A 55,411-nucleotide genomic window follows, 5' to 3' on the forward strand; every position below is an offset into this window, starting at 1 on the left:
CGGTCAAAAAGTGATTGTACACAAACCGGCAGCATCCGATCGTTTGGTGGATGAGCTCCGCTTGTGTTCGTGTGGGATCCAATCGAAAGCGATAGGCTTTGTGCATGGTTTTCCCTCCTATCAAAGGGAACTAACGTTCTGTTCGTGTTTATTTTACACCTTTTGTTTTTTGGATGCAAGAGGAAGATCGATGAGGAAAGACACCGATTCATCCCCACTTACGCTCACACGTGGAAAAGGAAGGCGGGGAAGTGCTGATTACGACGGTGGAGAGGGAGCACGACGCCTCTTCGGCTCGGAAGTTGTCTGCCGCGCTCTCGGAAATTCAGCGGTCAGTGGCGGATGACCGGATTATCATTACCACGGCCAACAGTACGATGGAAGTGCGCAACCAGGCTGTCAAACGGGGAATGACGACCGGAAAACTATTGCAAATCGAGAAAAAGGTGAAACCGGCTGCACCGGCATCTGTCCGTTCGGCACATGACAACGGTCGGAAAGGAGAAGATTGGAAAGATAAGGCTAAGGGCAGAAAAAAAGAAAACAAAACGTCAGCGGCCAAAGAACAAACGACACCACAGCCGCCAACGAAACAGAACGATAACGAGTCAAAACCGAAGCCATCGAAAAGCGAAAAACAGCCGACGCACAAACAGAAACATTCTGACCCGCCCCAAGGGAGCTTTTCTCCTGAAAAAGAGAGCCGTTCGAAACCGAAAAATCATGGGATTGCCCGTCCATCGCGGCCGGGCGCTCATTATGAAAAGAAAAGGGCGGATAGGGACGACAGCGGCAAGTCGAAGGGTTGCCGAACGTCTGATGTCCACCGCCATTCGAAAGCGATGGATTCCAAAACGAAAAAAGCCGAGTGATTCCGCTCGGCTTTATTCCGTTTTTCGGCCTGCCAGCTCGCTTTGCGCCTGGGCGACAAGCCGTTTCGTAATTTCTCCGCCAACCGAGCCGTTGGCCCGTGAGACGGTGTGAGCTCCCAGCTGCACGCCAAATTCCTGGGCGATTTCGTATTTGATTTGCTCCAACGCTTGTTCAATGCCTGGAACAAGCAGCTTGTTGCTTCCACGTGCCATCATTCGTTCCTCCTTTGATCATGTTTAGGTGTGGCATCATTAGTATGAGTGAACCGTTGGCGGGGTATGGATGGGAATTAAAGGGAGCGAAAGCCAACACGCGAATGGTTTTTTCAATTCTTTCATGTGCCAGAGATCAGCCAGCTAGTGAGTAAGACCGCCTGTTTATACATTCTGGCCGTTTTTATGCCGCATGCAGTGCGAAAAAATGTACATCATATAGTTGGAAATCTAGAAGGCCGGTGATTGAACAGAACATGCGGATCAACAGGGACGTTTCTCAAATTGAAAAACCTTATAACACCTGTTCCTCTCTTCACACGATAACCAAGCGATTTAGGGAAAACAGTTGTTTTTTACCGGCTTTCTAGACTTTAACAGAAAGGAGCCGAAGCGATGGAATGGACAGTGCGGCTGCCGAAACAGGCGGGTAAGCGGGTTAGGCGGGGATGGGCGGTGGCAGCGCTCGCTTCGATTCCGCTCGTTATGACGTTGGGAAATTCGATGCTCATCCCGGTGCTGCCGGTGATGGAAAGAGAGCTCGGCATTACGCCGCTGCAATCTAGCTTGTTGATCACGATGTATTCCATTGTGGCGATTTTGTTCGTTCCGTTGGCTGGATATATAAGCGATCGAATCGGAAGGAAAAACGTCATCATTCCGAGCCTCTTGTTGGCAGCCGCTGGCGGGGGGCTGGCCGGGTGGGCCGCTTGGCGAATGAATGATCCATACGGATGGATGATTGCCGGGCGCATGCTGCAAGGGCTCGGGGCAGCTGGAGCGTTTCCGATTGTTTTGCCGCTTGTTGGCGATTTGTTTCCGGATGATGAGGCGGCAAGCAGCTGTTTAGGGACGATTGAAACGGCGAACACGTTTGGCAAAGTGCTCAGTCCGATTCTTGGAGCGATGCTGGCCGGCATCGTTTGGTTTTTGCCGTTTTTTTCGTTTCCGTTTTTTTGTGTTGTGTCGGCGGCGATGATGGTTTGGTCCGTCCAAGCGCCGGCGCGGCGGGAGCAGCCGGAGCCGCTTCCGGTCTTTATAGCGGCGGTGAAGGCGATTTTCCGCCGCGAGGGGCGCTGGCTTGTCGGGGTTTTTGCCATCGGCGGCTTGTTAATGCTTGTGCTGTTTGCCTTCTTATTTTTTCTCTCGAGCCGCCTTGAAGATGTTTATCGCATCGATGGGATGGGGAAAGGATGGATGCTCGCCATCCCGCTTGGGGCGCTTTGCCTCGCTTCATTTGCTGCGGGGAAGGCGATCGGCGACAGGAAAAGGCGAATGAAATGGGGAACGATCGCCGGTTGCGCTTTAGCGGCCGCCGCGTTGGTTGCCATTCCGTTTTATCCGTCCCTCTTCCTTTGGATGGTGCTGTTTTCCGCCGCCGGCATCGGCGTCGGCGCCGCACTTCCGTGTTTGGATGCCTTGATTACGGAAGGGATTGAGAAAAACGAACGCGGGACGGTGACGTCGTTTTACAGCTCGCTTCGCTTTATCGGAGTGGCCGCCGGCCCGCCGTTGGCGGCATGGCTGATGAAAAACGGTTCTGGCCCGCTCCTGTTCTTGCTCGCGGGGCTCGCCCTGCTTGGCGGCATTCTCGCTTTTGTGCTCATTCACCCAGAAACGGACGAAGGAGGAAGGAAATGAAAGCGGTAACGTACCAAGGCATTAAAGACATAGCTGTCAAACAAATGCCCGACCCAAAAATTTTAAAGAAAGACGGCTGCATTGAGGTAGTGTTGAAGCCATAGCGATGCATAAAGCCCTCCTCGGGGAGACACGATATGAAAAAATGCGGAAGGAGGGGGAAGGTGGCTAACGTTGCATTTCCAGTCGCCCGCCTTCAGGACGGGACGCTTCGCCAGCTCCAGCAGCTTGAACAGCAACTGCGCGAAGAAACGGGGGAAGAAATTGTGCTTGTCGCTTATGAGCGAAAAACGGTTGATGAGGAGGAGGCGAAACGATGATGAAGCGGAAAGTAAAATTTGATGCAGCGAAAAATAACAACAAAACGCCGACGGAAAGCTTGCCGGACACCGAATTTGCGGCTCAGTACGCCGGTGAGGAAGATATGATCCGCGGCGCAAACCGCAATTCGAAAAAAGGGCGCCAAGGAGGCGGCGATGGGTAAAAAAGGGAAAGAGCGATCCGTGCCCGTAAATGAGGAAATGGCGTTTGAATGGGGCGATTTTGCCGCTCACGAGCCGCTTTGGCTGAGCGAGGAACAAAAGCGGGTGAAGGAAAATGAAAAGGAACGAAACAAGCAGGGATAACGCTCCCTGCTTTTTTAGCGTTAGGTGAAGGATCGGATATTTACAATAAATGCTCCCTGCTTTTGAACGTCAGGCAGATGCCGAGGCGGACAGGGTGGACAGCGGTGCAGAAAACAACGTGGCGCCGGCGCCAGACGGATCGAAATAGGCGACGATGGCTGTCGGCGCAAATGAAAGTTGCTTTTTCGCGGCGTAGCGCCCGACATCGACCGGCACGATTTCAACGACCGTATGTTTAAACAATTCCTTTTCCCCGAGCCCGAGGGCGGCAAAGTCCTCCCCAAGCGCCTCGGGGCGCTCAAGCAGCGCGCGGTAGACGGACGTGCGCGTTGATTTGTCCGTTTTTTCCTCCCACCACGGCTTGCGCGGCTTATACTTCTGTCCACGCAAGTAGTCGTATTTCATGAGCGATTCGGCGACAGGCAAGGCATCCGGCGCGTACGTACGCAAAAACTCATGCAGGCGGCGGAATAAATCCTCAAGCTGATGGCCGATGCGCGCCCAGCCGCGCTCATCCCAATACGCGCCAAACTGCTGGAAAAAGTCAAACGGCGATGGGAAGACGTCTGTCACCAAGTACTCGATCGTTTCGTCCATTCGATGGGCGTTCCAATACTTTTCGAGCACGTCTTCCACTTGCTTGATGCGGATGACGTCATCAAACGACAAGACGTTGTTGGCGAGCACTTCGTATGGCGCATGGTCCATATACACATAGCCGTACTCTTCGGCGCGCAGGCGCAGCCCGGTGCCGCGCAGCAGTTTCAAAAAGCCAAGCTGCAGTTCCTCCGGACGAAGGGCGAACACGTCGTTAAACGTTTTTCGAAACGAGTTGTAGTCTTCTTCAGGCAGGCCGGCGATCAAATCCAAATGCTGGGCGATTTTTCCGCCTTCTTTGATCATTGTCACCGTCCGCGCCAACTTGGTGAAGTTTTGCTTGCGCATAATGAGACGGTTCACTTCGTCATTCGTCGACTGGACGCCGATTTCAAAGCGGAACAGCCCGGGCGGCGCCTCCTTGTTTAAAAACTCGATGACCTCCGGGCGCATAATGTCGGCGGTAATTTCAAACTGGAACACGGTTCCCGGCACATGCTCGTCAATTAAAAAGCGGAACATGTCCATCGCATAGCTGCGGCTGATGTTGAACGTTCGGTCGACGAATTTGATCGTCCGCGCCCCGTGCTTCATTAAATAGCGTAAATCGTCCTTGATTTTTTCACGGTCAAAATAGCGGACGCCGACTTCGATCGAGGAGAGGCAAAACTGGCAGCTGAACGGGCAGCCGCGGCTCGTTTCGACATAGACGATCCGGTTCGGAAGTTGCGGAACATCTTCTGGAAAGCGAAACGGCGACGGCATGTCAGCGAGACGCAGTTTGTTTCGCTGCGGATTGACGACGATGCGCTCTCCGTCGCGAAATGCCAGTCCGGCGACCTGTGCCAGTTCTCCGCGGCCTTCTAAGGCAAAAAGCAGCTGTTTAAACGTTTCTTCCCCTTCCCCGATGACGATAAAATCAAACTCCGGCACCCGCTCCATCCATTCACGCACATCGTACGACACTTCCGGGCCGCCGGCGACGATGATGACGCTCGGCGCTGCTTTTTTCAACAACTTGACGACTTTAATCGTTTCTTCAATATTCCAAATGTAGCAGCTGAAACCGACGACATCCGGACGGCGTTGGTACAAATCGGTCACAATGTTCAGCACTGGGTCTTTGATCGTATACTCAACAAGCTTGACGTCAAACTCTGGCTGCGCGTATGCTTTTAAATAGCGAATGGCCAAATTCATATGAATGTATTTGGCATTTAATGTTGTACAGACGATGTTCATCGCAGCAAAACCCCTTTGATCAGCGTAACTAATCTATCATTATAATGCAGTTTCGCCAAACGAAAAAGATAAAAAACTTGTCGAACATTGCGGAAAAGAATTTTAAAAAATCTTCGTAAATTAAGGGAGGAGTAAATTTTTCCACAGCGAATATATATTTTCGGAATGGTTTGAATAGACAAGGAGAGATGGATATGGCCCAAAGCCTTTCTCCTAGGGAAGAACAAAATGCGTCGCCGGATGTGCGGCTGCTTGAAGAGGAAAATCGCCGGCTAAAAGAGCGATTGAACAGCTACTCGATCATTTTCGAGCGGTCGCTCGATGCGATCGTCATTTTAAATAAAAACGGCGAATTTGTCGATGCGAACGAAGCGGCGTGCAAGTTGTTTGAGATGGATAAGTTTTCGTTGATCGGCCGTTCGTTTTCTTCGTTCCTTGAGCTCGTACCGCCCGATATTTTATTGTTTCAGCGCTCGATGCTGCAAAAGTTCGGTTCGTTCAGCGACGAACTGCTCATCAAGCTGCCGGACGGCAAAGTGAAGCATGTGGAATTTTCGATGAAAAAGGATGTGTTCGATGAATTTGACCTTGTCATGATGCGCGACATCTCAGCCCATAAGGCGCTTGAGCGCGAACGCATCATCCATGAGTTTTTGTTTCGCGACGTATTTAACCGCGCCGTTGATGGCATCGTCATTTTCGATGAATTCGGGCGGTTTATCGATGTCAATCCGGCGTTTTCGATGAGCTTGAACTTGGAAAAAGGAAAGCTGCTCAACTTGTCGTTTCAGCAGTTCGTCGCCCGCGAATGCGCCAACGAGTTCGCCCGGCTGCTCGCGGAAGTGAAAGAAAAGGGAACGGCCAAGGGCGAGCTGTCGCTTGTCCGCCCGGACGGAACGGTGAAAATGTTTGAGCTGACGGCGACTTCGAACGTCTACAGCGGTTTTTACATGGCCATCATGCGCGATGTGACTGAACGGAAAAACATGGAGATCAAACTGCAAAAAAGCGAAGAACGGTTCCGGGCCATTTTCGAACAAGCGCATGAGGCGATTCTCATTTGGGATGATTTCGGCTACATATTGAACGCCAATCCGGCGGCGAGCCGGACGTTTGAACTGCCGCTGAACTTGCTTGTGCGCCGCAATTTGCTTGACTTTGTCGACTATGGGGACGAAAAGGTGAAACGCATTTTCACCGAGTTCCGCCGCAAAGGGGAAATTCGCGATGAGCTGACGTTCCATATGCCCAACGGCGAAGATAAGCAGCTTGAGTTTACAATGAAAAAAGGGGCAATCGACGGATACCACTTGACGATTTTCCGGAATGTGAGCGAGCGGCGGAAAATTGAGAGCGAGCTGCGCGAAAGCGAGCAAAAATTTCGCAGTATTTTCGACCATGCGATGGACGGCATTTTGCTTTGGGATGCACAGCATCGCATCATCGACGCCAATCCGGTTGTCTGCGGCATCTTTTCCGTCGAAAAGGAGGAGCTGATTGGCCGGACGGTGGCCGAGCTCGTTCCGGAGCAGGCGCGCCGCCAGCTCAATAAGCTGCTTCAACAATGCCAGCGCACCGGAGAGGCGAGCGGCGAGGTTGAATTTTTCGATAAGGAGAAAGGGAAAATCATTGAGTTTTCGCTGAAAAAGGAAGTGATCCCTGGCGTCGGGATGATGATGCTTCGCGATGTGACCGAGCGCAGAGAGATGGAGCTGCAGCTGCGCAAGTCGGATACGCTCAACGTCGTCGGCGAACTGGCCGCCGGCATCGCCCACGAAATCCGCAACCCGATGACGGCGCTCAAAGGCTTCATCCAGCTGTTGCAAGGAAGCATTGACGGCGACTATTCGATGTATTTTAATGTCATTATGTCGGAATTGAAGCGGATTGAGTCGATCATCACCGAGTTTCTCGTCTTGGCCAAGCCCCAGGCAGTGCAATATAGGCAAAACGACATCTGCAAAATTATGCAAGATACGATCGATTTGATCAGCGCCCAAGCAATGATGCACAACGTGCAAATCATCGCCGATTTCGAGCGCGGGCTGCCGCCGGTGTATTGCGAGTCGAACCAGCTGAAGCAAGTGTTCATCAATATTTTGAAAAACGCCATCGAAGTGATGCCGAAAGGCGGCGATATTACGGTGCGCATCGTCCGCGCTGACTGCTATGTGCGCATCTCGATCACCGACCAAGGATGCGGAATTCCGAAAGATAAAATCAAAAAGCTCGGCGAGCCGTTTTATACGACGAAAGAGCGCGGCACCGGCCTCGGCTTGATGGTCAGCTATAAAATCATTGAAGAGCATCAAGGGAAAATTGAAGTGGAAAGCGAAGTCGGCGTCGGCACGACGTTCCATATCACGCTGCCGATCGAACGAATGGAAAGAGAGGACGACGATGACGATTGAATATGCAGTATACCGCTCAGAGCTGTTCGGCGACATTTACATCGCCTCCGACGGCGAAGCGATTGTGAAAGTCGAGCTGTTTCCAGAAGAATGGCGCGCGTTCGCCGGCGAACATCCGGCTGTCAAAAGCCGGTCGCCGCTTCTTGAACGTGCGCTTGAGCAGCTGGATGAGTATTTCCACGGACGACGCCAGGCATTTGATTTGCCGCTGAAGTGGAAGGGAACAGCCTTCCAAGAAGAGGTGTGGGGGGCGCTTTGCCGCATCCCGTACGGCGAGACGGCGACATACGCCGACATCGCCGCGCAAATCGGCCGCCCGAAAGCGGTGCGCGCCGTCGGGCAGGCAAACCGGGCGAATGAACTGTCGATTCTCGTTCCGTGCCATCGCGTGATTGGCAAAAACGGCGCTCTAGTCGGTTATGCTGGAAGCCGCACCGATGTAAAGGAGAAGCTGCTCGAGCTTGAGTGGCGCTATAAGTAGATGACGCTCTTGCGTTCGCGGAACAGGCAAAGGTTTGGAAGGCGTTGTATGCGGACGCTGCATGGAGCAGGCGAGCGAGAAGGAAGGAACTGACCGCTTCCTTGGAAAAACGCTTCTGCCCCCGAGGATGTCATCCACGAGGGCAGAGATCGGGCGTTATTTTTTTTGCCAATGCGACAAGGCGAGGGCGCCGACTAAAATGACGCCTTTAATGATGTCTTGGGCGTAATACGGAACGTTCATCATCGTCAAACCGTTCAACAACACGCCCATTAAAATCGAGCCGAACAATGTGCCGATGACGTTCGGCTTGCCGGCGCCAAAAACGGAAAAGCCGATGTAGGCGGCGGCGACGCTGTCCATTAAAAGCGAGGCGCCGGCCGACACTTGCCCAGTGCCGATGCGCGAGGCAAGGACGATGCCGCCTAAGGCCGCGAAAAAGCCGCTGACGACATACGCGTACGTCCGGTAGCGGTTGACCGGAATGCCGGAGAGCCTTGCCGCCTCGCGGTTTTCCCCGGTCAAGTAAAAGAGGCGGCCGGGTTTCGTGTACGTTAAAAACAAATGAGCAGCGATGACGACAAACAGCATAAGCAAGACAGAAAACGGCACGCCGAACAGCTCTCCCTGGCCGATAAATAAAAAAGAAGGAATAAACTTGCCCGGCGCAGTGCCGCCGTCGGGCAACGGCATGTCGTTGTAAATCGAAAATCCTTTCGTATAGGTAAGCTGCACGCCGTTGATGGCGTACATCGTCGCTAAAGTAGCGAGCAAATCCGGCAGCTTGAATTTGACGATCAACAAGGAGTTCAAGAGCCCGACGGCAATGCCGAGCAACAGCGGCACGAGCAAAGTGACGAAAATTTCTTGGCGATATAAAACGAGCGCCGCCGCGCTGGCGATCGTCGCGAGGCTGACCGTCGAGCCGACGGACAAGTCGAAGCCGTCGACGATGAGCGAGAACGTAATGCCGATCGCTACCAACGTCACGATCGAAATCGAACGCAAAATGTCGCTGAAGTTTTCATAGGTGAAAAACCGGTCTTGCGTGATGCCGAAGTAGGCGATCACCGCGAGAATGGCCAACAAGGTGCCGTGTTTATACAAAAAGTCAAGAAGGGACGGCGCCGTTTTTTTCGACGGCGTTGCGGAAACGGCTGGCTGGCTCATTGATCTCACCTCCGCTGCAATAGTAGACAAGCTGTTCATACGTCAGTTCAGCGGCCGGCAGGCGGGCAAGCAGCCGGCCGTCCGCCATAATGTAGATCGTGTCACAGATTTCGAGCAGCTCATGAAATTCGCTCGAGAAATACAGCACCGTTTTCCCTTGATCGGCAAGGGAGCGGATAATGGCAAACACGTCTTGTTTCGCGTGAACATCGATTCCTTTCGTCGGCTCGTCGAACAAAAAGACACGTGCGTTCGTGTTCAGCCATTTGCCGATAACGACTTTTTGCTGGTTGCCGCCGCTCAAGTGGCGGACGGCAGTGGCGATCGACGGCGGATGAATGCCGAGCGAGCGGACGAGCCCATTTGCCTCCCCCGTTTCTTTTGCCCGGCTGATCCATTGCCAGCGCGACAGACGGGAAAGGAGGCGGACGGTCAAGTTCGTTTTCACCGTTTCCGGCAGAAACAGCCCTTGCTTGCGTCGTTCCTCCGGAATGAGGCAAAGGCCAGCGTCGATGGCTTCATAGGGCGATGAGAACGAATAGCGTCTGCCATCGATCTCCCACTCGCCGGACGTTTTCCGGTGGGCGATGAGGCTTTCTGCCAGCTCCGTCTTGCCGGCGCCGACGAGGCCAGCGATGCCGACAATTTCGCCGCGGTGGGCGTATAGGTCGACCGTTGTCCCGGTTTTGTCGATCGCGATCCTGCGAGCGGCGAAGGCGATGTCGCTTCCGTACGTGCGCGCTTGTTTCACTGCCATGGCCCGCTTTGTTCCGGTCATATGAAGAACGATGTCTTCAAGCGGCAGGCTGTCGGCGGCGCCATGGTAGACGACGCGGCCGTCGCGCAAAATCGTCAGCCGGTCGGCGATCTCCTGCACTTCTTTCAGCTTATGAGAGATATAAGTAAAGCCGACGCCTTGCTTCTTTAGTTCTTTGATGATGGCAAACAGCCGCTTCGTTTCCGCCTCGCTCAAGGCGGCGGTCGGTTCGTCCAAAATGATGTAGCGCGCGTCAGATGACAATACTTTCGCCAGCACGATCAACTGCTTTTCATGGAGTGAGCAGTCGCGCACAAGGCGAGTCGGCGGGATCGAGAGGCCGACGCGGCGGAGGAGGGCCGCGGCCCGCTCTTTTTCTTGACGCAACGAGCGGATCGGTCGTTGCTTCACATCAGCAAGTTCGTCGACTGCTAAGTTTTCGTACACCGGCAAGCCGGGAAACAGCGCCGTGTCGACTTCTTGAACGACGAGGCCGATGCCGGCTTGTTTTGCTTCGCGCGGCGATGAAAACGTGCGCGGGGCGCCGTCGATCATGATGGTACCAGCGTCAGGCGGAATGGCGCCGGCTAAAATGTTCATGAGCGTGCTTTTGCCCGCGCCGTTCATGCCTAAAAGGGCGTGGACCTCGCCCGGACGGACGTCGAAGTCCACGCCGTCAAGCACGCGCACGGCGCCAAACGACTTTTCAATGGCCCGCATCGACAAGCCGTTCATTTTTGGCTCACCTGGGCTTCCAACGTTTTCATCCACGGCGAGATGGCCACATTCGATTGCCCCCAACCCGGGATGTATTGCGAAAGCTCATTCATCGACACTTGTTTGTCCGGAAGGTCGGACCGTTTTACTAAGTGCGGTTCGAGCGAGTAAATGTTCGGTGTTTTTTCGCCAGCGATTTTTTGGTAGGCAAAGCGCACTTGGACGCGGCCGACTTCTGCCGGGTCCGTCGCCGTTGTCGCGACCCACGGGCTGTTTGGTTTTTGGATCATTTGCAAGTCTTCATCGCTTAAATCAATGCCGTACACTTTAATTTCCGTGCGCCCGGCTTGCTCGATGGCGCGCGTCGCTCCTTTGGCGAATTCGTCCCATGTCGCGAAGACAGCGTCGATATCGCCTTTATTCGGATATTTTTTCAAAATCGCTTCCATTTGCGTTTGCGTGTCCAAAGCCGTATTGGCGCTCGCCGTGCCGAATTTGGCGATTTCTTTAATGTTCGGGTAACGTTTTTTGAACGCCTCGTAAATGACATGGCGCCGCTCCATCGGCGTAAAGCCGCCGACCCAAATCGTCACGATGTTGCCTTCCCCGTTTAAATCTTCGGCGAGCGTTTTTAGCGTTTTCCAGGCAAGGCTGTAGTCGTCTTGGTCAATGACGGTAACGCCTGGAATGTTCAAGTCGTTGTCAAACGCCACGACCGGAATGCCTTTAGCAACGGCTTTTTTCACCGGGCCTTCGAGCGCGTCGGCGCGGCCGTGGTCAAGCAAAATGGCGTCGACGTTTTGGGTAATGGCCGTCTCAACGTATGAAGCCATTTTGGTTAAATCGTTGTCGGCGTTGTAAATTTGCACTTCGCCGCCGAACTTTTGCACTTGTTCCTTCACCCCGGCGATGTATTGCGAGGAGAACGTGCCGATGGACAGTTGCATAATGGCGGCGATTTTCACTGGCTTTTTCAGTTTTTCCGGAACGGCCGTCTGCTCCCCGCTCGTTGCTGTCGAGTGGCTGGATGTCGTTTCTGCTTTGTCGTTTGTTGTTTTCGTTGCGTTGGCTGGCTTGGAGCTCATAGCATCTTGCTCGTTTGTGCAGCCGGCTAAGATCGAGAAAACAGCAAAGATAAGCAGGATAAGAAAAGATGAGACCTTAAACCGTTTCATGGTGCTCCTCCTTTGCGAATAACGATGGCAGCGCCGTTTCATAGTTGCTGCGGACGATGCCTTTTTCGGTAATGATGGCGGTGATCAGTTCATTTGGTGTGACATCAAACGCTGGGTTGTAGACATGAACGCCTTCCGGAGCGATGCGCACGCCGGCGAGATGGGTCACTTCGTCCGGATGGCGCTCTTCAATCGGAATGTCTTCCCCTGTTTTCGTCGCCAGATCGATTGTGGACAGCGGCGCGGCGACGTAAAACGGAATGCCGAACGATTTCGCGAGCAAGGCGAGGCCGAACGTGCCGATTTTGTTCGCCGTATCGCCGTTTCGCGCAATTCGGTCGGCGCCGACGATGATGGCGTTGATCTGTTTCGCTTTGATCGTTTGCGCCGCCATGTTGTCGGTAATGAGCGTTACATCGACCCCGGCTTGCATCAGCTCCCACGCAGTCAGGCGCGCCCCTTGCAGCACCGGCCGCGTCTCAAGGGCGTAGACGGACAGCTCGATCCCTTTTTCTTTCGCCAAATAAAACGGAGCGAGCGCCGTTCCGTAGCGGGCGGTGGCGATTGAGCCAGCGTTGCAAATCGTCATCACCCGGTCGCCTGGTTGAAAGAGCGACAAGGCGTGTTCACCGATGCGGCGGCACACATCCTCATCTTCGACTTGAATGTGGATCGCTTCATGGATGAGCGTCGTTTTCGCCTCGTTGATGGAGACGGCGTTTTCGACAGCGGCGACGAGCCGGTCAAGCGCCCAAAACAAATTGACGGCGGTCGGGCGGGCGCCGGCCAGGTAGTCGCGATCCTGTTTTAAGCGGCGACGGAATTCATCGACCGACTCGGTGTCATAGCTCGAAGCGGCGAGCGCCAAGCCATAGGCGGCAGTGATGCCGATCGCTGGAGCCCCGCGCACTTTCAGCGTGGCGATCGCGTCATATACGTCTTCAATGGTGTGCAAGTCGATATATTCCGTGACCGTTGGAAGTTTTTGTTGGTTTAAAATCGTCACATGCGTCTCGCGCCATTCGACTGAGCGCGGGATGGCAAATGTGCTCATTGCTGTCTTCCTTTCTTTTGGCGTTGTTCGTTTGTCCGGCCCGTCGCCGGCGGGCCGGATCGAATGGCATTACTGCTTGGTTTCGGCGAACAGCCGGCGGAAGCCATCCGTTCCTGTCAGCTCAGCCCGCTCAATGATCAAGCGGCGGCCGAGGCGGAGCGCATGCCGTTTGGCCGCAAGGCGCGCCTCTTTTTGCTCAATGCCGTCAAGGTCCGCCACATGGGCAAGGCCGATCGTCCGGCGGATCACTTCGCAGCCGGCGAAGCCGACAGCATCGACAAACGTTTGCCGCAGCACATCTTCAAGCAAGCCGGGCGTATGGGCGTATGTCTCAACGCTTTCGGTGCGCCAAAGCTCCGAGAACACGGACGCAAAGACGTTCCACGTCCGGTCGACGTGCTCAAAGAGCGGCTGGCGCTCTAATTCAGGGCGGGACAACGCATTTAACAGCAAATTGGCAAAAAATTGGCCGAGGTCAAACCCGATCGGGCCGTAAAAGGCGAATTCCGGGTCAATCACTTTCGTTTCGTCATCGCTGGCGAAAATGCTGCCGGTATGCAAATCGCCATGCAAAAGCACATCGGCTTCGGTTAAAAACTTGCGCTTCAGCTTTGCCGTTTCGAGATGGAGGCGGTCGTCGCCCCAAAGCGTTTCGACGTCCGGGCGCAATTCGTCTTCAAAGTTGTTCGTGTCGCGGTCAAAAAACGGGTCGGTGAAGACGAGGTCTTCCGTGATTTTGCACAGTTCCGGATTGACGAAGCTTTGCGCCAATTTCTTTTTCTCTTGCTGGTTCATGCCGAAATCAGACGTATAAAACGCCATCTTGGCGACAAACTCGCCGATATGCTGGGACAAAAGCGGATACGTTTTTCCTTCGATCAACCCTTTGCGGGCGATTTGCAGGCGGGACAAATCTTCCATCACCGTAATGGCGAGCGATTCGTCAGAATAGTAGACTTTCGGCACGTATTGCGGCACATAGCTGGCGAATGTGCGCAGCGCGTTGCTTTCGATGACGGCGCGCTTTAACGTAAGCGGCCAGCTTTCGCCGACGACTTTCGCGTACGGCAGCGCTTGCTTAATGATTACGCCTTGCTTTGTTTCTTGGTCGACGATATGAAACACTAAGTTCAAGTTGCCGTCGCCGATCTCGCGGCATGCAAGCGGCGCCCCGTCGCGGAATAAGCCGAGTCGGACGGCGAGGGCGGTTGCCTTTTGCTCGGTAAGCGGTTCATACACAGATGATTGGACGATCGTCATTTTCATATTCCCCCTTTAGTGTGCGAAAAATGAAAAAGCCTCTTTCGCATACGGAAAGAGGCTTGAAGATTCATTACGTTCTTCGCGCCTCTTATCTTTCAGAAAGACCGATGTCTTTCTGTTGGACTTAGCACCGTGCCCTGCGGAAGCATGACGCTTCCGGCGCCGCTCTGCGGCGTGCGCCCTATCTCACGATAGCATTACGGTCGGTTGCTGGGCTTCATTGGGCCAATTCCCTCAGCCAACTCTTGATAAGAGTACCGATTCGCATATTCAGTTTTGGCAATTTTCACGATGTTGACAATCATTTGGCTGCTTGATTCGAATGATACATGGTCGATCAATCGATTGTCAATACGTTTTGAAAAATTTTTTTGCCGCTTCATAGTCATGCGGCCGGCGGTCGGCAAACACCGGGATGCGCGCACGGACGTCCGCAACGAGCGCGGGATCAATATCGGCCGCGAGAATGCCGGGCTCTTCACTCGCCTCAGCGATCACTTCGCCCCATGGGTCGATGACGAGCGAATGGCCGGCAAAGACGTTGTTTGGGTCGCGGCCCGCTCGGTTGCAGGCGACGACGTAGCATTGGTTTTCGATCGCCCGCGCCATCAGGAGCGTTCGCCAATGATGGAGGCGGGGAAGCGGCCATTCGGCGACGACAAACAGCACTTCCGCCCCAGCCAGCGCATGGGCGCGAATCCACTCCGGAAAGCGGATGTCATAGCAAATGACCCCGGCGCATGAAAGCCCGTCGAGCGAAAACAAGCCTAAGCCGCTTCCCGGCTGCAAATACAAATGTTCATCCATCAGCCGGAACAGATGGAGCTTGCTGTATTCATTGACGATTTGACCGCTCCGGTCTGCAACGATCATCGTGTTCGTCACGCCGGTTGCAGTTTTTTTGGCGACCGAGCCGGCGACGAAATGGATGCCGTACGTTTGCGCCAAGCGGGAGGCGAACGCTTTCGTCCGTTCGGCGTTGTCATCGGCAATCTCACCTAAGCGCTTCAAATCGTAGCCGGTCGTCCATAATTCTGGAAGCACGATGATGTCGGCACCGTCCTTCGCGGCGGATTCCACGGCGCGTTCGGCCCGCCGTTCGTTTTCGTGCGGGTCGCCAAATGCGATGTCAAGCTGGAGGCAAGCGATGCGGATCGTCATTGTGTTTTCACCTCAACGAAAAAATTTTGCTTTACATTTTGCTTTTTACGATATATGATGTTGCACTAGAATTTCAAGAATTTTTAAGAAGGTGTGGGCCATGACGATCGAAATTCCTTTTTCTGCACTGCTTGAGCAGCTGCCGAAACAATTTTTCGCCTCGCTTGTCGCGAAAGTCGGGGCGAAAATAAAGGCTGGATGCGACGTGATTAATTTGGGGCAAGGCAATCCGGACCAACCGACGCCCAAACATATTGTCGAAGCGGTGCAGCGGGCGGCGGCCAATCCGAAATATCATAGATATTCGCCGTTTCAAGGCTATTCGTTTTTGAAAGAAGCCATCGCCGCGTTTTATGCGCGTGAATACGGGGTGAAGATCGACCCGGCCCGCGAAGTGGCCATTTTGTTCGGCGGCAAGGCCGGGCTTGTGGAGCTGCCGCTTTGCCTCGTCAATCCGGGTGATGTGGTGCTTGTCCCGGATCCGGGCTATCCGGACTATTGGTCGGGGATCGCGCTCGCCCGCGCGCGGATGGAAATGATGCCGCTTTTGGCGGAAAACGGCTTTTTGCCGGACTACGAAGCCATTCCGGCGTCGGTCGCCGACCAGGCGAAGCTGATGTTTTTAAACTATCCGAACAATCCGACCGGCGCAACGGCGACAAAAGAATTTTTCGCTGAAACGGTGGCGTTTGCTGGGAAATACGGCGTTGCCGTCGTGCACGATTTCGCTTATGGGGCGATCGGCTTTGACGGCCGAAAACCGGTCAGCTTCTTGGAAGCCGATGGGGCGAAAGACGTCGGCGTCGAAATTTATACGTTTTCGAAAACATACAATATGGCCGGCTGGCGCGTCGCGTTTGCCGTCGGCAACGAGCGGATCATTCAGGCGCTTGAGCTCTTGCAGGACCATTTGTACGTCAGCTTGTTCGGAGCTGTTCAGGAAGCGGCTGCTGCCGCGCTCCTCGGTCCGCAAGATTGCGTAACGGAGCTTGTCGCGTTGTATGAAGCGCGCCGCAACGCGTTCATCGCTGCGCTCTGCGAGATCGGCTGGGAAGCGCCGGCGCCGTCCGGGTCGTTTTTCGCCTGGCTTCCGGTGCCAAAAGGCTTATCATCCGCCGAGTTTGCTGACGTGCTGCTTGAGCGGGCGCACGTCGCCGTCGCCCCAGGCATCGGTTTTGGCGCTCACGGTGAAGGATATGTGCGCGTCGGCCTCTTGACTGATGAAGCGCGGCTTCGCGAAGCGGTGGAGCGGATCGGCCGCCTCGGATTGTTTGAAAAAATTTTTGAAAAATGATTGACAATGCCAATCGGTGATGTCATAATTCAAAGTAAATTTGCCAATCGTTTGACAAGTGCATAAACGAGCAGGCTTTCTTATCAAGAGCAGGCGGAGGGACGAGCCCAATGAAGCCCGGCAACCGGCTTGGCGCGCGCCAAGCACGGTGCTAATTCTTGCAGCGGAAACGCTGGGAGATAAGAAGAGCGCCATGGATGAGTGACGCCTCTTCTTAATGAAGAGGCTTTTTCATTTCGTTGCATTGAAAGAGGGATGGACGATGAGTGCAGTGATTGCAACGTATTTGATTCATGATGAAAAAGACATTCGGAAAAAGGCGGAAGGGATCGCGCTCGGCTTGACGGTCGGCACGTGGACCGACTTGCCGGCATTAGAGCAAGAGCAGCTCCGCAAACATAAAGGGGAAGTCGTTGCGGTCGAAGAACTGGGAGAAAGCGAGCGGGTGAACGTCTATTTCGGCAAGCGGCTGAAGCGGGCGATCGTGAAAATCGCCTACCCGACGGTCAACTTCAGCGCCGATTTGTCGGCTCTGTTGGTGACGACGTTCGGAAAATTGTCGCTTGATGGGGAAGTGCGGCTGCTTGATTTAGAGTTTCCGGATGAATGGAAGCAACAGTTTCCCGGGCCGCGCTTTGGCATCGACGGCATTCGGGACAAAGTCGGGGTGCATAACCGCCCGCTGTTGATGAGCATTTTTAAAGGCATCATCGGCCGTGATTTGGCGTACTTGACGTCGGAATTGAAAAAACAGGCGCTCGGCGGCGTTGACCTAGTCAAAGACGATGAAATTTTGTTTGACAGCGAGCTTCTTCCGTTTGAAAAGCGGATCACCGAGGGCAAGGCGGCGCTTCAAGAAGTGTATGAACAAACGGGCAAGCGGACGCTCTATGCCGTCAACTTGACCGGCAAAACGTTTGCGTTAAAGGACAAAGCGAAACGAGCCGCTGAGCTTGGCGCTGATGTGCTGTTGTTTAACGTCTTCGCTTACGGGCTTGACGTGCTGCAAGCGTTGCGCGAGGATGAAGAGATTGCGTTGCCGATTATGGCTCACCCGGCGTTTAGCGGCGCTGTTACGCCGTCCGAATTTTATGGGGTGGCGCCTTCGCTTTGGCTTGGAAAGCTTTTGCGGCTCGCCGGCGCCGATTTCGTCCTGTTCCCGTCGCCGTACGGCAGCGTCGCCTTGGAGCGCGAGCAGGCGCTCGGCATCGCCAAGGCGTTGACGGATGAACAAGAACCGTTTGCCCGGGCGTTTCCGGTGCCGTCGGCTGGCATTCATCCCGGATTGGTGCCGCTCCTTGTCCGCGATTTCGGCCTTGACAGCATCGTCAATGCCGGCGGCGGCATCCACGGCCATCCGGACGGGGCGATCGGGGGCGGCCGGGCGTTTCGCGCGGCGATCGACGCAGTGCTGGCCGGCCGTCCGCTCCGCGCGGCGGCAGCAGAAAACGAAGCGCTGCAAAAAGCGATTGACCGCTGGGGCGTCGTTGAGGTGGAAGCATGACGAAACAGCTCGTTCTCTTTTGCGATTTTGACGGCACAATTACGGAAAACGACAACATCATCGCCATTATGAAACAGTTCGCCCCGCCGGAGTGGGAGGCGTTAAAAGACGACATTCTCGCTGAGCGCATTTCCGTTCAGGAAGGAGTCGGGAAGATGTTTTCCCTCCTTCCGTCCACGTTGAAGGATGAAATTGTGGATTTCCTGCGGCGCACCGCCCGGTTGCGCGCGGGATTCCGAGAGTTTGTCGCGTTTACGAAAGAGCGGGGAATCCCTCTTTATATCGTCAGCGGCGGCATCGATTTTTTCGTCTATCCGCTCCTTGAAGGGCTCATTGAACCGGAGCGCATTTTTTGCAACGGCTCCGATTTCAGCGGCGAGACGATTCGCATTACATGGCCGCATGCATGCGACGGTGAGTGCCAAAACGGCTGTGGCTGCTGCAAGCCATCGCTCCTTCGCAAGCTTGCCCGCCCGGACGGGTACCATGTCGTCATCGGCGATTCGATCACGGATTTAGCGGTGGCGAAGCAAGCGGATTACGTGCTGGCGCGCGACTTTTTGCTCGAAAAATGCCGAGCGCTCGGCTTGCCGCATGCGCCGTTTGCGACGTTTTTTGACGTGATTGATGCGTTGCAGCGGATGGAGGCGTTTAACTGTTCGTGATAAATCTATAAATATGTATAAAAATCTGATGATGGTTTTATAGCGGAAGCAAAGTAAAGAAGGGGCGAAAAAGGGGCTGGGAGAAGATGATTCGCACTTACAAAGTTATGCTTCTGCCTAACAATAAGCAAAAGACGAAGCTATTTCAATGCGCAGGTGTTGCCAGATGGGCGTATAACTTTGCATTAGCGCAACAACAAGAAAATGATAAACAAGGTGGTCAATTTTTAAGTGATGGCGAACTAAGAAAAAGGTTAACGCAGCTCAAACAAACGAAAGAGTACAGTTGGCTCAATCAATTCTCAAACAACATCACAAAACAAGCAATTAAAGATGCGTGTCAAGCCTACAAAAACTTTTTTGAAGGACGGGCGAAGTTTCCGAAGTTTAAAACAAAAAAGCGAACACGCCCAAGTTTTTATCAAGACACCGCCAAAATCAAAGTGACCGACACGCACGTGAAACTAGAAAAACTCACTCCATCTAAGAAAAAAAACAAGCAAACATTGAATTGGATTCGTTTGGCGGAACGAGGACGTATTCCGTACGGAAAACATGTAACATACGTCAATCCGCGCATCGTGTTTGACGGGATGAACTGGTTTTTAACGGTCGGTGTAGAGGAAGCGGGAGTGAAACATGAAACGTACAGCGAAGGCATCGGCATTGATTTGGGAGTAAAATCGTTCGTTACCGTCAGCAATGGGATGACGTTTCCAAACATCCATCACATGCCTCAAGTGAAAATGCTCGAAAAACAAATCAAACGAATGCAAAGAAAAATATCGAGAAAATATGAAATGAACAAAATCCAAACAGAAGGAGGTGAATTCCGTTACAGAAAAACGGAAAACATCAAGAAACTAGAATTCCTTGTTTTGAAAAAACGCCGAAGGCTAAAAAATACCCAGCTAAACTATACCCACCACATCACAACGACGTTGGTGAAAACCAAGCCAGCGTATGTCGTGATGGAAGACTTGAACACAAACGGCATGTTAAAAAATCGGAAGCTATCGAAAGCGATTCAACAACAAACATTCCACGAGTTCAAGCGGCAAATGACGTACAAATGTGCATGGCATAGTATCGAGTTGATCGTGGCGGATCGTTTTTATCCGTCAAGCAAAATGTGCAGCCGTTGCGGTCATGTAAAAGAGAAGTTTTCTCTATCCGAACGAACGTACCGCTGTGAAGCTTGCGGGATAGAAATGGATCGCGACCTCAACGCGAGCATCAACTTGAAAAACTATGCCAAGTAAAGCACAACATGTACCCATACGTTAGTGGGGAAGTGAAGCCTTCGGAGCGCCAAGCAAACGAGAGTAGCTTTTCGCGAAATCGGGCGCGATGAACAAGGAAGGAAACATAGACTTTTATAAGTTTCTTATAAAGTCTTGTAAGTTTTCTGTAACGGTGATCGTATGAGCATCGTCGTGAAAAAGTGGAACGAGCTTGCGGAAGTGAAAGCCGAACTCGCCGCCCGCGACTGGTTTTTCGCGACAAGCGGCAATCTGTCGATTAAAGTGACGGACGATCCGCTGACGTTTTTGGTGACGGCAAGCGGCAAGGATAAGCGGAAGCAAACGGATGAGGACTTCTTGCTCGTTGACGCCGCCGGCCGACCAGCGGAGAAAACACATTTAAAGCCATCAGCGGAGACGCTGCTGCATGTGGAAATTTACAATCGCACAAACGCTGGTTGCGTCTTGCATGTTCACACGGTCGACAACAACATCATTTCCGATGTGTACGCAGCCAACGGAGAGGCGGTCTTTTCCGGACAAGAAATCATTAAGGCGTTCGGCATTTGGGAGGAAAATGCCGAAGTGCGCATTCCGATCATTTACAATTACGCCGACATCCCGACGTTGGCTCAACAGTTTTCGACATATATTCATGGCGATGCGGGCGCCGTGTTGATCCACAACCACGGTATTACCGTCTGGGGACGAACGGCGTTTGAAGCGAAAAAACATTTGGAAGCGTGGGAGTTTTTGTTCCGCTGGCAGGTGAAGCGGCTGCTGCTGCAACGGGCCGGCCTGCCGGTTGGCTAATATACATCTTTTAGAAGGGGGATTTTGACATGGCCGTCATCAAAGTGAGAAAAACAGGTGAAGTGATTACAGGAGAGGAGAATGTGCGCGCCTTTTTAAACAGCCAAGGCGTCTTGTACGAGCATTGGGACATTGCCAAACTGCCGGAGCATTTGCGTGACAAATACGTACTCACGGATGAAGAAAAAAATGAAATTTTAGCGGCGTTCAAAGATGAAATTGAAGATTTGGCGGCGCGCCGCGGCTACAAAACGTGGGATATCGTCGCTCTGTCCGACGCGACGCCGAACTTGGATGAACTGCTGAAAAAATTTGAACAAGTGCACATCCATACGGAAGACGAAGTGCGCGCCATTACGGCCGGCCATGGCATTTTCATCATCAAAGGCGACAAAGAGACCGGCTATTTTGACGTCGAGCTGGAAGCCGGCGATGTCATTTCCGTGCCGGAAGGGAATCCGCACTATTTTACGCTCATGGACGACCGCCAAGTCGTAGCCGTCCGCCTGTTCATCGACCCGTCCGGCTGGGTCGCCCATCCGTATGAAGAAAAAGAGGAAGCCGTCCAATAACAAGAACGCCCCGCTGCCATATACAGGCGGCGGGGTGTTTCCATTAAAACGATTGTGTTAAAAAAATCATAAACAAAATCCCAACGATGAATGCATATGTCGATGTCCGTTCATTTCCGTCGCCGTGGCTTTCCGGAATGAGCTCTTTGTAAATGATAAACAGCATCGCCCCGGCGGCGAATGCTAATCCGTATGGAACTAAACCGCGAAAGAGGGAGGTTAAATAAAAACCGAGAAGGGATGTGACGATTTCCACCGCTCCAGTCAAGGTGGCGATGAAAAACGCTTGGAAGCGGCCAATTTGTTGATTGACTAAAAACAAGGCGACTAAAAATCCTTCCGGCGCATTTTGCAAACCGATGGCCAAGGCGATCAAATTGCCGATTTGCGAAGCGCTGTCCGAGGCGTAGCTTACCCCGACCGACAGCCCTTCAGGCAAATTGTGCAAGGCGATGGCGGCAATGATGAGCATCGCTTTTTCATCAAATTGCAAGCCGCTTTTCGTATGCTCCAAGTCGATATGGGGAACGGTCATCTCAAGCAGCGTTAACACGAGCACCCCCGCCGCCAGCCCGATTACAAGCGCCCAAAAGCCACCGGACCGCAGCGCTTCGGGGATGAGGCTTTCCATCGAGGCGGCCATCATAATGCCGGCGGAAAATGCCAGCAGCACGTCCCGCCATTGGTGGGTGAGCGATTTAGCCATAAACAAAATCGGCACGGCGCCAAGCCCGGTTGATAGTGCAGACAACACGCTGCCGATCAACACCTCACTCATCGAATTCCCCCCTTACGATCTTTTATTTTTTCATATGATTGTTTTGGGCAAATGTGACAATCGCCCAAGCGCCAGCTGTATAATAAATTATGATAGCGAAACAGAAAGACATTGGCGAGAAAAATAAGCAGCGGCCAACTAAAACGGTTGCCTGTCCGTTCCCCGCTCAAGTATAATGCAAGTAAGAAACGGTCAAAAATGGAAAAGGGTTGGATGTCATGGAACAAAAAAAGCAGGAACTCGCCCAATCGTTGAAATTATTTATTGTCTTGTCGCGGGCGTATCGCGCCGTCAGCGATCAAGTGAACAAATCGATTCACTCGTTCGGAGTCAACCCGACCGAATTTGCGGTGTTAGAATTGTTATACCATAAAGGTGATCAGCCGCTCCAGCAAATCGGGGAAAAAATTTTGCTCGCCAGCGGAAGCATCACCTATGTCATCGACAAGCTTGAAAGCAAGGGGCTGATCATCCGCCGCGCCTGTGAAAAAGACCGGCGCGTCACGTACGCCTCAATCACCGATGAAGGGCGGCAATTTATTGAACGCGTCTTCCCTGAACACGCAGAAAAAATTCACGAAACGGTTTCGGCGCTGACGGTGGAAGAAAAAGAACAGGCGATCGCCTTGCTGAAAAAATTGGGGTATGGAGCGAAACATGCCTGTAACAACGGAGACTGACGATTAGTCAGTCTCTTAATTTTGGCCGCATTTGGATACGTTATAAAAGAACACAATACCGTAAAGAAGGAGAGATCGCTATGATGATCCCTGTCGGGGTGTCCAACCGCCACATTCATTTATCGAAAGAACATATGGCCGTGCTGTTCGGCGAAGGTGCCGAGCTGGCGGTGCTCAAGCCGCTGTCACAGCCCGGGCAGTTTGCCGCCAAGGAAACGGTGACGGTCGAAGGACCGAAAGGGAAAATTGAAAACGTCCGCGTCCTCGGCCCGGTCCGTTCGCTTACTCAGCTTGAGATTTCGAAAACCGACAGCTTCAAGCTCGGCGTCGCGCCGCCTGTCCGCTTATCCGGCGACATTGACGGGACGCCGGGCATCACCATCCATGGGCCGAAGGGGACGGTGACCGTGGACAAAGGGGTGATCATTGCCAAGCGGCACATTCATATGACGCCAAAAGATGCCGAGACGTTCGGCGTCCGCGATAAACAGGTGGTGAAAGTGAAAACGAAAGGGGAACGGGCGCTCATTTTCGATGAAGTCATTGTCCGCGTCAGCGAAGATTTTGCGTTAGATATGCACATTGACACGGATGAAGCGAACGCGGCTGGCTTGAAAACCGGCGATTATGTCGAACTGCTTCCGTCGTGAAGTCATCCGCAGCAATGGGAGACAATGCGCCCTCTCGTTCGTCCCGAGAGGGCGCTTCCCGTTAACGCGGTCGTTTCTTGGATGGCTCTAGTGTGCCGACAAGATGAAACGGTGCATCGCGCCGAATGGCGTCCATGACGCCGCCGCTGATTTCTTGATGGGTGAGCCAGCGCGAACTACGTTCTTCCACAACAAAGCCGAGCTGAACTTGCCGGTACAGGCAAGCGGCAGGCAAACAGAGTTTCTGTTTCATCTCGGTTGGATCGGCGCGGCTGCCAAGCACGTGAAACAGCCGCCAAGGGCCGGGATGTCCGCTATTTTTTTCGATGACAGTGGGCAACGCCTGCTTTCCATCCGTATGCACCCACGCGATGATCAGATCAAATGTTCCATTTTTTCTGATCGTTTGGCAAATCAAAGAACATAGCGTTTTTTGATCGCGATAATCGACAAGAAGCGGGGTGATGGATGCCATCTGTCCAGTGCGGTCGATGAGCTGCTTCATCCGTGCGCGGCGGCGGGCGATGACGGACACATGATATCCTTCCCGCACAAGCCAAAGCGACACATCAGCCAACATGCCTGTCCCACCGATGACGAGTGCGTGCATGGTGTTTCTCCTTTCGGATTAATGCGATGCTCCTTTCAAATAGCGGTCAAACCAGTCGACGATATGGCGAAGACGCTCAAGCCGAAGAGCAGGGTTGCCGGTGCGCGACAAGTCGTGGTTGGCGTCCGGAAAGCGGACGAGTTTCGTGTTCCGTCCGAGCCGCTTTAAAGCGACAAACAGCTGTTCCGCCTGCTCAATCGGGCAGCGGTAATCGTGCTCGCTGTGCAAGATTAAGAGCGGTGTGCGCATGTTTTGGACGTATTTGAGCGGCGAATGATGCCAAAGCCGTTCAGCGTCTTCCCAGACGTCGCAGCCGATTTCCCATTTCGTGAAAAAGTAGCCGATGTCACTCACTCCGGCGAAGCTGAGCCAGTTGGAAATGGAGCGTTGGGTGACAGCCGCCTTGAAGCGGTCCGTATGCCCGACGATCCAGTTCGTCATAAATCCGCCGTAGCTGCCGCCAGTGACGCCAAGCCGCTCTTTGTCAATAAAATCGAACCGGTTGAGCGCGGCATTGACGCCAGCCATAATGTCTTCATAATCCATCCCGCCGTAATCGCCGCGCACGGCATTGACGAACCGCTGGCCATATCCATGGCTGCCGCGCGGATTCGTAAACAGCACGGCATAGCCGCGCGAGGCAAGCAGCTGCAATTCATGGAAAAATGTAAACCCGTACATCGCATGCGGACCGCCGTGAATTTCGACGACAAGCGGCGCCTTTTCCCCTTCGCCAAGCTCGGGCGGTTTCATGATCCAACCTTGAATCTCCCAACCATCCGTTGATTGATACGTAAACGGTTTGGCGTCAGCGAACACAGCTTCGTTTTCGAGCGCTTCATTGGCACGCGTAAGCCGTGTTTTCGTTCCATCTGCAAGCGAGACCGCATATAAATCGCCAACGGACGTAGGCGAGCTGATGGCGGCGACAGCTTGTCGTCCATTCGGATGGACGGTGAATCCGTATAGATGGAAATCACCTTCGACCACTGGGACGGCTGGGCCGTCAAGTGGGACGAAATACACGTTGACGCGTCCACGCTCCGAGGCGGTGACATACAAGCCGCTCCCGTCGCCCGCCCAAATCAGGCCCGGGCCTTTCGCATCAGCATGCATGTCGCCGACCATGGCATCGCCAAGATGGACGTCCCAATCGGCGGTCAGCACCCGCTTCGTTCCGCGCTCCGGCTCAAAAACGTACAGACGGTGAAGGGTTGCACCAAGATAGGCGAAGTCATGGCCGACGGCGGCAAGCTTCGTTCCGTCCGGCGACCAGGCGAGCGAGGCGAAGGTGCCGCATCCGTCCGTCAAATTCGTTTCCGCCTTCGACTCGAGATCAAGCAACACAATGTCGCGGGTAAAGGTTGTGTCCGGATCCTCGTTTCGGTTGGCGACAAAGGCAAGCGTCCGTCCATCGAGCGACATCGCAAACGAACCGATTTCCTCCTCGCGGCCCGTCAACGCTTCGATTTTTCCCGACAGCGCATCGATGCGCGCGAGCACCGCCCGTTTGCCGTCCAGAAAGCCGGAGGCGTCCGACTTGTAATACAGCCGCTCCACAACGCGCGGTTTCAGGTCGGCTCGCTTCACTTCTGCTTTTTCCGGCTCTTCGCGGTCTTCAATCGTTTCATCATCGCCAAGCGTCGTTAGGGCGACGAGAAACGATCCGTCCGGCGACCAAACGTAATCGCGCACGCCGTTTTTGAAAAACGTCAGCTGGCGCGCTTCGCCCCCATTGGCAGGCAACAGCCAAAGCTGCGTGCGCCCAGAGCGGTCGGACAAAAAGGCGATCGTTTCGCCGTTCGGGGAAAAGCGCGGCTTCGTGTCGCGCCAGCGCCCGAACGTCCATGGACGGATGGCGCCGTCTTCCGTCCACATATATAGATGGGAACGGTATTGTTTTTCCTCGTCGATCGATTTTTCCACAAACACGACGCGTGTTCCGTCCGGGGCGTAGTGCGGGTCGCGCACCGAGCGGAGGCGAAGCAAATCTTCCGCCGTCATGCCGCGGCGTTTCGTCGGGTGTTCGTTGTTGTTCATCAGTGGGCCCCCTCTTTCTTTTAAGTAAAATGGAACTACATTGTATATTTCGTCTTACGAAAGAAAAGATCCTGCCCCAAAACAGAAAAAAACGAACGCCCAAACGATAGGCGTCCGTTTTTTAGCTATGCCGACAGTTTTTGTTTTTCATTTGCCTGCTGCGCCGCTTTTTTCACCTGCGGGTAGAAGATCACGCCGCTTGCCAGCAAGGCAACGCCGAGCAGGAACGTTTTCATATCCGCCGTCCCGGCAATGACGACCCAGACGGAATAGATGGTCGCCAGCGCGGCGATGATGCCGTCCGCGAGCCGCCCGCGCCCTGCCGCATACGTCTCTCCCGTCAGCGCCAGCTTCAGCTGAAAGACGGAAGCGATCAAATACGGGACAAGGTAGGCGAGCGTGGCAATGTAAATGACGAAGTCAAACGCCGCGGCCATGGAGTTGGAAATGGTCGAGAAAATGAACAATTGCGCCAAGGCGTTCGACAACGTGAGCGAGAAGCTCGGCACGCGTTTTTTGTTTTCCTTCAAAAAGGCCGGCAGAAACAGCCCTTGTTTGGCTGCCTGGTACGGCACTTCCGCGCTCAACAAAATCCAGCCGAGCGTTGAGCCGAGCAGGCTGATGAGTCCGAGAGCAGCGAGCACATAGCCGCCCGCCGGGCCGACGATAGCGACAATCGCGTCCACAAGCGGTTTTTCCGATTGAATCAGTTCGCGTTGCGGCAAGACGCCCATGACTAAAAAGCTGATGCCGATGTAAATGGCTAAGGCGATGAGCAGGCCGGCGATCGTCGCCCGTTTTACGTCCGCTTGTTTGCGCGCGCGGGAAGCGAACACCATCGCCGATTCGACTCCGACAAACGCCCATAGCGTTGACAAGGCGGCGTTGTTGAGTTGCCCAAGCAAACCGATCGGCTGCCCGTCCCCATCATAGCGTGGGGCATCGAGCGGGCCGATGACGGCTTTGTCAAACGCAAACAGTGCGATGACGATAAACAAGAAAAAGCCAAGCACTTTGGCTGCAGTAGCAACAAAATTCAGCTTTCCTGCGTCTTCCACACCGCGCAAAATGATGATATGCATCCCCCACAGGAGTGCCGTGCAGACGAGAAACGTAAGCAAATTCCCGAGTTTCAAGGCGAACGAGTCGATCTCAAGCACTGTTTTCTCGCTTGTCAACACCGGGAAAAATGTCGACAAATAGCTGGCAAATGTTGTGATAATGGCGACGTTGCCGGCGAAGTTGCCGACCCAATAGCCCCATGACGACATAAAGCCAGATAAAATAGATAAGTTGGAGCCTTTCGGGAACAGCTCTTTCGCATAAATTTGCGGCCCGCCGCTTAAGTTTGGCTTGCGGATCGCTAGGTTGCCGAACACAAGCGCCGTCATCAAGACGCCAGCCCCGGTCAACAGCCAGGCGAGCATGACGCCGAGCGGGCTTGCTGCCTCCACCAACGAGCGCGGCAGCATAAAGATGCCGGATCCAACCATATTCCCAACGACGAGCGCCGTTAATACCCAAATTCCAAGTTTCCGGTGATTCTCCAAGATGAAAACGCTCCTTCCTTGAATGTAAGAAAAAATAAAGAAGCACCCATGCCTCTTCAGCGGGTGCATCACACATTCGCATCCAACTGAATGGCGATAGCGCTCCATCGCCTCAGCGATGGCAGTCCTGCGCCTATTCGACCGCAGGCCCAGCTTGCGCCGCCGGAGCGCGCCGCAAACTTCGGCGGTGAACCCTTTCACGCTGCGTCACGGGCTGCTCCGAGCCTCGGCAGCGCTACTCTTCTTCACCGCAACCTCTATCCCATTGAAGTGGAGAGGGGATATGTTGTTGCCGACAATATCTTACTCGATTCGACAAAAAGCGTCAATATCTTTTTGTTGGAAGGAATTTGACCAGTTCAAATTAATTGGGATTTTTAATGGATTTGATCTGAGACAATACGTGCAGTTTGGCAAAAATGTGCGATAAATGCCTCTCCTGCGTTTCACTGACTAACATATACGATCGTTGCTTCGTATTGATTTCATGAAATAAAATGGAAATATATTTTGGAAGTTGGATAAAGAAGGATATTTTTTTATTATGACGAATATACAATTGGCAGGTCAAAGAAAGGAAAGGACTTCCGTCATCCATGAAAACATCATATAGGAAAGAAGGGGAGGAACATGAAATTTTCCGAGTTTCGTTACGAGCGGCCGGACATCAATCAATTGCAGGCATCGTTTCAAGAAGCGCTCGATGCGTTCCGCCGCGCGGGAAACGCCGCCGGGCAGCACGAGGCGATGAAACAAATTAATGAGCTGCGCCGCCGCTACAGCACGATGGCGAACCTTTGCCATATCCGCCATACGATCGATACGAACGATGAATTTTATAAAAAAGAGCAAGACTTTTTTGATGAAACTGAACCGGTCGTAAAAGGACTGGTCAACGATTATTACCGCGCGCTCGTCGCTTCGCCGTTTCGCAGTGAGCTTGAGCAAGCGTGGGGAAAACAGTTGTTTGCCTTGGCGGAAACGCAATTGAAAACGTACGCGCCGGCGATTGTCAAGGACTTGCAACAAGAAAACAAACTCTCAAGCGAATACACGAAGCTCATTGCGTCGGCAAAAATCATGTTTGAAGGCGAAGAGCGGACGCTCGCCCAGTTGCAGCCGTTTGTCGAGTCGCCAGATCGCGCGATGCGCCAACGGGCGAACGAAGCGCGGTTTTCATTTTTCACCGATCATGAAAAAGAACTCGATGAATTGTATGACGAGCTTGTCCGCGTCCGCACGGCGATCGCCCGGAAGCTTGGGTTCAAAAACTTTGTTGAGCTCGGCTATGCCCGTTTAGGACGGACCGATTACAATGCCGACATGGTTGCAGGCTATCGCCAGCAGGTAAAAACGCACATCGTCCCGCTCGCGTCAAAGCTGCGCGAACGCCAGCGGCAGCGCATCAAGGTCGAGAAGCTCTACTATTACGACGAACCGTTTATGTTTCCAACCGGCAACCCGGCACCAAAGGGAGACGCTGATTGGATCGTTGAAAACGGCCGACGCATGTATGAAGAGCTGTCGCCGGAAACAGGCGAGTTTTTCCGCTATATGGTCGAACATGAACTGATGGATCTCGTCGCGAAAAAAGGAAAGGCGGGCGGCGGCTACTGTACATATATCGATGATTACAAGGCGCCGTTTATTTTCTCGAACTTCACCGGGACGTCGGGCGATATTGACGTGCTTACTCACGAAGCCGGGCATGCGTTCCAAGTGTATGAAAGCCGTCATTACGACATTCCGGAATACAACTGGCCGACGCTTGAGGCGTGTGAAATCCATTCAATGAGCATGGAGTTTTTCACATGGCCGTGGATGGATCTCTTTTTCGCCGAAGACGCCGACAAATACCGGTTCGCCCATTTGAGCGACGCGCTTTTGTTTTTGCCGTACGGCGTTGCGGTCGATGAATTTCAGCACGCTGTCTACGAGAACCCGGATATGACGCCAGCGGAGCGGAAGAGTGTCTGGCGCAGCATCGAAAAAGCGTATTTGCCGACAAGAGACTACGCCGGCCATGACTACCTTGAGCGCGGCGGGTTTTGGCAGCGGCAAGGACACATTTACACCGACCCGTTTTATTACATCGACTACACCCTTGCGCAAGTGTGCGCGTTCCAGTTTTGGAAGCGGGCGCAAGACGACCGGGCTGCGGCGTGGCGTGACTATGTGGCGCTTTGCCGATTGGGCGGCAGCCGGCCGTTCACCGAGCTTGTCAAAAGCGCCAACCTTCTGTCGCCGTTTGCCGATGGGGCGGTCGCTTCGGTCGTCGGCCATATCGAACGATGGCTGGATAGCGTCGATGACGAAGCTTTGTAAAAAGAAGCAAAAAAGGCGGGCGGGAACGGCACCGCCTTGCCTTTCTTTATTTTGGAAACTTCTGCTGAACTAGGGCAAAGGGGGAAAACGATGATCCGTAAAGCCACATGGGCCGATGCACCGGCCATCGCCTCGGTCCACGTCGAAAGTTGGAAGACGACATACAGCGGCATCGTGCCGGACGCGTACTTGGAGACGTTGACAGTGGAAGAAAAACAAACGTTATGGGAGAAGGTGCTCCGCCAATCGGATCATTCCGTGTTTGTCGCCGAGGAAAACGGGCGTGTTGTTGGATTTGCCTCCGGTGGACGAAATCGGGCAGCCGACGGTCCAGCGGCACAATATGCCGGAGAGCTGTATGCGATTTATGTGCGTAAGGAGGCGCAAGGAAAAGGGCTCGGCCGGCAACTCGTTCAAGCGTTGACCCGCGATTTGGTGCAAAAAGGCATTCATTCGCTGGCCGTCTGGGTGCTTGCCGACAACCCGTCACGTGGTTTTTATGAACGGCTTGGCGGTGAAAAAGTGGCCGAGGAAAGGGTGGAAATCGGCGGAAAAGCGTTGTGGGAGTGTTGCTACGGCTGGCAAGACATGCAAACGATGAACAAGTAGAGGGCTGCCGACAGTTCGGCAGCCTCCAACATTCATTTTGCGAGTGATTACTCACTTTACAAACACATTTGTCCTGTTTTATACTTTTTGTGAGTGATTACTCACTATTTTGTTTCGAAAAGGAGGAGAGGTGTATGAGCGTTCATCCACCTATTCAAGTCGAGCGTGTTTCCAAGCGGTTTGGAAAAAAAGTGGTCATCGACGATGTGTCGTTGGATGTCCGCGCGGGAGAAATTTTCGGCCTGCTCGGCCCGTCGGGGGCGGGCAAGACGACGTTGGTGCGCATGATCGCCGGCATTGATCAAGCGAGTGAAGGAACGATTCGCGTGCTGGGCGCAAACATGCCCAATCTTGGCGCCATGAAGCGGATCGGCTTTATGGCCCAGTCGGATGCCCTGTACGGAGAATTGACCGCGCTGGAGAACATGCAATTTTTTGCTTCCATCTACGGATTGCGAGGGAAAAAACAAAAAGAGCGGATCGATGACATGCTGGCGCTTGTCAACTTGACAGACGACCGGAAAAAGCCGGTGCACCAATATTCAGGCGGGATGAAACGGCGGCTGTCGCTGGCGATCGCCTTGCTTCATGAACCGGACGTGCTCATTTTGGATGAGCCGACGGTCGGCATCGATCCGGTGCTGCGCCAATCGATTTGGGCGGAGCTTGAGCGGATTCGCCAGCGCGGCACAACCATTGTCGTCACGACTCACGTGATGGATGAAGCGGAAAAGTGCGGACGGCTCGGCATGATCCGCGAAGGCCGTTTGATCGCCGTCGGCCGTCCGGATGAACTGAAACAAAAAGCAGGCGCGGAAACGATTGAGCAAGCGTTTTTGACGTTTGGAGGTGCTCGCCGATGAGAGTGATGGCGATTGTCGTCCGCATCATCCGCCAGTTTTTCCGCGACAAACGCACGCTGGCGCTTATGATTGTCGCGCCGATGTTCATCTTGTTGTTAATGGATTTGGTGTTTAATGGAGAACAATACAAACCGGCCATTGCCGTCAGCGAACACGTGCCTGATATGGTTGTCGACAAGTTGAAAGAAGCGGGAGCGAAGGTGAAAGAGCTGTCGGAACAACAGGCGCGGGAGCAGTTGGACGATCAGGACATTGACGCGTGGCTCGAAATGAACGGAAGCGCTCCGCACGTCACGCTCGAAGGAAGCGATCCGACCGCCAATCAGGCGGTGATGGCCGCGGTGCAACAGGCGTTTCAGTCTATGGCGCCAAAACCTCCGTTTCAGCTGAAAACCACGTATTGGCACGGGTCAAGCGACATGGCGTCATTCGATTATTTCGGCCCCGTGTTGATCGGCTTTTTCGTCTTCTTTTTCGTCTTTCTGATCGCCGGAGTGTCCTTTTTGCGCGAGCGGACGAACGGGACGCTTGAGCGGCTGATGGCGACGCCGCTGCGGCGCTGGGAAATGGTCGCTGGCTATATGATCGGGTTCGGATTGTTTACCACGATTCAAGCGAGCTTAATTTCGTGGTTTGCTATTGATGGGCTGGATATGATGATGGAAGGGTCGTTCGGGTATGTGCTGCTCATTACGTTTTTGCTGGCGATGACGGCGCTGGCGCTTGGGATGCTGCTGTCGGCGTTCGCCAACAACGAGCTGCAAATGATGCAGTTTATCCCGCTTGTCGTCGTGCCGCAAGTGTTTTTCTCCGGCTTGTTCAATCTCGATACGATGGAAGAATGGCTTCGCTCGCTGAGCGTCATCATGCCGCTCACCTACGGGGCGGACGCGCTGCGGGATATTATGGTGCGCGGAAAAGGTTTTAGCGCCATTGCTGTTGATGTGTACGTACTGCTTGGCTTTACGTTGCTGTTTATGGTACTAAATGTAGTAGCGCTGAAAAAATACCGCAAGCTGTAAGGAGTAGAGCGATGAGCGAATATCCGTGGATTCAAGAATTGCTGCAAATGGGCGGCAAGGAAGAGCAGTTCAGCGAAAAACAGCTGAAAATTTTGGAAGCGGCAGTGGAAATGTTTGCCGAGAAAGGCTATGCGGCGACCTCGACGAGCGAAATCGCCAAAAAAGCTGGGGTGGCGGAAGGCACAATCTTCCGCCATTACAAGACAAAAAAGGACTTGTTGTTGGCCATCGTCACGCCGACATTGTTTAAGTCCGTCGCTCCGTTTTTGGCGAAAGAATTTGTCCGCGAAGTGTTTGACAACGAATATGAGACGTATGAACAGTTTTTACGCGCGGTGCTCGCCAACCGCTATGCGTTTGTGAAAAAGTATTTGCCGGCGATTCGCGTGCTTTGGCAGGAAGTGGCGTTTCATTCTGAGATTAAGCAATGTTTGCAAGGCGTGTTTACAGAGCACGTGTATCCAAAATTTGCCCGCATTGTCCGCCATTTTCAAGAAAAAGGGGAGTTGGCCGAGCTGCCGGTCGATTCCGTCATCCGCTTGACGATCACGTCGCTCGCCGGCTTTTTGGCCGCTCGTTTTCTCCTCTTGCTTGACCACAATTGGGACGATGAGGCGGAAATGGAACGGACGATCCGCGTGCTGATGAACGGTTTGCGGCGCTAACCGGCCGGCTTCCGCGCGGGAGCCGGCCTAGCTGTTTTCCTCCGCATAACGGAGGATGGCTTCTGCAAACTGTTTGAAATCATCAAGATGTTGTTCGACGATGGCTTGCAAGATGCCAAGGTTCAGTTGTTGGTAGCCGTGAACGGCGATGTTGCGGAATCCGACCATCGCCTTCATCTTTTTGCTTACGGAAGGGGAGATGACCCCATGTTCTTCGAGGAAAGCGAACGCATCGCGGCTATGCTGCGGCAGTCCGAATTTTTGCTCGGCAACGATATGCATGGCCAAATCGATGCAGGCCTCGCACGCCCGCTGCAAATTAAGAACGATCGAATCTTGTTTTGTGTAATTTTGTAAATTTTTTGGATCGCCGTTATATTCTTCACGAATTCGTTTCAAGCAGCGTTCGATCACGCTTATCTTGTTTAAAATGACATCACTTTTCATATATGGTCCCGCTTTCAGCAATTTGTTTTAACACCGGCGCTCTCTCTTCGTTTAGCTTCACATACATTTTCAATGTTTTCATTTCGAACTCAGCCCGTTTCCGCTCGTCGCGGCAATCAATCACTTTTCCGCTCGAGACGACTTGCGCTTGAAACACCGTGCTTGCCTGGCGCAAATCGACAAGATCAACGTCGCGCCCCAGCTTGTCAGCCAACTGCCCTGCGAGCAGAAACAACTCATACGGATCACACGGTTCGCTGTCGCTCATAAAGGCGATATCGACATCACTGTCTGGGCGCAGCGCCCCGCGGGCGGCTGAACCGAATAGATAAATGACGAACGGGTCAAGAACCGGGCGGAGGGTCTGAATGATGACCGTCTCCATTTGGTTTGGCAATCGCGGTACCCCCTTGTGTTTTTCTCCATTATAGCAAAATCTTCTTGTTCTTGGCGAAAAGCGGGAAAAAGAAAAGGGAAGGCGATGACACGCCCCCCTTGAATGATAGAAGTACCGCATCTGATTGACTAATTTCCCCTCAAACGCTATTTGGCAAGAAACGGTGTTTGGCGGATGAATATTTTCGTTTGTCCAATCGATATGAATGGTTTCGATGGATCATCATCTTTTTGCATTGCCATCTTCGGAAGTGATATTCGATCCCTGATTCGGATCAAACGATTGATACCATTGAACATCGTTGAAAATATGCACAGGGAATCGTTCTTTGTCCAGAATTAGGAGATTGTATCGCAATGTTCCTTGATTGATTTGATCGATCAAATTCTTTGGTACATCGTTTTTCCATGTGGAAGAAATCGTGATGACATACGACAGCCGTCCGTTTGCCGGCAAAGGGCCTTTGACCGCATTGGAGTGGTCAACGTGAGTCAAACGAGAGAGTTCCTCTGGATATTGAATGACGAAATAGTAATCTCGATACTGTTCAAGCAAACGGTACAGCTGTTCTGAGATGGTGTAATGAATCGTCAGCTGGATCGATCGGCTTGTCGCCTTCGCAACAAATTGATTGACTAGAAAATGCGGAGGGAGAAATTTCTGTTCCAACGATAACGGCTTGTGTTCCTTCTCCGCTTTTTCATGTTCCTGCTTCGCTTTCTCCACCGGGCGCGGCGCAACAGGGGCGGGGTCGTGTCCGCGTTCGCACGCCGCCAGCAAGAGGAAGCAGATGAAAAGGGGATAGAAAAATTTTTTGCTCATACAATCACCATTCACGAACGTTTAGTTTTGTTTAATGCTGTCGGAATATCCCTCATATGTCCATTGTCCGCTGACGGTTTTCGAGCTGATGAGAGTTCCTCTGCTGTAGTAATTTTCTTTACCGGTCGCTTTCACCCAACGGCTTCCATATCGAAGGGTATAGGTGGAATAAGGAGGGATCGTCCAAGTAACAGTTGTTGTTTTTTCCACCCGTGCTCCTAAACTTACTTCCGTACTAATTCCTACTGCTAGGATCATCTCATTAAATGTAGACGACGAAGAAACCGTGGCGGTTGCATATGCTTCTCTCTTGACTGTGTGGGAAACGGTGTCAGTAGTCGATTTGTTGTTGACATGAGTATGAGTCCAATAAATGGTCAGCCCTTTTGTATCTGTGCTGTGAACGTATTCATATCCATCATAAGGAATATAGGTCGGATTGATCTCGGCTTCTGTCTTATTAAATGGAGTAAAAGAAAGCAATCCGGTCAAAAGAATCGGACTAATGGTTTGAATCATCTTTCTTTTCAACATCGCAACCCCTCCTAAAATTTAGAATTTATAACTTATTTTTAGCAAAAAAAAAGGGTGTCAATAATATTTCAAAAAAAAATATTTTACAAAATATTCAACTCCCCACTAAAAGTGTGCTTGACGGAATCGAGATGAAAAATCGGTTTGATACACCGTCTGTAAAGAAAGATCCGCCGAAAGCAAGATGGATGTTCGGCGGATCCTCTGTTGTAAGTTATGATTCGATTTTCGCCACAATGGCGTCTTCTTCGATATCGATGCGGATCGCGCGCACGGGACTGCTTGCGTCAAGCAGGCAGTCGGCGATGTTGTCTTCGACATGCTCTTGGATGACGCGGCGGAGCGGGCGGGCGCCAAAGGCCGGATGGTAGCCGAGTTCGGCCAGCTTTTCTTTCGCCGCTTCCGTCACTTCGAGTTCAATGCCTTGTTCGCGCATCGCCGCTTTGACGTCGGCGAGCATCAAGTCGACAATTTCGAGCAAGTGCTCTTTTTCGAGCGGCTTGAACTCAATGATGGCATCGAAGCGGTTCAAGAACTCCGGCTTGAAGTAGGCGCCGAGCGAGTCAAGGACGCTCGTTTGCCCACTTGCTTCTTTTTCAAAGCCGACGGTGATTTTTTTGTCGGTCACGCCGGCGTTGCTTGTCGCGATGATGACGGTGTCTTTGAAGCTGACGGTGCGGCCTTGGCTGTCGGTCAAGCGGCCGTCTTCCAAAATTTGCAGGAAGATGTGCTGCACATCCGGGTGCGCTTTTTCAATCTCGTCAAGCAAGATGATGCTGTACGGATTGCGGCGCACTTTTTCGGTGAGTTGGCCGGCTTCTTCAAAGCCGACATAGCCCGGCGGTGAACCGATCAGCTTCGAGACCGAATGTTTCTCCATGTATTCGCTCATATCGAGGCGAATCATGGCGTCTTTTGTGCCAAACAGCTCCTCAGCGAGCGTTTTGGCGAGCTCCGTTTTCCCGACGCCGGTCGGACCGACGAACAGAAACGAACCGATCGGGCGATGTTTCGCTTTCAAGCCGGCGCGGCTGCGGCGGATCGCCTTGGCGACTTTTTTCACCGCTTCCGCTTGGCCGATCACTTTTTTCGCCAAGTTTTCTTCGAGATGTTTCATTTTTTCTTTTTCATCCGCTTGCAGTTTGCCGACCGGGATGCCGGTTTTTTCAGCAATGATTTGCTCGATGTCGGCGACGTCAATCGTCGGGCGTTCTTCGTTCACGCCTTGTTCAAGTTGTTTTTCGAGCTTCAGCTCTTCATCGCGCAGTTTCGCCGCCAGCTCGTAGTTTTCCTCTTTCGCCGCTTGTTCTTTTTCTTTCGCGATTTGCATCAGCCGCTCTTGCAATTGTTTTTCGTCAGTCGGGCCGAGGCGCAAGTTCGCTTTCGAGCCGGCTTCATCAAGCAAGTCGATCGCCTTGTCCGGGAGGAAGCGGTCTTGGATGTAGCGGTGCGCGAGTTTTACGCACGCTTCGATCGCTTCATCCGTGTAGCGGACATGATGGAATTGCTCGTATTTCGGCTGGATGCCTTTCAAGATGGCGATCGCTTCTTCCACGGTCGGCTCGTGGACGATGACCGGTTGGAAGCGGCGCTCAAGAGCCGCGTCTTTTTCAATTTGCCGGTATTCTTTCAGCGTCGTCGCCCCGACGACTTGCAGCTCCCCGCGGGCAAGCGCCGGTTTCAAAATGTTCCCGGCGTCCATCGACCCTTCGGCAGCGCCAGCGCCGACGAGCAGATGGATTTCGTCAATGAACAAGATGACGTTTTTCCGCTCTTGCAGTTCCGCGATGAGCCGTTTCATCCGCTCTTCAAATTGGCCGCGGATGCCGGTGTTGGCGACAAGCGAAGCGACATCAAGCAAGTACACTTCTTTGTTTAACAGTTTTTCCGGCACGTTCCCTTCGGCGATTTTCAGCGCGAGCCCTTCGACGATCGCCGTTTTCCCGACGCCCGGTTCCCCGATTAAGACCGGGTTGTTTTTGTTGCGGCGGTTTAAAATTTCAATGACGCGCGCGATTTCTTTGTCACGGCCGATGACTGGGTCGATCAAGCCAGCTTTGGCCATTTGCGTCAAGTTGCGGCCGAATTGATCCAAAAATCCGCCATTGCGGCTTTGCGGGCGTTTCGCCATCGTTTCTGGCGAACTCATCTCCGCGTTGGCCGCTGCGAAGTGGCTAGTAAAGAAGTCATCAAACGAAAACGGCGAAAAGCCAAAGTTCATCATCGGAATCGACAATTGTTGTTTTTGTTTTTCATAGCATTCATGGCAAAGATGAAGCTGTTGTTTTTCACCGTTCCATTGCAAGTTGACAAACACCGTTGCTTCACGTTGTTGGCATGCTTGGCAGCGCATGAGGAATACCCCCTTTTCCATACTCAGAATTTGACTTTGACTTTCTTTGACTTTCTGACTTTATTATACTTTGACCTTTTTTGACTTTCAAGTGTTTTGTACAAAAAAATTGTGATAACGATGAAATGTTTTTGAAAAAATGGTGAATACTAATGTAGGTGCGGCAAAGCTATGATAAAGTGAAAAAAAGAAAAAGAGGCGGAAAAGACTCCGTCTTTGGTGCTGACGATGATCATGAATTTGAAGGAAAAAGGAGAAAGGTGAAGATGAGAAGACAGGTTGGTTTCGCGTTTTCTGTTGTGTTTTTGGGGATGATGATCATGGCAGCTTGTACAAATCACAACAAGCAAGCCGAGACGCCGGCCGTGCTTGACGTGAAAATGGACGTTCCGGACCATGTCGATTTGAACAAACCGACGAAGCTCGCCTGCGTCGTGACGTATGGCGGTGAAAAAGTGGACGATGCAAGCGAAGTCAAGTTTGAAGTATGGAAACATGGAGATGGCGAGCGGGAAATGCTTGAAGCGAAGCATGACGGCGATGGCCGCTATTCGGTGGAAAAAACGTTTACGGAAGCGGGAACATATTCGGTCGTCGCCCATGTAACGGCGCGCGACATGCATAACATGCCGAAAAAAGATATTGTCGCCGGCAATCCGGAACAGGCGGCGACGGCTGACGGTGCGCGCGAAACCTCCCAAGGCAGTGCTGAAGAACACCATCATGGCGCTGTTGCCATTTCGCTGTCGTCCCGTTCGTTCGAAGCTGGAAAACCGGCGGCATTGACCGTCCACCTCACCAAAGATGGGAAGCCGTTTACGAACGCCACGGTTCGTTTTGAGATTTGGCAGGCCGGCAACAAGCATGAATTTATCGATGCGAATGAAAAAGGAAACGGCGAATATGAGGCCGTTGCGACGTTTGCCAACGAAGGAACGTATTCGGTGAAAGTGCATGTGGAAACAGATCAATTGCACGAACATCAAGTTGAACAAGTGACTGCTCAGTAATGAAGGATGCCGAGGGAGGCATCCTTTTTTTGCCTATTCGTCTTTCTTGTCCGCTGCGGACATATATATGGAAGTAAAGCAGCGGACAAGAAGAAGGAGAGGGCAGGCAGTGAAGAAGAAAACGGAATGGTCGGAGGCTTGGCAAATCGCCGCTGTTTACGTTGGCACGGTGATTGGGGCGGGATTTGCGACCGGCAGGGAAATTATTGAATTTTTTACCCGCTACGGAATGGCTGGGACGATCGGGGTGGCGGTCAGCGGCGTTTTGTTCACATGGGGCGGCGCGCGCCTGATGGTGATGGCGCGCCGTATTGGAGCCGCATCATATGATGAATTGAATCGTTATTTGTTCGGAAGAATGTTGAGCCCGTTTGTGACGCTCGTGATGACAGCGATGATCGCCGGGGTGACGGCGGTGATGATCGCCGGGGCGGGTGCGGTGTTTGAAGAGCAGATCGGCTGGCCGCGGCAAGTGGGCGTTGCGTTGACGCTTGGGCTGGCGTTGGTCATCATGCTGTTTGACCGCAAAGGGCTGTTTGGCGTCAACGTGTTTGTCGCGCCGATGATGATGCTGTTTAGTTGCCTTGCGTTTATGAAAACGATGATGGCTGGCGACTTGTGCCGCCCAGACATGGCTGCGGCGGACTATTCCCTAAAGGCGATGTTGTCGCCGTTTTCCTATGCGGCGTTTAACTTAGCGATGGCCCAAGCGGTGCTTGTCCCCATCGCCCGCGAAGCGACCGATGAGCGAGCGGTGAGACGCGGGGCGATGTTAGGTGGAATGGTGCTGACGTTTTTGCTGCTGTTGAACCATATGGTGCTGCTATCGTTTCCACACAAGGATGATTATGATATTCCGATGGCGGAAGTGGTTCGTACGTTTTTTGCTATATTGTATTGGTTTTATGTTGTCGTCATTTACGGAGAAATTTTTACATCGGTCATCGGCGGCATGTTTGGGCTTGTACGTCAAGTGCGCGTTTGGGTGCCGATCAGCGGGAAATGGCTGGGCGTGCTGCTCGTTTTGCTGTTTGCGGCGGTCAGTCCGTTTCATTACGGGGAGCTGCTGTCGTTCATCTATCCGCTGTTCGGTTATATGAGCCTTGTGCTGTTGTGGCTTCTTTGGCGCCGGCAGTTGCCGCGCCGGTAAACGAGCCCTTTCGTTCCCCGATGTTTCTTTGGTGAAGGGGGACGAAAGGGCTTTATTTCTTTATGAATGAAAGCGGGTGATCATTTTTTCTAAATCGCGCGCTGCCGCAGCCAGCGTGTCTGCTTCTCGCGCTAGTTGGTGAAGGGCGAGCGTTTGTTGCTCAAGCCCAGCCGCCGTTTCTTGCACCATGTTCGAAAAATCGGCCGCGACGGTGCGCACATCTTCCATCAGTCCGCCGAGCTGCTCGCCGTCGGCGGTGATGGCGTTGACGTACGTTTCGTTTTGCTGAAGCAAATCGTTCAGCTGGGCGAACATGCTTTGAAACGATGTGAACGTCTCTCCTGTTTTCCAAAGCGAGTCTTTTGTTTTTTCGACGTGGCGGCCGTTTCCTTGTATGGCCTGCACGGCTTCTTTGAGCGCGTTCGTCATGGCGTCGAGCGAAGCGAAAATTTCAGCGGCGAATGTGTTTGTATCTTCAGCGAGTTTTCGCACTTCTTGGGCGACGATGGAAAAGCCGCGGCCCGCTTCACCCGCCCGCGCCGCTTCGATCGAAGCGTTTAGGGCGAGCAAGTTCGTTTGTTTGGCGATCGTGCGAATGGCGGCGATCATGTCATGAGCGCGCGCCGCTTCATTGGCTGCTTTGTCGATGAGGGCGGTCGTTTCGCTGATGCCGCGTTGCATGGCGTCCATGTTTGTTTTCGTTTCATCAATGAGACGGATGCCTTCCACCGCCGACGACCAAGCGTCGCTTGCTTGCCTTACGACGCGTTCAACGGCGGCTCGCATGATCTGCACGCGTTCCACCATCTGCCGGATGACGTCATCGGCTTGCTCGACGGCGGCCGTTTGTTGTTTCGCTCCTTCGCGGAACGTTTCGACGGCGGCGGCGATTTCGTCAAATGATTCAGAGAGGCGGCGCATTTCCATCTGTTGCTCATGGCTGACATCATGCACCGTTTTGGCCGCTTTGCCGAGCTCGGCGATGATCGTGCGGATGCCGAGAATCATTTTGTTGATTTCGTAGGCGATTTGATGAAATTCATCCCGTTTTCCCGTCGTTTTCACTTCTGTCTGCAATTGACCCGAGGAGACAGTGCGGGCGACGCCGTACCAATGGCGAAGCTGGGCGGCAATGGCCCGATGCCAGGCGGCGCCGATCCCAAGTCCGGCAGCTGCGGCGAACAGCGCGGCGAAAACGGGCGGCGCCCCGGCAGCGGAGGCGGCCAGCCCGACCAATGCAGGTGCGATGGCGACGCTGGCGACCATCCATTGCAAATACGGGCGGTGCATGAGCCGCCCCATCCGCAAGTTGATGCGCCTTCCGCTCGGTTCGGTCCAAAGCGGGCAGCTGGCGTCAATCAACACTTCGCCTGTATCGCGCTCGTACACTTGCAAGAGCGGCTCGTTCGTGCGGGCGGCGGCAAGCCCAACGGGGTCGGCAAACACCCGCCCCTCGCGGAGGCGGTTCGTATGGACGAGTCCGTATCCGCTTTCATCGACAACAACAAAATATTCATCATGGCCAAGCCGCTCGTCTAAAAAGGCGCGGATGCGGTCGAGCTGCTCTTCAAGCGGACGCGTTCGGTCGATCGACCGCCGCAACGCTTCAGCCGTTGCCGTCACTTTTTTCAACGCCCGTTTCGCCCGGCGCCGTTTCGTCAGTTCGCTCATAGACGATTCTCCTTTTTTCATTTTCGTCTATTCTCAATAATATATAGAATATTTTGTCGAATCAATAGGATGAAAGGGGGATGCATAAAAATATCTATCGATTGGAAGACTATGCCGTAAACGGAAGAGCGAGGGGATGTCCGTGGGTTTGTTCATGTTTTGGAAAAAAAAGAAAAAACGCCCCCCGCAGCGGCCCATTTCGCAGCTTTGGGAAAAACTGCGGCAATCAAGCGACTTCGTTGAATTGTCGTTCATCGTTGGGGGCAAGGAGCTGTCGATTTACTATTTTGATTCGCTCGTCGATCCGCAAGTATTGCAAGAGCAGATTCTTTGCCATTTGCAAAACGACATTCCCAAGCATCCGACCGTCCGACTGGAAGATTTGCAACAAATCGTGCCGATTCAGCGCATTGAAGTGAGCGAAGACACAGCGCTGATTGAAGAAAAGGTATTGAAAGGGTTTGTCGCCGTCAGTTTCCGCGAACAGCCGGGCAAGGCGGCGCTCATGAGCGCCGCCGCCGAAAATTTAGGGTTGCGGGAAAACAACGATTCCGAAAATGAGTTCAGTGTCGTCGGACCGAAAGTCGGGTTTGTCGAAAACGTTGGCGTCAATTTGCATCTCATCCGCCGGCAAGTGGTGACGCCGAACCTTGTTTTTCGAGAAATGTCGGTCGGCTCAGTGTCGAAAACAAAAGTCGTCATTGCCTACATCGACGGCGTGGCCAATCCAGAAGTGGTCCAAACGGTGACGCAGCGGCTTGAGGCAATTCATTTTGACGTCGTGTTTGACAACGCCATTTTGGATCAGCTGCTCGCTGACAATTCGCGGACGCCGTTTCCGCTCTTTATCTCGACTGAGCGGATCGATCGGGCCGTTTATGCGATCGTCTCGGGGCAAGTCGCGATTTTTTGCGACGGCTCCCCGTATGCCGTGATCGGTCCCGCCGCTCTTTTCGATTTTTTTACGTCGCCGGAAGACTATTATCTGCCGTGGGTGCTCGGTACGTTTTTCCGCCTCATTCGGTTTTTCGGCGTCGCGTTTTCCGTGTTGGCGTCTCCGATTTATGTGGCGGTGCTGACGTACCATTACGAGATGATCCCGGAAGATTTGCTCGGACCGATCATTTATTCGCGCTCGAACGTGCCGTTTCCGCCGGTGCTCGAGGTGCTGTTTTTGGAGATTACGATCGAGCTGTTGCGCGAAGCCGGAGCGCGGCTGCCGACGAAAGTGGCGCAAACGCTCGGGATTGTCGGCGGGATTGTCATCGGGCAGGCGACTGTTGATGCTGGGCTGACGAGTACGATTTTGTTGATTGTCGTTGCCCTGGCGGCGCTCGCTTCGTTTACAACGCCGATTTTCAAAATGTCGAACACGATTCGGTTCATCCGGTTCCCATTCATTTTGTTCGCCGCTGGCTGGGGCGGGATCGGCATCATCTTTGCTGTCTGCGGATTGCTCATTCATTTAGGGCGGCTGCAGTCGTTTGGCTATCCGTATTTGCTGCCGTTTTATCCGCTTCGCGTGCGCAACTTCCGCGACACCTTCATCCGTTCGCCATACAGTGAAACAGCGGAACGGCCGATGTTTCTTCGTCCGCGGTCGCGGTTTCGCTATGATCCGAATGAGGCGAAGCAAAAACGCGATATTGATGAGTAAGGGTGATCATGATGAGGCGTGGGCTCGCATGGATCGGTGCGTTGCTGTTGCTTAGCGGCTGCGCCAGTTCGCGGCCGATTGACGAAATTCAAATTATCCAGCAGATGGGCTATGATTTCGAGAACGGCCGCTACACCGGCACGGCGGTGTACCCGACGTTCAAGCAAGGGCCGATGACAAAGCCGAATATGCTGACGACGACGTCGCCAACGATCTACGACCTCATCCCGCGCCTGTCATCGAAATCGGCGCTGCCGATTGAGGAAGGACAGCTGCGGCTCATTTTGTTTGGCCAAGAGTTCGCTAGGCGCGGGGTGACGCAAATTACGCATAGCCTCGCGCGCAACAACAAAGTCGGCAGCCATTTGTTGCTTGGCGTGGCGGAAGAAAGTGCCAGGGAGTTGCTGAAAATCACTGCGAAAACGACGCTGAGCGACACGTTGTATTTGCCGAATGTTGTGGAACAAAACGAGCAGTCGATGAACTTGCCGAAGACGAATTTGCACTTGTTTTTGTATCGCTATTTTTCCCCGGGGAGCGACCCATTTTTGCCGTACTTTGAGAAAAAAGGAGATTTCGTCAAGCTCGAAGGGGTCGCTTTGTTTCGCGATGACAAATATGTCGGGCATGTGAGTTTGCGCGATTCGTTTTTGATGAAAATTTTGCTCGGGGAAACGAAAAACGGCGTCTACCAGCTGAAAGTTGGGAATCGCGGAAAACAGGGCGAGGATCGGGTGATGCTGCAAAACTTATGGGCAAAGCCGAAATATGAATGGAAGCGTGACGGCAGCCGCCATGCGCTTGACGTGTTCGTCCATATCCATGCGTCGGTGAGGGATTACCCGTCATGGCTCGATCATCCAGGAGATGATTTGTTTGATGATGTGAAGAAAAAAATGGAAAATGAATTAGAGCATAATATGCGCCGGCTATTCCGTTATTTTCAGAAAAAACGGATTGATCCGCTCGGCATCGGCGATTTTGTCCGCAGCGTGACAAGACATTGGGATCCCGATGCGTTTTACCGCGAATACCCGGATATCGACATCCGTCCGCATGTAACGGTGGACATCGTCCATACAGGCATTGGCGAATAAGACGGGGATCATGAGGAGGGATAACGATGAAGCAGGCCATTCCGGAACGGTTTCTCATTTCCCCGTTTCTTGCTTTTTTTGTCATTCATGCGGCACAAATTGGGGTCGGGGCGCTCAGTTTTCAGCGTCCGCTCATGAAAGAGGCGGGGCAGGACGCCTGGATCGTTGTGTTGCTGGCTGGACTGGCGGCGCACGGGCTCGTTTGGCTCATGTATCGTCTGTTTTCCTACTCGCCGTCCGGAGGAGACATCGTGTCGCTTCATGAACAGTACTTCGGGCGGTGGATCGGTGGAGTGCTGAGCCTTGGGCTGCTTTTTTACTATGCGCTCGTGGCGCTGACGGTGCTTCAGTCGTACATTGAAATCATTAAAGTATGGGTGTTCCCGTTGATGGGAGCGTGGCAGTTCAGCCTCGTTTTTTTGCTGCTGACGTATTACGCCGTCCTCGGCGGGTTTCGCGTCGTCGCCGGCTTATGCGTTTGGGGAGTCGTGATTCCGCTGTTGACGATTTTTCCGATGGTTTTCTTTCCGCTTGAATATGCTCAATACCGGAATTTATTTCCAGTGTTTGACCATTCGTTTGGACAATTGGTGAAAGCATCGAAAGAGATGACGCTTCAATATTTAGGGTTTGAAATGCTGCTCATGTATTACCCGTTTTTAAAAAATGCTCCGTCCTCGCAAAAGTGGGCGCACGCTGCCAATGCCTTCACAACGTTCATTTACCTTGTTGTGATGTTGATTTCGATTGTGTTTTATAACAAAGAACAAATTCAGCATATTACATGGCCGACGCTGACGCTCGCCAAAATTCCGGAAGTGCCGTTTATCGAGCGGATGGAGTATATCGTCATCTCGATTTACGTGCTCGTTGTGTTTCCGATCATTACCATTTCCGTTTGGGCGGCGATGCGCGTGGTCAAACAGCTGTTTGCCGTTCAGCAGCGCCGTTCGCTGCCTGTGCTGCTTGCCGTCTTGTTTGTCGGAACGCTGTTTGTTCAAGAGAAAACCGATATCGATCGGTTGATGAAATGGACAGCTGAGGCCGGGTTTTATCTTGCCGCCGTCTACATTCCTCTTTTGTACGTGTACGTATGGGCGGCGGAAAAAGTGAAAAAGGCGCTACAACAAAAACCGTGAATATGGTATAGTAAAAAAGAAAACAGAAGAATACAATTCCGTACATTTGTACGGGAGAGGTTTCTAGCAAAACCCTCTATAAAAAACTAGGGACGGCTGTATCCTAGGGGTATGGCCTTTTTTGTTTTGGAAACCTCTTCTTCTGCCGATTCAGGAGGAGGTTGATCAGCATGAAGAGGAAGGAAGAAAAAGCGGTTGTCGTCTTCAGCGGCGGCCAAGACAGCACGACATGTTTGTTTTGGGCGAAAAAGCGGTTTGTGGAAGTCGAAGCGGTGACGTTTGACTACGGACAGCGCCATCGCCGCGAAATTGACGTCGCGGCATCGATCGCCAACGAGCTTGGCGTCCGCCATACGGTGCTTGATCTGTCGCTTCTCGGGCAGTTGGCGCCAAACGCCCTGACGCGGCGCGACATCGCCATCGAACAAAAGGAAGGTGAGCTGCCGACGACGTTTGTGGACGGGCGCAATTTATTGTTTTTGTCATTTGCCGCCGTGCTCGCCAAACAGCGGGGCGCGCGCCATATCGTGACTGGGGTGTGCGAAACGGATTTCAGCGGCTATCCGGACTGCCGAGATGTGTTTATCAAATCATTGAACGTCACGTTGAATTTAGCGATGGATTACGAATTTGTCATTCATACGCCGCTCATGTGGCTGACGAAAGCTGAGACGTGGAAGCTCGCCGATGAGCTCGGTGCGCTCGAGTTCGTCCGCACGAAGACGCTGACGTGCTATAACGGCATCATCGCCGACGGCTGCGGCGAATGCCCGGCGTGCGTGCTGCGCCAACGCGGGCTTGACGAATACTTGCGGGAAAAAGCGGAGGTGGAGGCGCGATGATGCACCAGCTGTATCCACAAGTCATGCATAATTACCGCTATGAGTTGAACAAAGATATGCACATCGCCGCCGCCCATTTCATCCCGCATGAAGCAGCGGGAAGCTGCGCAAACGTGCATGGCCATACGTACATCGTCAATGTGACGGTCGCCGGCGATGAGCTCGATGAGAGCGGCTTTTTAGTCAATTTCCAAACGTTAAAACAGCTCGTTCATCGAAAACTGGACCATACGCTGCTTAACGACCACGCCGATTGGTTTGACAGCCGGGACCCGAACCGGTTTCCGACGTCGGAGGTGGTGGCGCGCACGATTTATGAAACGATTCAACGCTATTTGGATACGCTGCCGCACAAGCCGAAATGTTTGCAAGTGTTCGTCCGCGAAACGCCCACCAGTTATGTTGTCTACCGGCCGAAAGCGGGGGAACGGTGATGGGGCGCACGATTCCGGTGTTGGAGATTTTTGGGCCGACCATTCAAGGCGAAGGAATGGTGATCGGCCAAAAGACGATGTTCGTCCGCACGGCTGGCTGCGACTACCGCTGCCGCTGGTGCGATTCGGCGTTTACGTGGGACGGGTCGGCGAAAGACGAGATCGAGCAGCTGACCGCGGAAGACATTTGGCGGCGGCTTAAGGCCATCGGCGGCCGCCGCTTCCGCCATGTGACGATTTCGGGCGGCAACCCGCTTTTGATCTCCGCTCTCGGTGAGCTTGTTGCGCTTCTTCATGAAAAAGGGATGCGGGTGGCGGTTGAAACGCAAGGGAGCCGATGGCAAGACTGGCTGCTTCATGTGGACGACGTCACCCTCTCCCCGAAGCCGCCAAGTTCGGGGATGGACACCGACTGGGCGGTGCTCGATCGGATCATCGAGCGGCTGCAGGCTGACCGAAGCCGGGCGCGGCGCATCAGTTTGAAAGTGGTTGTCTTTGATGACGCCGATTTGGCGTATGCCAAAGAGGTGCACCGCCGCTACCCGGGCGTTCCGTTTTATTTGCAGACGGGCAACGACGATGTGGCGGATTCGGATGTGGCTGCGCTCCGCGCGAAACTCTTCGGCCGGTTGGAATGGCTGGTGGAACAAATCGCTCAGTCGGAGGAGCTCGCAGACGTCCGCATCCTGCCGCAGCTGCACACGCTCCTTTGGGGGAACAAGCGCGGCGTTTAAGGAGCTCTTCCGGCAGACGGACGAACCATCACAAACAAGGAGGAACAGACATGGCAGGAAGAAGTGAAAAAGAGTTAAAGGAATTGACGCTGCTTGGCAATCAAGGAACAACGTATTCGTTTACGTACAATCCGAATCTTCTTGAAGTGTTTGACAACAAACATCCTGACCGGGATTATTTCGTGAAGTTCAATTGTCCGGAGTTTACAACGTTGTGTCCAAAAACCGGACAACCGGACTTCGCGACGATTTACATCAGCTACATCCCGGACAAAAAATGCGTCGAAAGCAAGTCGCTGAAGCTGTATTTGTTCAGCTTCCGCAACCATGGCGATTTTCATGAAGACTGCGTCAACATCATTATGAACGATTTGATCAAAGTGATGGAACCGCGCTATATCGAAGTATGGGGGAAATTCACGCCGCGCGGGGGCATTTCGATTGACCCGTACTGCAACTGGGGGCGCCCGGGGACGAAATACGAAAAAATGGCCGAATACCGGCTGCTCAATCACGATTTGTACCCGGAAAAAGTCGACAACCGCTAGAGCCAGCAAAAAAAGAGGTAGTTTTTTCGCCCAAACTCCTATATAATGGACAATGAATGTTTGCCTTGGAGGTTTTGGCGTTGGAGCGAAGAACAGCTCTTTTGCTTGGAGCAAGCGGTTTGGTCGGCGGAGAGCTACTGAAGCTGCTGTTGCAGTCGGATTTATACTGCCGCGTGACAATTTTCGTCCGCACTCCGCTGCCGGTGGAACACGAAAAGCTGCAGCAAGTCGTCGTCGATTTTGCACGCCTGGAATCGTACGAACGGCATTTTTATGTGGACGATGTGTTTTGCTGCCTCGGGACGACGCGCAAGAAGGCGAAAACAAAGCAGCAGTTCATTCAAGTCGACTATGAATACACGCTGCGGGCGGCGGTGCTGGCGGAAAAGTGCCGCGCGAAAAGCTTTTTGACCGTCTCTTCGATCGGCGCCAACCCGTGTTCGCCGTTTTTCTACCAGCGCGTCAAAGGGGAGACGGAAGAGGCGTTGCAGCGGCTTTCCATCCCATCGCTCCATATTTTCCGCCCGTCGCTGCTCGTCGGCAAGCGCCGGGAGTTCCGCCTCGCCGAGGCGCTCGCCGGGTGGCTGTTATGCCGGCTGTCGTTTTTGTTCGTCGGCAAATGGAAAAAGTATAAGCCGGTCGACGCCCGTCAGCTTGCTTTGGCTATGTTTTACCGGGCGGCGTCAGCAACGAGCGGCGTCCATATATATGAATGCGACGAACTCGCCCGCATTTCGTAAACAAAAAAGAGGCTCTTGGCAGCCTCTTTTTCTATTCAATGATCTTATAGTTTTTATGATTGACGACCGTCCGTTCTTGCAAATCGAGTTCACGGTAGTTTTCCATATACGTCAAATCAACGATGACTGAGTTTTCATTCACCTTCTCGACAATGCCGCGCAGTCCATTTTTAAACTCGATAATATCTCCGACTTTCGCTTTTTTATTAGTCATCATCATTCCCCTTTTTCATCGTCTTTTGTTCTAGTTTGCCTTATTTTCCACTGCAAGTAAAGGGGTTTCTTTCCTAAAAGGCTGGTGAAAAACAACTTTTTTCACCAAATCGGTGGTCTCCAACTGGAAAAGAGAGCTGATCTTACATGGTTTATCAAATTGAGAAACAACGTGATGGAGCCGCTTTTTCATTAAAAATCACCGGTGGCCTAAAACTATAAAGAAAAAGCAGGGGGCAGTCTTCCCCCCTTGCTCCCGCTTTACTTAGCAAAGACGTGGTTGCCGATGACGACGGTCACTGGACGCGAGCGCAGCCATTTGCTTTTCGCCGTTTTCGGATTATAGAAATAGAGCGAGCCGTTTCCTAAACCGCGAAAAGCAAGTGCTTCTTCAACGGCGCGGTATGATTCACGGTCAGCCGGTTCGTTGATCGATCCGTTTGCGACCGGTGTGAATGCATAATGGCCGCCAGAGCGCTCATAAATGACGGCGCGGATCGTATCCGGAAAATCCGGATGGTCGACGCGGTTCAGAACAACCGTCGCTACGGCTACCTTTCCAGCGTACGGCTCCCCTTTCGCCTCGGCGTGGACAAGGCGGGCGAGCAAATCTTTCTCCGCCTCCGTGATGCCCGCGTCAGGGATGACGAGTTTTTCGCCAGGATACAATAAATCGCCTTTGTGATTTTTTTGTTTCAGTTGTTTGAGCGGCACACTGTATTGTTTCGCGATGTTCCAAAGCGTGTCGCCGCGCTTGACCGTATAGATCGTGGCAGCATTAGCATGGCCGGCGAAGAAAAACATCCCGCACAGCATCGCCATCCCCCATGCTTTTGCCTGTTTCATCCACATCCCTCCTCTTGTCTTGAAAACTCGCTACTAGAGTAACAAGGATGAAAGGATGATTCATTATCTAAATGATGGAAAAATGCTTGATGCGTTGAAATCACTAGCTTCGTAGAGGAGTTGGAAATTTCTCCGCACACAAAAATTCCCGGCTTTCCGTCGCGAAAGCCGAGGAAATGGAAGGAAAAGCAGGAAAATCAACTGCGAGGGGTTTCCATATAATGATAAACGACGTGGCCGCCGCGCTGGGCGATGCCGCGAAACCGTTTGAAGTCAGGCTGCTTAACGAGCACAGCTCGGAAAATCGGAAAGTCCTCTTTTTTGACCAACAATTCAGAAATGGTTCCACTTCGCAATTCTTCGATTTGCTTCGCTGCCAATGCTTCATCCATCGCGTTTCCCCCCAAGCGTTGATCCAGCATCGTCGCCGTTATTTATCGTAGCACAGCCGCCCGTTGGGTTAAATACCTATATTTTGGCCGGGCAAACACCCTTTGCTTGTTCCGACATACAATATGGGTGGGTACGCGCCCCGAGAACATAAGCGAGAAAGGGAGAGGACAATGAATCATTGGGATCCGTATATGAATGATCCGTTTCTAAACAACTCCAGCCATGGCCATGAGGCCGGGCGGGTGGACAATAACGCGCCGCCGATGGCGCCGCTGCCGACCGAAGCAATGCCGACAGGGGGGATGCCGGCTGGAGCCATGCCGATGGCGTATTATCCGTCAACAGCGCCTTATGGCTACTGGTGTCCGTCGGTGGCGCCGCCAGCGCCGCTTGTTAGTCCGGCCCATCTTGACAGTCCGGACAGCCCGAACGGGTTTGATAGCCCGGACAGCTCAGACATGATGCCGCCAGCGCCGCCGCTCGGCTTGGAAGCCATGCCGAATATGACTCATGCTTCCGTTTGGCCGATGGGTGGGGAAAAAAACATACCGCCAATGACGCCTGATGGCGCCGTCGCTTCGTATGGCATGACGGCCCCGTATGCAGAAAACGTTCCCCCGGCTGTCGGCACGGCTCCCCTTGCCGTTCCTGGCACGCTGCCTGGGATGGTCGTTGGCGCAACACCTGGTTTCATTCCTGGTGCGGTTCCGTATGTGCCGCTGTACCATCCGCCGATGATGCCGATGCCATATGCCCCGATGGCGCCGTGCGGCTATCCTGCTGCCAAGATGCAACCGTATTATGGTTATGGCGGAGCGACCCCCTATGCGCCAGGGATGCCAAACCCGTACGTTCCTTGATTATGAAGGCGCCAAAAAAGACCGCCTAATCGCGGTCTTTTTTATCGTAATAAGCCGATTTATCCTCACACTTCAACGCGATCATCGTAAGTGGGGACAGCGGAACCATGGAGCGTACGAGGATGGCTTGGTCAACAGCCCGCCGTTGGGTAGGTGTTCCAAAGAATCTCCCACCTCTAAGCATTTGCGTAGGTGGGAGAGCGTTCAAGCGAAAAGCGACGTTATCTATGTGTCCAAGACCCTGTCCGTAGACGTCCACGTTCCGGCTCTATGGAAGGAAGGCACGCTCTGTTCAACTGCGGTCTTTTCTTATTTGGAACGGTTTCAAACCCATTGCGGGTCAGTCGGATGAGACATTGGCGTTTGCGGCCGCCTCTTTTTTGCCGCGGACATGTTTTTTTCCATGATGCTGATGGTATAATAAGGCACAGAGTTTCCCTTGGGAACGAAAGTCTAAAAAAACAAATCCATCAGGTTGAATGGGCAAAGGAAGGGAGAAGAGATTGCACATGAGCATGGAACAGAAAACAGCCATTGTCACCGGTGGGGCGAACGGGATCGGCATGGCGATTGCTAGAGCATTTGCAAAACAGGGAGCAAACGTCGTGATCATCGACCGCGATGTCCAAAACGGTGAAGCGTTCGCCGCGCAATTGCAATCGGACGGGTTCAAGGCAATCTTTGTGGCGGCCGATGTGCGGAAGGTGGACGATATTGAGCGGTTTGTACAAGAAGCTGCCGGCCGCTTCGGCCGCATTGACTATTTGATCAACAATGCCGGCGTCTCACGCTGGAAGTCGCCGTATGAGCTGACGGTTGAGGAGTGGGAGGACGTGCTGTCAACGAATTTGCGCAGCGCTTTTTTTGCTTCCCGTGAAGCGGCTAAATATATGCGCCGCAATGCAAAAGGCGGAGCCATCGTCAACATCGCCTCGACAAGGGCGCTCATGTCTGAACCGAATTCCGAGGCGTACGCTGCATCGAAAGGCGGCCTTGTCGCTTTGACCCATGCGCTGGCGGTGTCGTTTGCGGATGATCGCATTCGCGTCAATTGCATCAGCCCCGGCTGGATTGAAACGGGCGATTATGGGCAATTGCGAGACATTGATCACCGGCAGCACCCGGCCGGCCGCGTCGGCAAACCGGACGATATCGCCCGCGCTTGTCTGTATTTATGCGATGAGGAAAACGATTTTATTACCGGAGTGAATTTGGTCATCGACGGGGGAATGACAAGGAAAATGATTTATATTGAGTAGGGAGTGGGCGTTTGTTAAAATAAACAAAATGGAGACGGTTTCAACGAAAAAGGTGGGACGGAAAAATGAAAATCCGCAAAACGCCGGTGATGGACGGACAAGCTCCGGCTAACGTCTACATTTACGAAAATCGAAAAGAAGAATATATCGTGATCGCCATTCCGGCGCTTGAGTGGTCATTTTCGTTCGCCTATGAGGAAGAGGCGGTGGCGGTGGCCGAGCGGCTTGAGGCGTCGCTTGGAAAGCGGCTTGACCATGAGCGAGCCGCCCTCTTGGCCGAGCGGCTGCTCGGCTGGGCGCGGGAAATGTAGCCTGGCGGATGGCCGTGGCCGCCAGCGACTTTGCATGTTAGGGGTTCGATGACGACGTGGTCAACAAAGCAAAAGTAATCGCAGTATATATCATAGGCAGCATTTTATGGATTGCCGCCACCGACACCCTGCTCAATATGCTGTCGATCAGCCGCAATGTATATATGGCGCTTGGCGCCGCCAAAGGGGCCGTGTTTATTTTGCTCTCGGCCATTTTTTTGTACCAGCTGTTAAAAAAGCGCGAGCAGCTGGAAAAGATCGAGGAAAATGAACAGCAGCTGCTTACGCTCATCAACTCGATGCCGGATTTCGTCTGCTTTAAAGACAGCGAGGGGCGATGGCTGCGCGTCAACGATTTCGGCCGGCGTTTGTACCGTCTCGAACATATCGATTATATCGGGAAGATGGATCGCGAGCTCGGCGAGCTTGTACCGTTTTTTAAAGAAGCGTTTGCGCAGTGCATCGAATCGGACCGCGAAGCGTGGAAAAGCGGAAAGGTGACGCGCCGCGAGGAGTCGTTTGCGACGCCGGATGGGGAAGTGAAGACGTTTGACGTCATTAAAGTGCCGCTCTTTGACGAAAACGGAGCGCGCAAAGGGCTGTTGACGATCGGCCGCGACATTACCCAGCAAAAGCTGGCCGAGGAGCTGCTCTTGAAAAAAGAAAAGCTCTCCGTCCTTGGCGAGCTGGCTGCCGGCATCGCCCATGAAATCCGCAATCCGCTCACCTCCATGAAAGGATTTATTCAGATGATGCAAGAAACGCGCGAAGTCAATGATCATTATATGCGCATCATGTTGAGCGAACTCGGCCGCATCAATCAAATCGTCAGTGAATTGCTTGTGCTCGCCAAGCCGCAAAGCCACGATTATCGGCCGTTTTTGTTGAGCGAGGCCGTTTCGTATGTCATTAGCTTGATCGGCCATGAGGCGACGTTGAACAACGTTTCCATTTCCGTCCATAACAACGCTCCGAAAGCTTGTGTGTACGGCGATCAAAACCAAATTGTTCAAGTGTTGTTGAACATTATGAAAAATGCCATCGAAGCGATGCCTGAAGGCGGAAATTTATACGTCCGCGTTGCTGAAGCGGACGGGAAAATCTACGTCGATGTTGCCGACACCGGCGTCGGCATTTCGAAAGAGCGGCTGCAGAAAATCGGCGAACCGTTTTTCACCTTGAAAGAAAAAGGAATGGGGCTCGGGCTGACGACAAGCATGAAAATCGTTCAAGAACATAAAGGAACGATGCGGATCGAAAGCGAGGTTGGGAAGGGAACGACTGTTCATTTGACGTTTCCGTCCAGCGCGGCAAACGTGTGAGAAAAGGCGTTTCAATAAAAATGAAACCTTTCGTGCATGATAAACGTAGTTTGAAAAAGGATGAGAACATGAAAGGTGGGTGACGGGATGTTCATTGCTCAGCTGGCTGTTATTTTGTTTGCCGCCAAGCTTGCCGGCGATGCGGCCGTACGCCTTGGCCAGCCTGCCGTGCTCGGCAAGCTGCTCATCGGCATTGTGCTTGGGCCGAGCATGCTTGGTGTGATCGAGGATACCGATCTTTTGCAGGAGTTAAGTCAAATTGGCGTTATTTTGCTCATGTTTATCGCCGGCCTTGAGACGGATATGGACCAGTTTCGGCGCACTGGAAAAGCTGCTGTGGCGGTCGGAGTGCTCGGCATTCTCGTTCCGCTGCTCGCTGGGTATGCGGCCGGCGCAGCGTTAGGCATGGAAACCGGCACGGCTCTTTTCCTCGGCCTTTTGCTGTCCGCAACGAGCGTCAGCATTTCCGTGCAGGCGCTCAAGGAGATGGGGCGCCTGCAGTCGAAGGAAGGGTCGGCCATTCTTGGCGCGGCGGTCATCGACGACGTGTTGGTCGTCATTGCTTTGGCATTTTTATTAAGCCTAACTGGCGGCGACGTCGAGCTTGGTGCGGTCGTGCTGAAAAAAGTCGTCTTTTTTGCCGTCGCCATTTTGCTCGCTTGGAAAGCCATCCCGCTCGTATTAAAGTGGTTTGCCCCGTTGCGTGTGACGGAGGCGGTCATTTCAGCCGGGTTGATTATCTGTTTCTCTTTTGCCTACTTTGCTGAGACGATGGGGGTGGCGGCGATCATCGGCGCCTATATTGCCGGGCTTGGCGCGAGTTTTACGGGCTATCGGGAAGAAGTATTTGAGAAAGTGGAAACGATCGCCTATTCTTTGTTTGTCCCTGTCTTTTTTACCTCCATCGGGGTTGCGGCCGACTTTTCCGGCATCGTCGAGCATTGGCCGCTGATTGTCGGCTGGAGTGCGCTCGCGATTTTGACGAAGCTCGTCGGCGCCGCGCTGGGGGCAAAATGGGCCGGATTTTCGTGGGGAAGCTCGCTGGCGGTCGGCGCTGGCATGGTGTCGCGCGGCGAGGTGGCGCTCATCATCGCCGGCATCGGCTTGGAAGCCGGCCTGCTTGATGGGAACATGTTTGCGGTCATGATCATCGTCGTATTGGCAACGACTGTTGTGACGCCGCCGCTATTGAAGATGATTTTCAGTCGTCTTCATCCGGTGCGCCGGACGGCCTAGTCGCCGTCGAAATGGGTGGCCGGGCCGATGGACGGTTCATAGCGGCAAAACAGAGGGTGTCCCAAAAGGATCGGGACACCCTTTCCTATCACCATATATTCGTCACGAAACAATGAATCATGCGCAATATGT

General features: G+C 53.1%; 57 protein-coding genes, 1 pseudogene and 3 riboswitches. Of the genes and pseudogenes, 36 read left to right on the top strand and 22 right to left on the bottom strand.

Annotated features, from left to right (window positions below; all coding sequences use genetic code 11):
* Positions 1-106: helix-turn-helix domain-containing protein (locus GJ1_RS02770; RefSeq protein ID WP_157068350.1), on the bottom strand; the 106-nt coding region annotated here is incomplete at its 3' end.
* 145 nt (positions 107-251) lie between these two features.
* On the opposite strand from GJ1_RS02770, the gene GJ1_RS02775 reads away from it, so the two are divergent.
* Positions 252-872 carry a hypothetical protein gene (locus tag GJ1_RS02775; RefSeq protein ID WP_245629328.1) on the top strand — a complete coding sequence of 207 codons (621 nt, stop codon included), beginning with the start codon at positions 252-254 and terminating at the stop codon, positions 870-872.
* Positions 873-884: 12 nt separating this feature from the next.
* Here the strand turns inward: GJ1_RS02775 and GJ1_RS02780 are convergent, their stop codons facing one another.
* A complete protein-coding gene (locus GJ1_RS02780; RefSeq protein ID WP_066228155.1) occupies positions 885-1,085 on the bottom strand; it encodes an alpha/beta-type small acid-soluble spore protein in 201 nt (66 codons plus the stop codon).
* 396 nt (positions 1,086-1,481) lie between these two features.
* On the opposite strand from GJ1_RS02780, the gene GJ1_RS02785 reads away from it, so the two are divergent.
* From GJ1_RS02785 to GJ1_RS18540, 5 genes and pseudogenes are all read left to right on the top strand, one after another.
* A complete protein-coding gene (locus tag GJ1_RS02785) occupies positions 1,482-2,726 on the top strand; it encodes an MFS transporter (RefSeq protein ID WP_066228159.1) in 1,245 nt (414 codons plus the stop codon).
* Positions 2,723-2,809, top strand: a pseudogene (locus tag GJ1_RS17540) (hypothetical protein); the annotation flags it as partial. The gene GJ1_RS02785 and the pseudogene GJ1_RS17540, both read left to right, overlap by 4 nt.
* An 81-nt stretch (positions 2,810-2,890) precedes the next feature.
* Positions 2,891-3,046, top strand: a complete 156-nt coding sequence (locus GJ1_RS18535; protein WP_167346078.1) for a hypothetical protein — start codon at positions 2,891-2,893, stop codon at positions 3,044-3,046.
* Complete coding sequence (ykzP, locus tag GJ1_RS18250; protein WP_014195259.1) at positions 3,046-3,210, top strand: protein YkzP; 165 nt, start codon at positions 3,046-3,048, stop codon at positions 3,208-3,210. The genes GJ1_RS18535 and ykzP overlap by 1 nt, the downstream gene beginning before the upstream one ends.
* Entirely contained in the window at positions 3,203-3,352 is a 150-nt protein-coding gene (locus GJ1_RS18540) for a hypothetical protein (protein ID WP_167346079.1), read from the top strand. The genes ykzP and GJ1_RS18540 overlap by 8 nt, the downstream gene beginning before the upstream one ends.
* Before the next feature lie 69 nt (positions 3,353-3,421).
* On the opposite strand, the gene GJ1_RS02790 is transcribed toward GJ1_RS18540, so the two are convergent.
* Complete coding sequence (locus GJ1_RS02790) at positions 3,422-5,191, bottom strand: B12-binding domain-containing radical SAM protein (protein ID WP_066228162.1); 1,770 nt, start codon at positions 5,189-5,191, stop codon at positions 3,422-3,424.
* Between the two features lie 194 nt (positions 5,192-5,385).
* Here GJ1_RS02790 and GJ1_RS02795 point away from each other — a divergent pair, with 194 nt between their 5' ends.
* Together GJ1_RS02795 and GJ1_RS02800 are read left to right on the top strand one after the other, a co-directional pair.
* Positions 5,386-7,602 carry a PAS domain-containing sensor histidine kinase gene (locus GJ1_RS02795; protein ID WP_066228165.1) on the top strand — a complete coding sequence of 739 codons (2,217 nt, stop codon included), beginning with the start codon at positions 5,386-5,388 and terminating at the stop codon, positions 7,600-7,602.
* Positions 7,592-8,083, top strand: coding sequence for a methylated-DNA--[protein]-cysteine S-methyltransferase (locus tag GJ1_RS02800; RefSeq protein ID WP_066228168.1), 492 nt, complete (start codon positions 7,592-7,594; stop codon positions 8,081-8,083). Before GJ1_RS02795 ends, GJ1_RS02800 begins: the two co-directional genes overlap by 11 nt.
* 156 nt (positions 8,084-8,239) lie before the next feature.
* On the opposite strand, the gene GJ1_RS02805 is transcribed toward GJ1_RS02800, so the two are convergent.
* From GJ1_RS02805 to GJ1_RS02830, 6 genes are all read right to left on the bottom strand, one after another.
* Complete coding sequence (locus GJ1_RS02805; protein WP_066228170.1) at positions 8,240-9,253, bottom strand: ABC transporter permease; 1,014 nt, start codon at positions 9,251-9,253, stop codon at positions 8,240-8,242.
* A complete protein-coding gene (locus GJ1_RS02810; protein WP_066228173.1) occupies positions 9,195-10,745 on the bottom strand; it encodes a sugar ABC transporter ATP-binding protein in 1,551 nt (516 codons plus the stop codon). The genes GJ1_RS02805 and GJ1_RS02810 overlap by 59 nt, the downstream gene beginning before the upstream one ends.
* Entirely contained in the window at positions 10,742-11,902 is a 1,161-nt protein-coding gene (locus GJ1_RS02815; protein ID WP_066228176.1) for a sugar ABC transporter substrate-binding protein, read from the bottom strand. Before GJ1_RS02815 ends, GJ1_RS02810 begins: the two co-directional genes overlap by 4 nt.
* Complete coding sequence (mtnA, locus tag GJ1_RS02820; protein WP_066228181.1) at positions 11,889-12,956, bottom strand: S-methyl-5-thioribose-1-phosphate isomerase; 1,068 nt, start codon at positions 12,954-12,956, stop codon at positions 11,889-11,891. The genes GJ1_RS02815 and mtnA overlap by 14 nt, the downstream gene beginning before the upstream one ends.
* A 69-nt stretch (positions 12,957-13,025) precedes the next feature.
* The gene (gene mtnK / locus GJ1_RS02825) at positions 13,026-14,216 is read right to left on the bottom strand and encodes an S-methyl-5-thioribose kinase (RefSeq protein ID WP_066228183.1); all 1,191 of its coding nucleotides are present in this window, start codon (positions 14,214-14,216) and stop codon (positions 13,026-13,028) included.
* Positions 14,217-14,304: 88 nt separating this feature from the next.
* Positions 14,305-14,474: riboswitch (SAM riboswitch) on the bottom strand.
* A 93-nt stretch (positions 14,475-14,567) separates the two neighbouring features.
* Positions 14,568-15,380 carry a carbon-nitrogen family hydrolase gene (locus GJ1_RS02830; RefSeq protein WP_066228186.1) on the bottom strand — a complete coding sequence of 271 codons (813 nt, stop codon included), beginning with the start codon at positions 15,378-15,380 and terminating at the stop codon, positions 14,568-14,570.
* Positions 15,381-15,480: 100 nt separating this feature from the next.
* Between GJ1_RS02830 and GJ1_RS02835 the strand changes: the two genes are divergently transcribed.
* The 6 genes from GJ1_RS02835 (at position 15,481) to mtnD (ending at position 21,472) form a co-directional block, all read left to right on the top strand.
* The gene (locus tag GJ1_RS02835; RefSeq protein ID WP_066228189.1) at positions 15,481-16,674 is read left to right on the top strand and encodes a pyridoxal phosphate-dependent aminotransferase; all 1,194 of its coding nucleotides are present in this window, start codon (positions 15,481-15,483) and stop codon (positions 16,672-16,674) included.
* Positions 16,675-16,751: 77 nt separating this feature from the next.
* A riboswitch (SAM riboswitch) is annotated at positions 16,752-16,860 on the top strand.
* A 76-nt stretch (positions 16,861-16,936) separates the two neighbouring features.
* On the top strand, positions 16,937-18,178 hold the full coding sequence (mtnW, locus tag GJ1_RS02840; protein ID WP_066228192.1) for a 2,3-diketo-5-methylthiopentyl-1-phosphate enolase: 1,242 nt from the start codon (positions 16,937-16,939) through the stop codon (positions 18,176-18,178).
* The gene (gene mtnX / locus GJ1_RS02845; RefSeq protein WP_066228195.1) at positions 18,175-18,843 is read left to right on the top strand and encodes a 2-hydroxy-3-keto-5-methylthiopentenyl-1-phosphate phosphatase; all 669 of its coding nucleotides are present in this window, start codon (positions 18,175-18,177) and stop codon (positions 18,841-18,843) included. Before mtnW ends, mtnX begins: the two co-directional genes overlap by 4 nt.
* 86 nt (positions 18,844-18,929) lie before the next feature.
* Positions 18,930-20,105: an RNA-guided endonuclease InsQ/TnpB family protein gene (locus GJ1_RS02850; protein WP_066228197.1), complete on the top strand. Its 1,176-nt coding sequence runs from the start codon at positions 18,930-18,932 to the stop codon at positions 20,103-20,105.
* Positions 20,106-20,267: 162 nt separating this feature from the next.
* The gene (locus GJ1_RS02855) at positions 20,268-20,900 is read left to right on the top strand and encodes a methylthioribulose 1-phosphate dehydratase (protein WP_066228199.1); all 633 of its coding nucleotides are present in this window, start codon (positions 20,268-20,270) and stop codon (positions 20,898-20,900) included.
* A gap of 29 nt (positions 20,901-20,929) precedes the next feature.
* Positions 20,930-21,472 (top strand): acireductone dioxygenase, encoded by a 543-nt coding sequence (gene mtnD / locus GJ1_RS02860; protein WP_033011862.1) that lies wholly within the window; start codon positions 20,930-20,932, stop codon positions 21,470-21,472.
* Positions 21,473-21,515: 43 nt separating this feature from the next.
* On the opposite strand, the gene GJ1_RS02865 is transcribed toward mtnD, so the two are convergent.
* Positions 21,516-22,250, bottom strand: a complete 735-nt coding sequence (locus GJ1_RS02865) for a ZIP family metal transporter (RefSeq protein WP_066228202.1) — start codon at positions 22,248-22,250, stop codon at positions 21,516-21,518.
* 218 nt (positions 22,251-22,468) lie between these two features.
* Here GJ1_RS02865 and GJ1_RS02870 point away from each other — a divergent pair, with 218 nt between their 5' ends.
* Both GJ1_RS02870 and GJ1_RS02875 read left to right on the top strand, forming a co-directional pair.
* The gene (locus tag GJ1_RS02870) at positions 22,469-22,930 is read left to right on the top strand and encodes a MarR family winged helix-turn-helix transcriptional regulator (protein ID WP_066228204.1); all 462 of its coding nucleotides are present in this window, start codon (positions 22,469-22,471) and stop codon (positions 22,928-22,930) included.
* Between the two features lie 80 nt (positions 22,931-23,010).
* Positions 23,011-23,580, top strand: coding sequence for a phosphate propanoyltransferase (locus GJ1_RS02875; RefSeq protein ID WP_174520093.1), 570 nt, complete (start codon positions 23,011-23,013; stop codon positions 23,578-23,580).
* Between the two features lie 61 nt (positions 23,581-23,641).
* On the opposite strand, the gene GJ1_RS02880 is transcribed toward GJ1_RS02875, so the two are convergent.
* From GJ1_RS02880 to GJ1_RS02890, 3 genes are all read right to left on the bottom strand, one after another.
* Positions 23,642-24,190, bottom strand: a complete 549-nt coding sequence (locus GJ1_RS02880; RefSeq protein WP_066228207.1) for a short-chain dehydrogenase — start codon at positions 24,188-24,190, stop codon at positions 23,642-23,644.
* 18 nt (positions 24,191-24,208) lie between these two features.
* Positions 24,209-26,230, bottom strand: coding sequence for a S9 family peptidase (locus GJ1_RS02885; RefSeq protein ID WP_066228211.1), 2,022 nt, complete (start codon positions 26,228-26,230; stop codon positions 24,209-24,211).
* A gap of 125 nt (positions 26,231-26,355) precedes the next feature.
* Positions 26,356-27,780 carry an amino acid permease gene (locus GJ1_RS02890; RefSeq protein ID WP_066228214.1) on the bottom strand — a complete coding sequence of 475 codons (1,425 nt, stop codon included), beginning with the start codon at positions 27,778-27,780 and terminating at the stop codon, positions 26,356-26,358.
* Between the two features lie 89 nt (positions 27,781-27,869).
* A riboswitch (Lysine riboswitch) is annotated at positions 27,870-28,048 on the bottom strand.
* 362 nt (positions 28,049-28,410) lie between these two features.
* Here GJ1_RS02890 and GJ1_RS02895 point away from each other — a divergent pair.
* The 5 genes from GJ1_RS02895 to GJ1_RS02915 all read left to right on the top strand — a co-directional run bounded on the left by GJ1_RS02895 (position 28,411) and on the right by GJ1_RS02915 (position 33,264).
* Positions 28,411-30,105, top strand: coding sequence for a M3 family oligoendopeptidase (locus tag GJ1_RS02895; protein WP_066228217.1), 1,695 nt, complete (start codon positions 28,411-28,413; stop codon positions 30,103-30,105).
* A gap of 90 nt (positions 30,106-30,195) precedes the next feature.
* Positions 30,196-30,714 carry a GNAT family N-acetyltransferase gene (locus GJ1_RS02900; RefSeq protein ID WP_066228220.1) on the top strand — a complete coding sequence of 173 codons (519 nt, stop codon included), beginning with the start codon at positions 30,196-30,198 and terminating at the stop codon, positions 30,712-30,714.
* A gap of 134 nt (positions 30,715-30,848) precedes the next feature.
* Complete coding sequence (locus tag GJ1_RS02905) at positions 30,849-31,577, top strand: ABC transporter ATP-binding protein (protein WP_066228223.1); 729 nt, start codon at positions 30,849-30,851, stop codon at positions 31,575-31,577.
* The gene (locus GJ1_RS02910) at positions 31,574-32,599 is read left to right on the top strand and encodes an ABC transporter permease (protein WP_066228227.1); all 1,026 of its coding nucleotides are present in this window, start codon (positions 31,574-31,576) and stop codon (positions 32,597-32,599) included. Before GJ1_RS02905 ends, GJ1_RS02910 begins: the two co-directional genes overlap by 4 nt.
* A gap of 11 nt (positions 32,600-32,610) precedes the next feature.
* A complete protein-coding gene (locus GJ1_RS02915; protein WP_066228230.1) occupies positions 32,611-33,264 on the top strand; it encodes a TetR/AcrR family transcriptional regulator in 654 nt (217 codons plus the stop codon).
* A gap of 27 nt (positions 33,265-33,291) precedes the next feature.
* Here the strand turns inward: GJ1_RS02915 and hepT are convergent, their stop codons facing one another.
* The 5 genes from hepT to GJ1_RS02940 all read right to left on the bottom strand — a co-directional run bounded on the left by hepT (position 33,292) and on the right by GJ1_RS02940 (position 37,817).
* On the bottom strand, positions 33,292-33,711 hold the full coding sequence (hepT, locus tag GJ1_RS02920; RefSeq protein WP_066228232.1) for a type VII toxin-antitoxin system HepT family RNase toxin: 420 nt from the start codon (positions 33,709-33,711) through the stop codon (positions 33,292-33,294).
* Positions 33,701-34,096: a type VII toxin-antitoxin system MntA family adenylyltransferase antitoxin gene (gene mntA / locus GJ1_RS02925; RefSeq protein WP_217994762.1), complete on the bottom strand. Its 396-nt coding sequence runs from the start codon at positions 34,094-34,096 to the stop codon at positions 33,701-33,703. Before mntA ends, hepT begins: the two co-directional genes overlap by 11 nt.
* A 234-nt stretch (positions 34,097-34,330) precedes the next feature.
* Entirely contained in the window at positions 34,331-34,930 is a 600-nt protein-coding gene (locus tag GJ1_RS02930; protein ID WP_066228238.1) for a hypothetical protein, read from the bottom strand.
* A 21-nt stretch (positions 34,931-34,951) separates the two neighbouring features.
* Complete coding sequence (locus tag GJ1_RS02935; protein ID WP_066228241.1) at positions 34,952-35,464, bottom strand: hypothetical protein; 513 nt, start codon at positions 35,462-35,464, stop codon at positions 34,952-34,954.
* A 214-nt stretch (positions 35,465-35,678) separates the two neighbouring features.
* Positions 35,679-37,817: an ATP-dependent Clp protease ATP-binding subunit gene (locus tag GJ1_RS02940; RefSeq protein ID WP_066228244.1), complete on the bottom strand. Its 2,139-nt coding sequence runs from the start codon at positions 37,815-37,817 to the stop codon at positions 35,679-35,681.
* A gap of 266 nt (positions 37,818-38,083) precedes the next feature.
* Here GJ1_RS02940 and GJ1_RS02945 point away from each other — a divergent pair, with 266 nt between their 5' ends.
* Positions 38,084-38,827: a FixH family protein gene (locus GJ1_RS02945; RefSeq protein ID WP_066228363.1), complete on the top strand. Its 744-nt coding sequence runs from the start codon at positions 38,084-38,086 to the stop codon at positions 38,825-38,827.
* Positions 38,828-38,936: 109 nt separating this feature from the next.
* Positions 38,937-39,977, top strand: a complete 1,041-nt coding sequence (locus GJ1_RS02950; protein WP_083509925.1) for a YkvI family membrane protein — start codon at positions 38,937-38,939, stop codon at positions 39,975-39,977.
* Positions 39,978-40,037: 60 nt separating this feature from the next.
* Here the strand turns inward: GJ1_RS02950 and GJ1_RS02955 are convergent, their stop codons facing one another.
* Complete coding sequence (locus GJ1_RS02955) at positions 40,038-41,648, bottom strand: methyl-accepting chemotaxis protein (RefSeq protein ID WP_066228249.1); 1,611 nt, start codon at positions 41,646-41,648, stop codon at positions 40,038-40,040.
* A gap of 142 nt (positions 41,649-41,790) precedes the next feature.
* Here GJ1_RS02955 and GJ1_RS02960 point away from each other — a divergent pair, with 142 nt between their 5' ends.
* The 8 genes from GJ1_RS02960 (at position 41,791) to GJ1_RS02995 (ending at position 48,839) form a co-directional block, all read left to right on the top strand.
* Positions 41,791-43,305 (top strand): spore germination protein, encoded by a 1,515-nt coding sequence (locus GJ1_RS02960; RefSeq protein ID WP_066228250.1) that lies wholly within the window; start codon positions 41,791-41,793, stop codon positions 43,303-43,305.
* A gap of 11 nt (positions 43,306-43,316) precedes the next feature.
* Positions 43,317-44,402 carry a Ger(x)C family spore germination protein gene (locus GJ1_RS02965; RefSeq protein WP_066228252.1) on the top strand — a complete coding sequence of 362 codons (1,086 nt, stop codon included), beginning with the start codon at positions 43,317-43,319 and terminating at the stop codon, positions 44,400-44,402.
* A 26-nt stretch (positions 44,403-44,428) separates the two neighbouring features.
* Entirely contained in the window at positions 44,429-45,541 is a 1,113-nt protein-coding gene (locus GJ1_RS02970) for a GerAB/ArcD/ProY family transporter (protein WP_066228256.1), read from the top strand.
* Positions 45,542-45,711: 170 nt separating this feature from the next.
* Positions 45,712-46,383, top strand: a complete 672-nt coding sequence (gene queC / locus GJ1_RS02975; RefSeq protein WP_066228260.1) for a 7-cyano-7-deazaguanine synthase QueC — start codon at positions 45,712-45,714, stop codon at positions 46,381-46,383.
* Positions 46,380-46,817, top strand: coding sequence for a 6-carboxytetrahydropterin synthase QueD (gene queD, locus GJ1_RS02980; RefSeq protein WP_066228263.1), 438 nt, complete (start codon positions 46,380-46,382; stop codon positions 46,815-46,817). The genes queC and queD overlap by 4 nt, the downstream gene beginning before the upstream one ends.
* Complete coding sequence (gene queE, locus GJ1_RS02985; RefSeq protein ID WP_066228265.1) at positions 46,817-47,551, top strand: 7-carboxy-7-deazaguanine synthase QueE; 735 nt, start codon at positions 46,817-46,819, stop codon at positions 47,549-47,551. The genes queD and queE overlap by 1 nt, the downstream gene beginning before the upstream one ends.
* A 50-nt stretch (positions 47,552-47,601) precedes the next feature.
* Positions 47,602-48,099, top strand: coding sequence for a preQ(1) synthase (queF, locus tag GJ1_RS02990; RefSeq protein ID WP_066228268.1), 498 nt, complete (start codon positions 47,602-47,604; stop codon positions 48,097-48,099).
* 56 nt (positions 48,100-48,155) lie between these two features.
* Positions 48,156-48,839, top strand: a complete 684-nt coding sequence (locus GJ1_RS02995; RefSeq protein WP_066228271.1) for an NAD(P)H-binding protein — start codon at positions 48,156-48,158, stop codon at positions 48,837-48,839.
* 31 nt (positions 48,840-48,870) lie between these two features.
* On the opposite strand, the gene GJ1_RS03000 is transcribed toward GJ1_RS02995, so the two are convergent.
* The 3 genes from GJ1_RS03000 to ykzS all read right to left on the bottom strand — a co-directional run bounded on the left by GJ1_RS03000 (position 48,871) and on the right by ykzS (position 50,290).
* Positions 48,871-49,053: a YkvS family protein gene (locus GJ1_RS03000; protein ID WP_044731906.1), complete on the bottom strand. Its 183-nt coding sequence runs from the start codon at positions 49,051-49,053 to the stop codon at positions 48,871-48,873.
* A 260-nt stretch (positions 49,054-49,313) separates the two neighbouring features.
* Positions 49,314-49,898 (bottom strand): cell wall hydrolase, encoded by a 585-nt coding sequence (locus GJ1_RS03005; protein ID WP_066228278.1) that lies wholly within the window; start codon positions 49,896-49,898, stop codon positions 49,314-49,316.
* Positions 49,899-50,095: 197 nt separating this feature from the next.
* Positions 50,096-50,290: a protein YkzS gene (ykzS, locus tag GJ1_RS03010; RefSeq protein ID WP_066228279.1), complete on the bottom strand. Its 195-nt coding sequence runs from the start codon at positions 50,288-50,290 to the stop codon at positions 50,096-50,098.
* A 171-nt stretch (positions 50,291-50,461) separates the two neighbouring features.
* Between ykzS and GJ1_RS03015 the strand changes: the two genes are divergently transcribed.
* The 5 genes from GJ1_RS03015 (at position 50,462) to GJ1_RS03040 (ending at position 55,279) form a co-directional block, all read left to right on the top strand.
* Positions 50,462-51,151, top strand: a complete 690-nt coding sequence (locus GJ1_RS03015; protein WP_066228281.1) for a hypothetical protein — start codon at positions 50,462-50,464, stop codon at positions 51,149-51,151.
* Between the two features lie 509 nt (positions 51,152-51,660).
* Positions 51,661-52,410 (top strand): SDR family NAD(P)-dependent oxidoreductase, encoded by a 750-nt coding sequence (locus tag GJ1_RS03025; protein WP_066228285.1) that lies wholly within the window; start codon positions 51,661-51,663, stop codon positions 52,408-52,410.
* A 65-nt stretch (positions 52,411-52,475) separates the two neighbouring features.
* Positions 52,476-52,721: a YueH family protein gene (locus GJ1_RS03030; RefSeq protein WP_066228289.1), complete on the top strand. Its 246-nt coding sequence runs from the start codon at positions 52,476-52,478 to the stop codon at positions 52,719-52,721.
* Between the two features lie 56 nt (positions 52,722-52,777).
* Positions 52,778-54,043: an ATP-binding protein gene (locus GJ1_RS03035; protein WP_066228292.1), complete on the top strand. Its 1,266-nt coding sequence runs from the start codon at positions 52,778-52,780 to the stop codon at positions 54,041-54,043.
* Positions 54,044-54,130: 87 nt separating this feature from the next.
* Positions 54,131-55,279 (top strand): cation:proton antiporter, encoded by a 1,149-nt coding sequence (locus tag GJ1_RS03040; RefSeq protein ID WP_066228295.1) that lies wholly within the window; start codon positions 54,131-54,133, stop codon positions 55,277-55,279.
* Positions 55,280-55,411 lie beyond the last annotated feature (132 nt).

This window comes from Geobacillus jurassicus NBRC 107829 (assembly GCF_001544315.1).
Lineage (GTDB): Bacteria > Bacillota > Bacilli > Bacillales > Anoxybacillaceae > Geobacillus > Geobacillus jurassicus.

Excerpts from the sequence above, each read along its gene's own strand:
- GJ1_RS02780 (WP_066228155.1), bottom strand. The coding sequence starts at position 1,085 with ATGGCACGTGGAAGCAACAAGCTGCTTGTTCCAGGCATTGAACAAGCG.
- GJ1_RS02785 (WP_066228159.1), top strand. The coding sequence starts at position 1,482 with ATGGAATGGACAGTGCGGCTGCCGAAACAGGCGGGTAAGCGGGTTAGG.
- ykzP (WP_014195259.1), top strand. The coding sequence starts at position 3,046 with ATGAAGCGGAAAGTAAAATTTGATGCAGCGAAAAATAACAACAAAACG.
- GJ1_RS18540 (WP_167346079.1), top strand. The coding sequence starts at position 3,203 with ATGGGTAAAAAAGGGAAAGAGCGATCCGTGCCCGTAAATGAGGAAATG.
- GJ1_RS02790 (WP_066228162.1), bottom strand. The coding sequence starts at position 5,191 with ATGAACATCGTCTGTACAACATTAAATGCCAAATACATTCATATGAAT.
- GJ1_RS02795 (WP_066228165.1), top strand. The coding sequence starts at position 5,386 with ATGGCCCAAAGCCTTTCTCCTAGGGAAGAACAAAATGCGTCGCCGGAT.
- GJ1_RS02800 (WP_066228168.1), top strand. The coding sequence starts at position 7,592 with ATGACGATTGAATATGCAGTATACCGCTCAGAGCTGTTCGGCGACATT.
- GJ1_RS02805 (WP_066228170.1), bottom strand. The coding sequence starts at position 9,253 with ATGAGCCAGCCAGCCGTTTCCGCAACGCCGTCGAAAAAAACGGCGCCG.
- GJ1_RS02810 (WP_066228173.1), bottom strand. The coding sequence starts at position 10,745 with ATGAACGGCTTGTCGATGCGGGCCATTGAAAAGTCGTTTGGCGCCGTG.
- GJ1_RS02815 (WP_066228176.1), bottom strand. The coding sequence starts at position 11,902 with ATGAAACGGTTTAAGGTCTCATCTTTTCTTATCCTGCTTATCTTTGCT.
- mtnA (WP_066228181.1), bottom strand. The coding sequence starts at position 12,956 with ATGAGCACATTTGCCATCCCGCGCTCAGTCGAATGGCGCGAGACGCAT.
- mtnK (WP_066228183.1), bottom strand. The coding sequence starts at position 14,216 with ATGACGATCGTCCAATCATCTGTGTATGAACCGCTTACCGAGCAAAAG.
- GJ1_RS02830 (WP_066228186.1), bottom strand. The coding sequence starts at position 15,380 with ATGACGATCCGCATCGCTTGCCTCCAGCTTGACATCGCATTTGGCGAC.
- GJ1_RS02835 (WP_066228189.1), top strand. The coding sequence starts at position 15,481 with ATGACGATCGAAATTCCTTTTTCTGCACTGCTTGAGCAGCTGCCGAAA.
- mtnW (WP_066228192.1), top strand. The coding sequence starts at position 16,937 with ATGAGTGCAGTGATTGCAACGTATTTGATTCATGATGAAAAAGACATT.
- mtnX (WP_066228195.1), top strand. The coding sequence starts at position 18,175 with ATGACGAAACAGCTCGTTCTCTTTTGCGATTTTGACGGCACAATTACG.
- GJ1_RS02850 (WP_066228197.1), top strand. The coding sequence starts at position 18,930 with ATGATTCGCACTTACAAAGTTATGCTTCTGCCTAACAATAAGCAAAAG.
- GJ1_RS02855 (WP_066228199.1), top strand. The coding sequence starts at position 20,268 with ATGAGCATCGTCGTGAAAAAGTGGAACGAGCTTGCGGAAGTGAAAGCC.
- mtnD (WP_033011862.1), top strand. The coding sequence starts at position 20,930 with ATGGCCGTCATCAAAGTGAGAAAAACAGGTGAAGTGATTACAGGAGAG.
- GJ1_RS02865 (WP_066228202.1), bottom strand. The coding sequence starts at position 22,250 with ATGAGTGAGGTGTTGATCGGCAGCGTGTTGTCTGCACTATCAACCGGG.
- GJ1_RS02870 (WP_066228204.1), top strand. The coding sequence starts at position 22,469 with ATGGAACAAAAAAAGCAGGAACTCGCCCAATCGTTGAAATTATTTATT.
- GJ1_RS02875 (WP_174520093.1), top strand. The coding sequence starts at position 23,011 with ATGATGATCCCTGTCGGGGTGTCCAACCGCCACATTCATTTATCGAAA.
- GJ1_RS02880 (WP_066228207.1), bottom strand. The coding sequence starts at position 24,190 with ATGCACGCACTCGTCATCGGTGGGACAGGCATGTTGGCTGATGTGTCG.
- GJ1_RS02885 (WP_066228211.1), bottom strand. The coding sequence starts at position 26,230 with ATGAACAACAACGAACACCCGACGAAACGCCGCGGCATGACGGCGGAA.
- GJ1_RS02895 (WP_066228217.1), top strand. The coding sequence starts at position 28,411 with ATGAAATTTTCCGAGTTTCGTTACGAGCGGCCGGACATCAATCAATTG.
- GJ1_RS02900 (WP_066228220.1), top strand. The coding sequence starts at position 30,196 with ATGATCCGTAAAGCCACATGGGCCGATGCACCGGCCATCGCCTCGGTC.
- GJ1_RS02905 (WP_066228223.1), top strand. The coding sequence starts at position 30,849 with ATGAGCGTTCATCCACCTATTCAAGTCGAGCGTGTTTCCAAGCGGTTT.
- GJ1_RS02910 (WP_066228227.1), top strand. The coding sequence starts at position 31,574 with ATGAGAGTGATGGCGATTGTCGTCCGCATCATCCGCCAGTTTTTCCGC.
- GJ1_RS02915 (WP_066228230.1), top strand. The coding sequence starts at position 32,611 with ATGAGCGAATATCCGTGGATTCAAGAATTGCTGCAAATGGGCGGCAAG.
- hepT (WP_066228232.1), bottom strand. The coding sequence starts at position 33,711 with ATGAAAAGTGATGTCATTTTAAACAAGATAAGCGTGATCGAACGCTGC.
- mntA (WP_217994762.1), bottom strand. The coding sequence starts at position 34,096 with ATGGAGACGGTCATCATTCAGACCCTCCGCCCGGTTCTTGACCCGTTC.
- GJ1_RS02930 (WP_066228238.1), bottom strand. The coding sequence starts at position 34,930 with ATGAGCAAAAAATTTTTCTATCCCCTTTTCATCTGCTTCCTCTTGCTG.
- GJ1_RS02935 (WP_066228241.1), bottom strand. The coding sequence starts at position 35,464 with ATGTTGAAAAGAAAGATGATTCAAACCATTAGTCCGATTCTTTTGACC.
- GJ1_RS02940 (WP_066228244.1), bottom strand. The coding sequence starts at position 37,817 with ATGCGCTGCCAAGCATGCCAACAACGTGAAGCAACGGTGTTTGTCAAC.
- GJ1_RS02945 (WP_066228363.1), top strand. The coding sequence starts at position 38,084 with ATGAGAAGACAGGTTGGTTTCGCGTTTTCTGTTGTGTTTTTGGGGATG.
- GJ1_RS02955 (WP_066228249.1), bottom strand. The coding sequence starts at position 41,648 with ATGAGCGAACTGACGAAACGGCGCCGGGCGAAACGGGCGTTGAAAAAA.
- GJ1_RS02965 (WP_066228252.1), top strand. The coding sequence starts at position 43,317 with ATGAGGCGTGGGCTCGCATGGATCGGTGCGTTGCTGTTGCTTAGCGGC.
- GJ1_RS02970 (WP_066228256.1), top strand. The coding sequence starts at position 44,429 with ATGAAGCAGGCCATTCCGGAACGGTTTCTCATTTCCCCGTTTCTTGCT.
- queC (WP_066228260.1), top strand. The coding sequence starts at position 45,712 with ATGAAGAGGAAGGAAGAAAAAGCGGTTGTCGTCTTCAGCGGCGGCCAA.
- queD (WP_066228263.1), top strand. The coding sequence starts at position 46,380 with ATGATGCACCAGCTGTATCCACAAGTCATGCATAATTACCGCTATGAG.
- queE (WP_066228265.1), top strand. The coding sequence starts at position 46,817 with ATGGGGCGCACGATTCCGGTGTTGGAGATTTTTGGGCCGACCATTCAA.
- queF (WP_066228268.1), top strand. The coding sequence starts at position 47,602 with ATGGCAGGAAGAAGTGAAAAAGAGTTAAAGGAATTGACGCTGCTTGGC.
- GJ1_RS02995 (WP_066228271.1), top strand. The coding sequence starts at position 48,156 with ATGTTTGCCTTGGAGGTTTTGGCGTTGGAGCGAAGAACAGCTCTTTTG.
- GJ1_RS03000 (WP_044731906.1), bottom strand. The coding sequence starts at position 49,053 with ATGACTAATAAAAAAGCGAAAGTCGGAGATATTATCGAGTTTAAAAAT.
- GJ1_RS03005 (WP_066228278.1), bottom strand. The coding sequence starts at position 49,898 with ATGAAACAGGCAAAAGCATGGGGGATGGCGATGCTGTGCGGGATGTTT.
- ykzS (WP_066228279.1), bottom strand. The coding sequence starts at position 50,290 with ATGGATGAAGCATTGGCAGCGAAGCAAATCGAAGAATTGCGAAGTGGA.
- GJ1_RS03015 (WP_066228281.1), top strand. The coding sequence starts at position 50,462 with ATGAATCATTGGGATCCGTATATGAATGATCCGTTTCTAAACAACTCC.
- GJ1_RS03025 (WP_066228285.1), top strand. The coding sequence starts at position 51,661 with ATGAGCATGGAACAGAAAACAGCCATTGTCACCGGTGGGGCGAACGGG.
- GJ1_RS03030 (WP_066228289.1), top strand. The coding sequence starts at position 52,476 with ATGAAAATCCGCAAAACGCCGGTGATGGACGGACAAGCTCCGGCTAAC.
- GJ1_RS03040 (WP_066228295.1), top strand. The coding sequence starts at position 54,131 with ATGTTCATTGCTCAGCTGGCTGTTATTTTGTTTGCCGCCAAGCTTGCC.